Origin of the sequence: Nocardiopsis quinghaiensis (assembly GCF_008638365.1) — a bacterium.
Taxonomy (GTDB): Bacteria; Actinomycetota; Actinomycetes; order Streptosporangiales; family Streptosporangiaceae; genus Nocardiopsis; species Nocardiopsis quinghaiensis.
Genome location: NZ_VWVU01000022.1, coordinates 57,672 through 112,950, shown reverse-complemented (window position 1 = coordinate 112,950; position 55,279 = coordinate 57,672). Strand labels below are relative to the sequence as shown.

Here is a 55,279-nt window from a genome sequence, read left to right as displayed (position 1 = left end):
GCCAAACCGGCGGTTTGTGGTGTTCCTGATCGGGGTAAAGCCCGTCCGCTTCCGCATTTCTGTGGAAGCGCCTCCCGAAGCCTACCGGCTCAGAGCACTGCTCGAACCAACACGGTTTCGGAGAGGATTCCCGAAATCCCAGGGCTTCCTCATCGAAGAAGTTCCTCGGAGTTTCACGGGAGATCCGGCACGCCCACGGAGACCGTGTTCGTTTCGCTCGGAAGAGGTGTCGCAGCCCCTCGCGGCCTTGGGCCGGTCGGTGGCGACTCGGAGAACATTACCCCGCACCCACCGGTCTGGCAACTCGAAACCGAGTGACCTGGGTCACATCGCCGACGCGGTCAGTTCAGCAGCCTTCCCGTGCCGGTCCCCGGTGCGGCGTACAGCCACTCCACCTCCAGCTCGACGGCCGCGACCGTGGCCGGCGCGTAGGCCGCCAGGGCCTCTCCCCCCACGAAGGAGGCCGCCAGCTGCGCCACCGTCGGGTTGTGCGCCACGACCAGGACGGTCTCCGCGTCGGCGTCGACCTGGTTCACCAGTTCCAGGAGCGTGTCCGCACCCGCCGAGTAGGCGGCCTCGGAGTAGTCCACCTCCGGCCGCGACGCCAGGTCCATCGCACCCAGGACCCCGTCCAGGGTCTGCCTGGTGCGCCTGGCCGCCGAGCAGATCACGTGGTCCGGCGCGTACCCCCGCCCGGCGAGCAGGCGCCCGACCGCCTCCGCCTGGCTCCGGCCCCGGTCGGCGAGGGGCCGGTCGAAGTCCTGGAGTCCGTTCCCGTTCTCGGCCTCGGCGTGCCGCATGAGCAGCAGTGTGCGCGTGCCGTCCCTGTCGTTCGCGCCGCTCATGAGGCCAGGCTCGTCGCGACGACGGCGAGCGCGCCGATGAATCCCACCATGATCGCCACGATGGCGAACAGTCCCTTCATCCCGGACACCGGGCACCACTTCCTTCGGTAGCCGACACGAACAGCGCGTGTGCTGGTCGTCCCCGTGGCTCCAGGTTAGGTGCGGTCCCCGGCACGGGTGCGGCCGCCCGGAGTCCCCGGACGGCCGCGCCCCGACCTCCTGTCCCGTGCTACTTGCCCTCTCCCGCGCGGGCCTCCTCCCGACGGTCGTCCGCGTCGGTGCCGGTGCTCTTCTCCGCACCGGTGTCCTCGGGCTGGGAGACCTCCCCCTGCGGGGTGGCACCGCCGCCCCCGGCCTCGGGGGCGCCCTTGGGAGCGGACTGGCCACCGGTCTCGGCGAGGTCGGTCTCCGTGCCCGAACCGCGGCGCTTGGACCACAGGACCGCGCCGACGAGCACGCCCACGGACACCGCGGTCACCGCCACCCGGAGAACGACGTTGTCCGCGTAGATCACCACGCTGGGCGCCACGATCAGCGCGACGAGGTTCATGACCTTGAGCAGTGGGTTGATGGCGGGCCCGGCGGTGTCCTTGAAGGGGTCGCCGACCGTGTCGCCGATGATCGTGGCCTCGTGGGCCTCCGAGCCCTTGCCGCCGTGGTGGCCGTCCTCGACGAGCTTCTTGGCGTTGTCCCAGGCACCGCCGGAGTTGGCGAGGAAGACCGCCATGAGCACACCGGCGGCGATGGCGCCGCCGAGGAACGCGCCCAGCGGCGCGTAGCCCAGGGCGAAGCCGACCGCGATCGGCGCGAGGACCGCCAGCAGGCCCGGGGTGACCAGTTCCCGCAGGGAGTCCTTCGTGCAGATGTCGACCACCCGCGCGTAGTCGGGCTTCTCCGTGCCGTCCATGATCCCCGGGCGGGTGCGGAACTGGTCGCGCACCTCCAGCACCACACGGCCGGCCGCGCGGCCGACCGCCGTGATGGCCAGTCCGGCGAAGAAGAACACCACGCTGGCGCCGATGATGACGCCGACGAGCACGTCGGGCCGGTCCAGCGAGAGCGAGAACGCGTCGGTGTCGCCGAGCTGCGCCTGCACCGAGGTGCGGAAGGCGCCGAACAGCGCGGTCGCGGCCAGGACCGCGGTGGCGATGGCGATGCCCTTGGTGATCGCCTTGGTGGTGTTGCCGACGGCGTCGAGCCCGGTGAGGATGTCCGCGCCCCCGCCCTCCACGTCGCCGGACATCTCCGCGATGCCCTGGGCGTTGTCGGCGACCGGGCCGAAGGTGTCCATCGCCACGATGATGCCGACGGTGGTGAGCAGGCCGGTCCCGGCGAGGGCCACGGCGAACAGGCTCAGGGTGATGGAACCGCCCCCGAGGAGGAACGCGGCGTAGACCGCCCCCGCGATGAGCAGGGCGGAGTAGACGGCCGACTCCAGACCGACGGAGATACCGGAGAGGATGACGGTCGCCGCGCCGGTCTCCGAGCTCGCGCCGATGTCGCGGACGGGGCGCCGGTCGGTCTCGGTGAAGTAGCCGGTGAGCAGCTGGATGGCGGCGGCGAGCACCAGGCCGATGAGGACCGCGGCGACGGCGATGAACCTCGGGTCCGGATCGGTCCCGGCCGCCTCGATCTCGGCCAGGACCTCCGGGCTGACGCCGGACAGCCCGTCGAAGCTGGCGGGCAGGTACCAGAAGGAGGTACCGACGACGAGCAGGGCGGAGATCCCCGCGGAGATGAAGAAGCCGCGGTTGATCGCCGACATCGCCGTCTTGTCCCGGGCGCGGGGAGCGACCAGGAAGATGCCGATCATGGCGGTGAGCACGCCGATCATGGGGACCAGGAGCGGGAACACCAGGCCCTCGGTGCCGAAGGCGACCCGGCCCAGGATCAGCGAGGCCACGAGCACGACCGCGTAGGACTCGAAGAGGTCCGCGGCCATACCGGCGCAGTCGCCCACGTTGTCGCCCACGTTGTCGGCGATGGTGGCGGCGTTGCGGGGGTCGTCCTCGGGGATGCCCTGCTCGACCTTGCCGACGAGGTCGGCGCCGACGTCGGCGGCCTTGGTGAAGATGCCGCCGCCCACACGCATGAACATGGCGAGGAGGGCCGCGCCGAAGCCGAAGCCCTCCAGGACGATGGGCGCGTCGCCCCGGTAGAGGAGGACGACGGCGGCCGCGCCGAACAGGCCGAGGCCGACGGTGATCATGCCCGCCACCCCGCCGGTGCGGAAGGCGATGCGCATGGAGGTGCGGTTGGCGGCGGCGTCACCTCCCCGGGCGGCCGCCGCGACCCGGACGTTGCCGCGTACGGCGAGCCACATGCCGATGAAGCCGGTCGCCGACGACAGCAGTGCGCCGAGGGCGAAGAAGACCGACCGGCCGATGGCGATGGCCCAGGAATCGGCGGGGAGCATGAGCAGCAGGAACGGGATGAGGACGACGAAGACCGCGAGGGTGCGGAACTGCCGTGTGAGGTAGGCCGCCGCTCCTTCCTGCACCGCGACCGCGATGTTGCGCATTCGCTCTGTGCCCTGCTCTGCGGCGAGGACCTCACGTACCAGCACTCCCGCGACGGCGAGTGCCAGCAGGGCCACCACCATGACGATGATGACGAGGGTGAAGTCGGTGCCTGCCAGTGATAGGGCCATGCCGCTTTCAGCGGCGAGGTTGAGCCCAGACAATCCGTCCTCCTTGAGACGGGCACGACCTTTTCGGCCCCGTCCACCGGGAAGCGCGTGGAACGGTTCGCCGCGTGGGCGCCGGTTCCGTGCGCGGCCGTGGACGTACCGCCGTCCGGAAGGAGCCTGAGCTGGCCCGACGGCACGCTTGGCGGGGTCGAAGCGGTGCCACCTTTGGTTGTGGTGCATACCGCCCGTGCCATGTGCTCACGGGCGGTGATCCGGGGATTCTACGCACGACAACGGAGAAAGGTGAGAGCCGGTTCGGGGTTTCTTCAAGACAACCCTAAGATGTGATCTTCCGGTGATCTCAGGAAGAGGATAAATGCCTTTACTAGCAACATTTGACTTACATAACATCGCATAATGCAGTAACACGATGTTAACGCTAAAGCTCACATAAGGGCTTAAAACAGGGACAGGCACCATCGGCCACACGAGCTCCACTGGTCACAGGGAGCGCCGCGGTCCCGACAGGCTGAAGAGGCCGCCGGCGGGGAACCGGCGGCCGGGCTCGGCGCGCCCGTCGGCTACCGCCCGAGCAGGCGCATCCCCGAGGGGTCGACGCCCTCGCCCGGCTGGGCGCGTCCGGCGTCCAGGTCGTCGGCCAGGGACCGGGCGAACGCCGCCACACCGGCCACGTCCACCCCGTGGGGGGCGTCCGGTCCGAACGGCTCCACGCGGTCCGCGCCCCGCCTCAGCAGGCGTGCGGCGCCGACCCTGTTGCCGCGCTGCGCGTGGGTGACGCCCACGGCCGTCTGGGCGAGACCGCGCCACAGCTCCCGCTCCGGGTCGGGCGAGGACTTCCACACGGCTTCGAGGACTTCGTGGGCGGTGAAGGCGTACCCTCCGTCGAGCAGGCGCTGGGCCTCCTCCAGGCCCTCGGCGGCGGAGAACACGGCGTCGTCGGGGACCCGCTCGACCTCGCCCTCGCTCCCGTGCGGCAGCGGCCGCCCGTAGCGGTCCCGGGGGCGCTGGTTCTGCGCCTGCCCGGTGACGTTGCGGTCCCGTCCGCCGGCCCGGTCCCGGTCACCGGGAAGCTGATCGGTGTGCTCGTTCACGGGTTCCGTCGCCATCAGTACCCCTCCGCCGTTCTCCCTCTCCGCCGAGGGCTCCGTCCGCGTCTCCGGGGAGATCTCCGCCAACCACTCCACGAGCGCGCGGGAGACCTCCTCGGGGCGCTCCTCGTGCGGAAAGTGTCCCGCACCCGGAATCCGCCTCCAACGGTAGGCCCCCGTGACCGCGCGCCGCGAGGCGCGTGCCGTCTCGGGCGGGCAGACCGGGTCGAGGGCCCCGTGGACCTGGAGGACGGGCACGCGTACGGGCACGCGCATCCTGGCGTTGTAGCGGAGGCCGTCCGAGCGCCACCGCGACCGGAAGATCCAGCGGTGGGACTCCAGTGAGCAGTGGGAGACCTTCGGGATGGCGAAGGCGCGGCGGTAGCGCTCCTCGGCCTCGGGATCCGGCCAGCCGGGACCGGACCACTCACGCAGCAGGTCGCCCAGGCGCACGCACCCGTCGGTCAGGAGCCGGTGCTCGGGAAGGACGGGCACCTGGGCCTTGAGCATGTGGCGCACACCCGGCCCCCCGGAGGCCAGGACCCGCGCGGCGCCGCGCGGATGCGGCGACGACACCGCGGCCAGGGCGCGCACGACGCCCGGGTGGTAGGCGGTCATGGTCCATCCGACGAGGCCGCCCACACCGTGCCCCACCACGGCCGCGTCCCGCGAGCCGAGTGCCCGGACCAGCCCGGCGGCGTCCTGGGCGAGGGTGACGAGGTCGTAGCCGCGGGGGGTCTTGTCGCTGGCGCCGTAGCCGCGCAGGTCGACGGCGACCGCGCGGTACCCGGCGGAGGCGAGCGCGGTCAGCTGGGACCGCCAGGCCCACCAGAACTGGGGGAAGCCGTGCAGGAGGAGCACGAGCGGCCCCTCGCCGGTCTCGGCGACGTGGAAGCGCGCGCCCGCGGCGCTGACGGTCCTGTGGGTCCAGGGGCCGTCGACGTAGGCGTCCGAGTCGTCCAACACCGCGCTGGGCCTACCGCATCACGGGAGCGGACATCTCGGCGGAGCCGTCGGCGGCGGCGTCCTTGGGCGGGCGGATGTCGCCGCGCAGGATGCCCTTGAGGCGGGAGGCGGTCAGCGTGGTGCGCCGCAGGCCCTCCCGCTTGCGGAAGTTGACGAGGGCGAACAGCCCGAAGACCACGATGAGCAGCAGGTAGGCGAGCGTGACGATGCCGAGGCAGGCCCACGCGGGCAGTCCGAACACCTCGTGCAGGGCGAAGGCGACGGTCACCGAGAGAAGGATGACGAAGATGTGGGCGAGCACCCCGACGACCGCGAAGCCGGCGATGCCCTTGCCGATCCGGACCGCGTCGGCCTTGGCCTCCATCTTGGCCAGCCTGATCTCCAGGTTCACGATCCGGGAGATGTTGCCCGTGGCGTCTGAGACCAGTTCGCTGATGGAGCGGTCGGTGTCCCTGGTGGCGCCAGGTTCACCGGTACCCGGCTTGTACGCCATCGTGGGGGTTCCCTTCTCTCGGTCCGAACGCGCGCATGATCTTCCGCATCCTCGCACATACCCGATCTCGCCTGCCTCTCACGGCACGCGCAACGACGCCGCCGGGTTTCGCCGCACGGGTGGGCGGGACAAGGGAACGGCGCCCCGGCTCGTGGCCGGGGCGCCGTCACTGGCAGGCGTGTCCCGCGTGGTGGGTGGTCCGCCGGACCGCCCGCTCAGTCCCCGTGCTTGGCGGACGGCAGCTGCTTGGCGATGACCTCCATGATCGAGGAGTCGGTCAGCGTGGAGGTGTCGCCGATCGCCCGGTTCTCGGCGATGTCGCGCAGCAGGCGCCGCATGATCTTGCCGGAGCGGGTCTTGGGCAGCTCGGGAACCGCCAGGAGCCGGGCGGGCTTGGCGATCGGTCCGAGCGAGGCGCCGACGTGGTCGCGCAGTTCCTGGACCAGGTCCTCGGGGACCTCGTCCCCGCCGCCGCGCAGGATCACGAAGCCGACGATGGCCTGCCCCGTGACCTTGTCGGCCGCGCCGACCACCGCGGCCTCGGCCACGCGCGGGTTCGAGACCAGTGCGGACTCGACCTCGGTGGTGGAGAGGTTGTGGCCGGAGATGAGCATGACGTCGTCCACGCGGCCCAGCAGCCACATGTCGCCGTCCTCGTCCTTCTTCGCACCGTCGCCGGGGAAGTACAGGCCCTCGAAGCGCGACCAGTAGGTGTCCTTGTAGCGCTCGGGGTCGCCCCAGATGCCGCGGAGCATGGACGGCCACGGCTCGCGGATGACGATGAAGCCGCCCCCGCCGTCGGGGACGGAGTTGCCCTCCTCGTCCACGACGTCGGCGCCGATGCCGGGAATGGCCCTCATGGCGGCGCCCGGCTTGCCGGAGGTCACGCCCGGCAGGGGGCTGACCATGATGGCGCCGGTCTCGGTCTGCCACCAGGTGTCCACGACCGGTGTGCGGTCACCGCCGATGTGCTTGCGGTACCACATGTAGGCCTCGGGGTTGATGGGCTCGCCCACCGACCCGATGACACGCAGGCTGGACAGGTCGAACTCGGCGGGGATGTCGTCGCCCCACTTCATGAAGGTGCGGATCGCCGTGGGCGCCATGTAGGCGATCGTGACCTTGTACTTCTCCACGAGCTCCCAGAAGCGGCCCTTGTGCGGGGTGTCCGGGGTGCCCTCGTACAGGACCGTGGTGGCCGCGTTGGAGAGCGGACCGTACACGATGTAGGAGTGGCCGGTCACCCAGCCGATGTCGGCGGCGCACCAGTAGACGTCGGTCTCGGGCTTGAGGTCGAAGACCGCCCAGTGGGTGTAGGACGTCTGGGTGAGGTAGCCGCCCGTGGTGTGCAGGATGCCCTTCGGCTTGGCCGTGGTGCCGCTGGTGTACATGATGTACAGCGGGTCCTCGGCGTCGTGCGCCTCCGGCGTGTGCTCGGTGCTCTGGGAGTCCACGACGTCGTGCCACCACACGTCGCGGTCGGTCCACTCGACGTCCTGGCCGGTGCGTCGGACGACGAGGACCTTCTCGACCGCGGGACGCTCGGCGACCGCGCCGTCCACGGCGGGCTTGAGCGCGCTCGGCTTGCCGCGGCGGTAGCCGCCGTCGGCGGTGACGACGAGCTTGGCCTGGCTGTCGTCCAGGCGCTGGCCGAGGGCGTCCACGGAGAAACCGCCGAACACGACCATGTGGACGGCGCCGATACGTGCGCAGGCGAGCATGGCCACGACGGTCTCGGGGATCATCGGCATGTAGATGGCGACGCGGTCGCCCTTGCCGACACCGAGCTCGGTCATGGCGTTGGCGGCCTGGGACACCATGTCCTTGAGCTCGGCGTAGGTGATGGTGCGCGTGTCGCCGGGCTCGCCCTCCCAGTGGTAGGCGACCCGCTCACCCAGGCCGTTGGCCACGTGCCGGTCCACGCAGTTGACGGAGGCGTTGAGCTTGCCGCCGACGAACCACTCGGCGTAGGGCGGGTTCCACTCCAGGACCTTGTCCCAGGGCTGTTCCCACTGCAGCCTGCGGGCCTGCTCCTCCCAGAAGGCGAGACGGTCCTCGTCGGCCTTGGCGTAGGCGTCGGCCTTGACGTTGGCGTTGGCTGCGAGCTCCTCCGGCGGGGGAAAGGTGCGCGTCTCGTGGAGAAGGTTGGACAGTGTCTCCTGGCTCGGGGGAGTGCTGTCGGCCACTGTGATTCTCCTTACGTAGGCTGTTCACACCCAATTAATCATGGGGTGCGATACCGCGTGAACAACCGGGCCGCCGTACAGCGGCGGGGACCTCCGGACGCGCGACGAACGGGCGGCGAGCGGTCGCCCGCCCGCGACGAGCGGTCGCGCGGCGCCGGTGGGGGCCACCGGTGTTACCGGCACGTAGTGTTGTTTCCCGTGAACCAATCGACTCCTGCCTCCGCGTCCGACCCACTGGCCCGGATCGCCGAACTGCCCGGTGTGGCGGATGCGGTCGCCGACACACGAACCCTGGTCGACCGCCTGCTGGGGCACCGCATACTGCGCCGCCGCAGCAGCGACGTGTCCATGGAGTCCGCGCTGCGCGGCGCGTGCGCGTCGGCCGCGCTGGAGGGCGCCGAGGTCTCGATCGACGAGATCCGCGAGGGGCACGTGTACGACACGCGCATCAAGGGCGCGCTACGGGTGTCCGGAGAGCTGGGGAGCCTGGTGGGCACCTGGCCGAGGGCACCGCGCCAGGCGATGGCCCGGCTGCACACCCTCGCCGCGGCGGACGCGGTGTCCGAGGACGCGCTGGGCCGCCCGCGGACGGCCGGGGAGCGGGTCGAGGACCCGCTGGAGCTCGGACCGGCCCCGGCTCCGGAGACGGCACTGGCCCGGTTGGAGGGCCTGTACTCGCTGCTGGGCGCCCGGACGTCGGTCCCCGCGCTGGTGATGTCGGCCCTGGTGCACGGCGAACTGATGGCCGTCCGGCCGTTCGGGTGGGGCGACGGCCTGGTGGCGCGCGCCGCGGAGCGGCTGACCCTGGTGGAGCGGGGCCTGGACCCGAAGTCGCTGGTGCCGTCGGAGCTGGGGCACCGGACGCTGCACGACGAGTACGGACCGGCGCTGCGCGGGTACATGGGCGGCACCGCGGAGGGCGTGGCCGGGTGGGTCGTGTACTGCTGCCGCGCGGTCCGCGCCGGTGCGCAGGACTCACTGGCCACCTGCGAGGCCCTCAAGCGCGGCTGAGCCCACGGGTGCGCGCGAGGCATGGAACGAGTACCGCCTTTGCCGGGGGACGACCGCGTGCCTCCGGAGGGGCGGAAAGCCATTCCCCTCCCGGGCAACGGGCAACGGGCAACGGACCGCGGCAACAGAGGGTATCGTTTCGATTACGCTTTATGGCGCGCGAATGGCTCGGGATTGCGACGGGCACGCACACGGGCGGGACGACGCCCCGCTCCATCTCACGGGGCGCCGCCTCCGACGCGTTCCACCGGGTTAGCAGGCGTCCGTACTCGTAGTCCGACCGGGCGGCACAGCAGGTGGTCCGGCCTGGACGGGCCTCACGGGGCCAGGTGGCGCGTGGGTTCCCGGCTGGCGCGTCGGGGTGGTTCCGAAGCCACCGACTGCTTTCTTTCTACACTGGGGCCCCGGTTCCGAAAAGGCGGTTGACCCGAGTTTTCCCCCCGGATTTCCGAACCCGTACACAACATCACGTGGTACCGTCTGTGCCGTCGTTCCCCGGAAGGGTCGGCCGACGCCGCTCCGCGGCCCGCCGCACGCGCCCCATTTCGCGTTCCGGCGGAGGCGTCCACTTCGGAGAACGACCGCGAGTCCGGTCCTTCCGCGGTCGCGGAGAGCTCCTCTCCGCGGACCCTCACCAGAGAGCGGATCCGGTCCGACCCCCCGGGGCCGGAAACCGCGTGATCGCCTTCGTGCCCCCGCGTAGGCGAGGTCCCGCGTCCGCTCTCCTCTCGCCTGCCGGGCGGGGACGCGTATCCGCCCCCGTGTACGCGTCCCTCCCGTCAGGTGAACCCGCGCGCGAGCCACCGGTTCCATGGTCCTTCGGGCCCGCGGGTCCGAGCCCCGCCGGAGTTGTCCACAGCTTCGGGACGGGGCTTTCCCCGTGTCCCCGGTTCGGCGAAGGTCGAGGAAGGCCCCCGATCCGGAAGGTCCCATGGACGTCCAGCACCGGCCCCTGCTCGCGACCGCCGACCCCCTCCTCCTCGACGACCTCCTCAGGCTGGCCACGGCGGCCTCCACCGAGGTCACCGTCGCCCACACACCCGACCGGGCGCTGAGCCTGTGGCCGCGCGCCCCGCTCGTCGTGGTGGGCGACGACCTGCGCGCGGCCCTGGGCGACGCGGACCCCCCGGCGGGCCGCCACGTGGTCGTGTCCCGCGATCCGGGGGCCGCGGCCGTCAGGGGACCACGCCTCCTCCTGCTGCCCCGGGACGAGTCCGTGCTGGTGGACCTGATCGCGAGGGCGTCGGTCCCCGCCAGGGCACCTGCGCCCACGGTGTCCGTGGTCGGGGGCCGGGGAGGCGCCGGAGCCAGCATGGTGGCGGTCGCCCTCGCCCTGGCCGGCGAGCGGACGGGGCGCTCCACCGCCCTGCTGGACGCCGACCCGTTCGGGTGCGGTCCCGACCTCTACCTCGGCTGCGACCACGCCCCCTCCCCCGGCCCGCGACGGCGGACCGGCTGGGAGGACCTGTTGAGCCGGAGCGGCCGGGTTCGCTGGCGCGACCTGAGCGCCGGGCTCCCGGGTACTCCCCGGGTGTCGGTGCTCACCTGGACACGCGGGCGGGAGCCGACGGGGCCGCTGCCGGTCGGCGCGGTGCGCGCGGTCCTGTCCTCGGCGAGGGAGGGCGCCGACCTGGTGGTGGCCGACCTGCCGCGCTCCTTCGACCCGGCCACCACCGTGTTCCTGAACCGCTCCGACCTGGTGCTGCTGGTGGTCCCGGCGGACGTGCCGTCGGTGGTGGCGGCGACCAGGGTGCTCTCCCGGCTGCGGGACGAGGCACGGGCCGTGCGGCTGGTGGTGCGGGGCGCCCGGGGTGAGCTGAGCGCGGACGTGGTGGCGAACACGCTGAGGGTGGACCTGGGCGCCGACCTGCCGCCCGAGCCGGGGCTGGCACGCCTGCTGGCCGCGGGGAACGTGCCCGCCCGCCGCTCCCGCTCGCCCCTGGCCCGGTTCGCCGACCGGGTCGTGTCGGGCCTGCCCTCACCGGAGAAGGTCCGGTGAGCGCGCTGGTGGAGGCCGTGCGCAACCGCCTGGTGGCCTCCGGGGCGCCGGTGAGCCCGTCGAGCGTCGCGGCGGCGCTGCGCGCGGAGGGAGGCCTGCTGGGCGACACCGAGGTGCTGTCCATGACCCGCCGTCTGGCCGCCGACCTGTCCGGGACGGGGCCGCTGGAGGAACTCATGGCCTCCGGGGTCACCGACATCCTCGTCAACGGCCCCGACGAGGTGTGGGTCGACGACGGCGGCGGCCTGCGCCGGACGGGGGTGCGGTTCGAGTCGGCCGACGAGGTGCGCCGGCTGGCCCAGCGGTTGGCGGCGCAGGCGGGGCGGCGACTGGACGCGGCCGTGCCGTACGTGGACGCCCGGCTACCGAGCGGTGCCCGGCTGCACGCGGTGCTGCCGCCCGTGGCTCCCGCCGGGACCTGCGTGTCCCTGCGGCTGCCGCCCCGGCGGGTGTTCACCCTGGAGGACCTGTCCGGGCGGGGGACGGTGACCCCGTGCGGGGCGGCACTGCTCCGGGCCCTGGTGGCGGCCCGGGTGCCGTTCCTGGTGAGCGGGGGGACGGGCACGGGCAAGACGACCCTGCTCTCCAGCCTGCTGTCCCTGGTGGACCCGGGTGAGCGGATCGTGCTGGCCGAGGACTCCCCCGAGCTGCGGCCCGACCACCCGCACGTGGTCCGGCTCCAGACCCGTCCGGCCAACATCGAGGGCAGCGGCGAGGTGTCCCTGGAGGCCCTGGTCCGGCAGGCGCTGCGCATGCGCCCGGACCGGCTGGTGGTGGGCGAGGCGCGCGGACCGGAGATCGTGTCCCTTCTGGGGGCGCTGAACACGGGCCACGAGGGCGGCGCCGGCACCGTGCACGCCAACGGCGCCGGTGACGTGCCCGCGCGGGTGGAGGCGCTGGGGTGCGGGGCCGGCCTGGACCGGGCGGCGGTGCACAGCCAGCTGGCCGCCACACGGGCCGTGGTCGTGCACCTGGTGCGGGACGCCGGAGGCCGGCGCCTGGCCGAGCTGCGGGTGCTGCGCCACGGTCCGGCCGGGCTGGTGCGCGCGGTGCCCGCGGTGTCCTTCGGACCTGACGGCGTCCGCCGAGAGCACCCGGGGGCCGAGGAGGTGGTGGCCCGGCTGGGTGACGGGTGGCGCCGGTGGTGACCGCGCTGGTGGTCTGCGCCGGACCCTGCGGGCCCGGGGGACGGCCCGGGTGGAGCGGCTGGGCGTACTGGTGGTGGCGCCGCTGGGGCTGTGCTTCCTGCCCGCGTTCGTGCTGATCGGGATCGTCCCGATGGCCGCCGAGCTCCTGTCCCGGGCCCTGGGCGGCTGAACCGTTCCCATCGTGGTCGGCCGCCCCGGCCACCGGAACGGCGCCGTCCCCCGTACTGGGCGGGGCCGCACGGCAGGAGGGCGCACATCAGCGTGGAGACGGGCGCGTGACCCGTTCCGCCTCCTCGCGGGAGGCGGCGGCCGGCCCCGCGCGGGCGCGCGCCGTGACGGGCCGGTCGACGAGGGAGGAGGGGACCGAGACCACCACCTCGGCGGTGGAGCCGGTGAGGACGCAGGACCGGAGGGAGGCCCGGTTGGCCTCGGCGGTGTCCCGGGCCCGCGCGCAGGCCTGTTCCGTCCCGTGGACGGCCCGGGCGGCGGCAGCGAGGGCGGAGAGATCGGCGGCGGCGGTGGCGCGGTCCCTGTCGAGTCGCGCCGTGGCCGTCGCGAGGACGGCGAGGGTGATGAACCAGAGCAGTGCGCCCAGGGCGATCCACCAGACGGTTGCGGAGCCGGAGTCGGGACCGGAGGCGGAGTTGGAACCGGGGGCGGAGCCGGGGGCGGGACCGGGGGCAGGGGCGGGGCGCACGGAATCAGCTCCCGGGTTCGAGGGGGACGGCGGCGCTGCCGTCCACCTCCACCGGCAGGGCGGCCAGGGGGCCGAGGCGGGGCTCGGCCCGTACGGTGACGCGGGCCATGCCCCCGTCCTCGGACAGGTGGACGTCCGCGCCCTCGGGCGCCGCGGACAGGGCCAGGGCGCGGACCCGGTCGTGGTGCTCGCCCCGGGCCAGGGCCCGCGCGCCCACACGCGCGGCGTCGGCGCAGGAGAGCTCGGCCGACGCGGCCCCGACGGCGCCGAGGGCCACGCCCAGGACCAGCAGCAGGGAGGGCAGCGTCATCGCCGCCTCCGCGGTGACCGAGCCGCGGTCAGAAGCCCGAGCTGAGCGCATCGACGACGAGGTTGGTGAGGGCCTCGCTGACCGCTCCGCTGGTGAGGACGGCGTAGAGGACACCGGCGAACGCGACGGCGGTGATGGTGCAGAAGGCGTACTCGGACGTGGTCATCCCGGCGTCGTCCCCGGTGGTGCGTGGGAACGGGCGCGTGAGAGCGAACATGATGGTCTCCTGGCCGGGGGCCGACGGGGTGTCGGCCCTCCTCTTCCAGGTTCGGGTGGCCGGAGCCGATGCGAAAGCCCCCTCCCCAGCCTGTGGAAAACCCCGTGGGCCGCCCTGGGACCGCCCGGTCGGGGCGGGGCGTGTCCACAGCCTGTGGACGGGATCAGTCCGCGCCGCCCCCGCCGGTGAGCACCTCGTCCAGCAGCCGCAGCGCCCCGGCCTTGCTCAGCGGCTCGTTGCCCGTACCGCACTTGGGCGACTGGATGCAGGACGGGCAGCCCTGCTCGCACTCGCAGTCGGCGATGGCCGCGCGGGTCGCGGACAGCCACTTCCGAGCCGCCGAGTACCCCCGCTCGGCGAAGCCCGCGCCGCCCTCGTACCCGTCGTAGACGAACACCGTCAGCCTGCCCGTGTCACCGTGCACGGAGGTGGACACTCCGCCGATGTCCCAGCGGTCGCAGGTCGCCAGCAGCGGCAGCAGGCCGATCGCGGCGTGCTCCGCCGCGTGGGCGGCGCCCAGCAGCCCCACGTCCTCCCCGCGCAGCCGCGCCTCGCCCTCGGCGGGCAGCGTCCACCACACCGCGCGGGTGTCGAGGGTGCGCTCGGGCAGGTCCAGCGGCTGCTCCCCCAGTACCGAGCCGGTACGCACGTCCCGCTTGAGGAAGCCCACCACCTGGCGGGCCACCCGCACCTCGCCGAAGTACACGGTGGCCCCGCTCGGCCACCGTTCCTCGCGCAGTACCGACCGGACGGTGATGTCGGTGGTGTCGCGCGCCCAGGTGCCGTAGGGCGGCTCGGCGGCGTGGACCAGGGCGACCCCCTCGTCGAGGTCGAGCGAGTCGACCAGGTACGTGGACCCCTGGTGCAGGTACACCGCGCCGGGGTGCACGGTGCCGTGGGCGGCGGGCTCGTCGATCTCTCCGAGCAGCTGTCCGCTCTCTGTGTCGACGATCTGTACCGGCGGACCACCCGATCCCCGGATATCGGCCAGGTCACTAGCTCGTTCGTTACTGGTCCAGAACCAGCCCCGTGGACGCTTGCGCAGCAGTCGGCGCTCGACGAGTCCGTCGAGCCGCTCCTCGGTCGTCCCGCCGAAGAGTACGAAGTCGTCCTTGGTGATCGGCAGCTCCTGGGCGGCCGCGCACAGGTGCGGACCCAGGATGTGCGGGTTTTCCGGGTCAAGGACGGTGGACTCTACGGACCGGCCGAAAATGGCCTCCGGGTGGTGTGCCAGGTAGGTGTCCAGCGGGTCGTCCCGGGCGATGAACACCGCCAGCGAGTCCTCACCGCGCCGCCCGGCGCGGCCCGCCTGCTGCCACAGCGACGCCAGCGTCCCCGGCCATCCGGCGATGAGCACCGCGTCCAGGCCGCTGATGTCCACCCCCAGTTCCAGGGCGTTGGTGCTGGCCAGGCCCAGGAGCTCCCCCGAGCGCAGCGCCTCCTCCAGCTCCCGGCGCTCCGAGGGCAGGTATCCGCCCCGATAGGCGGCCACCCGCCCGGCCAGGGTGTGGTCGCCGCGCTCCGACAGCAGCCGCTGGGCGGTCAGCGCGACCACCTCCGCGCCCTGGCGGGAGCGCACGAACACCAGCGTGCGCACTCCGTCCCGTACCAGGTCGGCGAGCATCTCGGCGGCCTGGGAGGGGGCCGTCCGGCGGATCGGGGCGCCGTGCTCACCGGTCAGGTCGGTCAGCTCCGGCTCCACCAGCGCCACGGACATCCCCGGGCGCGGTGAACCGTCCTCGCTGACCGCCGTCACGGGCACCCCGGTCAGCCGTGTGGCGCTCTCGGCCGGACTGCCCGAGGTGGCCGAGGCCAGCACGAACACCGGCTCCGAGCGGTAGCGGGCGCAGATCCGGCGCAGCCGCCGCAGGATCTGCGCGACGTGCGAGCCGAAGACCCCCCGGTACCGGTGGGCCTCGTCGATCACCACGTAGCGCAGCCGCCGCAGGAAGCGCGACCACGCCCCGTGGCGGGGCAGGATGCCGTGGTGCAGCATGTCCGGATTGGTCAGCACGTAGTTGCCGTGCCCGCGCACCCAGGATCGCTCCTCGAAGGAGGTGTCCCCGTCGTAGACGGCCGCCCGCATGCCCGGCAGGGCCAGGTCCGATATCCACCGCAGCTGGTCCTGGGCGAGCGCCTTGGTGGGGGAGAGGTAGAGCACGGTTCCGCCCGTGTCGACCGCGTCCACCGCGGGTACGAGAAAGCCAAGTGACTTTCCCGAGGCCGTACCCGTGGCTATGATCACATGACGGCCCGAGCGTGCGAGGTCGGCGGCTTCGGCCTGGTGGGACCACGGCCTGACGATCCCCCGGTCGGCGAGTCTTCCGACCAGGTGGGGCGCGGTCCATCCCGGCCACTCCCCGCTCACTCCGCCGCTGCGGGCCACGTGTTCGATGTGGGTCACCTGCGGGTACCGGGTATCGTCACGCCACACACCGGGGAGCACGGGCTCCGGTCGCCTCATCCGAGACCCCTCCTCACTGGACGCGTTCGAGGTCCACAGGCGCTCTCGGACGAACAGTGAGGCACCGGGACATCGGTTTCAGTGTGACATCCGGGGGAACAGTGGCGCGGTGTCACGGTTTTTCTGTGCAACACAGGAAGACGCACTCGACACGCGTGGTTGAATGCGTGCTGGTGGGGTAACGCCCGGCAGAGATCATTCGCGATTTTTCGCGGTTCGGCGCTGGAGGACTAGTGGACTTGAAGCTTGATCATTACACCGAGGGCGACACCGAGATCGTCGTCGTTGAGGGTGAGATCGATGTCTATACCGCGCCCCGGCTCCGCGAGCTGCTGATCGACCTGGTCAACAAGGGCAACTTCCATCTCGTGGTCAACATGGAGAAGGTGGAGTTCCTGGACTCGACGGGCCTCGGCGTGCTTGTGGGCGGGCTCAAGCGCGTCCGGGCCCACGACGGGACACTCGACCTCGTCTGCACCCAGGAGCGCATCCTGAAGATCTTCCGGATCACCGGTCTGACCAAGGTCTTCGGTATCCACAGTTCGGTGCAGGAAGCCATCGACAAGCGTTCGGCGAAGTAGCCCAGAGCGAGCGATGGCAACCATCACGCTCACGATCAGCGCGCTCCCGGCCCACGTGCGCACGGCGCGGCTCATGGCCGCGACCGTGGCGCGTCGGGCGGGTATCGCCGCCTCCGCGATCGACGAGATCAGGCTGGCCGTCGGCGAGGCGTGTTCCCGGGCGGTGGCGGCGCACAAGCTGCACTGCCCGACACAGCCGATCCTGCTCCAGCTGACCGACGGCAACGGGACCGACGAGGCGTCGGAGCCCCGCGCCGACGCCACGAGCCGTGTCCTGCGCGTCAACGGGAGCGCGGCACAACGCTTCGAGGTCGTCGTCTCCGACCGTGCCCCCGCCAAGGACACGGAGGAGAGCGCCGGCGCGTCCATGCTCGACGGGCTCTTCCTGGACGGTGACGACACACCCCCCGGCGGGATCTCGGGGTTCTCCCCGGGCCTGGGCCTGGCGGTCATCACGGGTCTGGCCGACGAGGTGAAGATCGACCCCAGTGACCAGGGCACCGTCGTGCGGATGAGCTGGCCCCTGGCGGCGGAGCACCCCTCCGACCCGCGTCCGAACTAGCTCCGGCGGCAACCGAGGCAACCGAAGCACGAGAGGGCGCCCTCCCCCGGGAGGACGCCCTCTTCCCGTGTCCCGGCGGCCCCGTGCCTCCGGCGGCCGGATCAGTCGCAGGTCCGGGAGGACACCTCTCCGGTGGCCTCCCGCCCCTCGCTGGTGTTCTCCGCGATCTCGTCCGCCGTGAGCACGTATCCCGTCTCCGGCTCGTTCGTGGCGGCGGCGAACACCACCCCGTACACGGTGCCGTCCGGCGCCAGCAGCGGGCCGCCGGAGTTGCCCGGGCGCACCACCGCGCGCACCTGGTAGATCTCCCGGCTCACCTGCTGTGAGTGGTAGAAGTCCGGCCCCTGCGCCGTCTGACGGGCCCGCACACGCGCTGGGACGGCCGTGAAGCCGCTGTTGCGCGGGAAGCCCGCCACCACCGCGTCGCCGCCCCTGGGCGCCTCGTGGGTGAACTCCAGCGGCTCCAGGTCCACGTCGGGCACGTGCAGCACCGCCAGGTCCTGCTGGGCGTCGAACAGCACCAGGGTGGCGTCCAGCTGGTACCCCTCCCGGGTGACCACCCGCAGGTCGTCGGTGACCCCGGCGACCACGTGCGCGTTGGTCACGATCCGGTCCTCGGCGTAGACGAAACCGGTTCCCTCCACACGGCGCTGGCAGGCCGGAGCGGTGCCCAGCACCTTGACCACGCTGCGGCTCGACTCGATCAGCTCCGGCGTGGTGAGCACGTCCGGGTCCGGCGGCTCCACCTCGGCCAGCTCACCGGTGCCCAGGCCGCTGAACACCTGTGGGAAGGAGCTCTGGTCCACGACCTGGCGGAACGTGGAGAACCCGGTGTGCGCGGCCTCGGGCATCAGCGTGTCCACCGCGTGCAGGATGCGCGACTCCTTCACCTGCCCGGCCACGAACGGCAGCGCCGAGTTCGCGACCGTGCTGCCGATGAACCAGGACACCAGCAGCACCGACAGCCCGCTGACCACGGCGCCGCCGATGGCGTCCAGGACCCGGGCCGAGTCCCACGTGACCTTGTTGCGCACGAGGGTGCCCACGTAGGAGCACAGGAACTGGCCGAGCGCGGCGGACAGGAACACCACGGCGATGGCCAGCAGCGCCTGCCTGCCGGGGTCCACCACCCACTCCTGGATGAGGCCCGGGGCGCTCAGTGCGGCGAGGACGCCGCCACCGATGAAGCCCGCGAAGCTGAAGACCCCGACGATGAAACCCTGCCGGTAACCGGTCACCGCGAACAGCAGCAACAGGACGACCAGGATCACGTCGAGCACATTGCCCTCCAAGAGTGAGCTCTACCCGACGGGACGCAGGCCGTGCGGGGTGGCTTCGAACACGTCGGTGAGATCCTCGTCGTGCCACGGAAGTTCCCAGCCGCCCAGAGCGAGCAGGCCGTCGATGACCGCGCCGGTGAAGCCCCACACGAGCATGCCCTCCACCCGGAAGCCGGGACCCCAGCCGGGGCCGCCGCCGTAGCGCACCATAACCCGGTTGGCCGGCGCGGCGAGGTCGGCGACCGGAACGCGGGCGACGGCGGCGACCTCGCCCAGATCGGTGGGGCGCACCTCGCTGGGCTCGCGCCACCAGCCCAGGACGGGCGCCACCCGGAAGTCGCTGAAGCTCAGGTACAGCTCCGGCAGGCGGCCGACGACGTCGACCCCGGCGGGGACGAGCCCGGTCTCCTCCTCGGCCTCACGGAGCGCGGCGGCCTCGGGGGAGGCGTCGGACGGCTCGATCCGGCCGCCGGGGAACGCGGGCTGCCCGGAGTGCCTTCGCAGACCGTCGCCGCGCTGGATCAGGAGCAGGTCCGGCCCCCGGGCCCCCTCGCCGAAGAGGACGAGGACGGCGGACTCGCGCCCGCCGTCCTTCGGCGGCCGCATGGGCGGCGGCACGGTCATCGTCGTGGCGGCGTCCGCGAGCGCGGCCAGCCACTGAGGGGGCGGGTTCATACGTGGGACCTGTTCCGGAGGTTGTCGCGCCGTCGGATGGGTGGTCGGGGCCGCGCGCGCGGAACGCCCCGCGCGGACGCGGGGTCCGCGCCGATCATGTGGGCGCCGCCATGCGAGGGAGCACGCCCGGAGGAGGTCGTCATATGGTCGGACCTCCCCCGGCGCCGACGGGCGGGGAGTACCGCCGTCGTGCCGGGGGCCACGGGCCCCGGGGCCCGTGGCGGGGTCGATGTGCGCACGCTCACCTGATCAGAGTACAAAGTACCGGCGTGTGCTCGCCGGGGGCCGCGGGACGCCGCGGGCGCTCCGCGTGTCCGCGCCCGGGCCCGACCGGCCCCGGCGGGGGCCGGTTCCCGTTCCCGGGAGGGGCGGCTCGTCCCGGGAGGGGCGGCTCGTCGACGGTTCAGGAGAAGGAGCGCATCCGCAGCAGCTTGGTGGCGGTCACGGTGTCCGTGGGGCCCTCGCCGAAGGAGGGGCACAGGCGGGCCAGGCCGCAGGCGCCGCACGCGGGCTTGCGGGAGTGGCAGACCCGGCGGCCGTGCCAGATCACGCGGTGGGAGAGCATCGTCCAGTCCCTGGGCGGGAAGAGCTCGCCGACGGCGTGCTCGACCCTCACCGGATCCTCCTCGTCGGTCCACCCGAATCGGCGGACGAGCCGCCCGAAGTGGGTGTCGACAGTGATACCAGGCACATCGAAGGCGTTACCGAGCAGTACGTTTGCGGTCTTTCGTCCTACACCGGGTAGTTTGACCAGGTCGGAGAGGTTCCCCGGAACCTCACCACCGTGCCGGTCGCACAGCGCCTGACCGAGTCCGATGAGACTGTTGGTCTTGGCCCTGAAGAACCCGGTCGAGCGGATCACCTCCTCCAGTTCCTCCCGCCGGGCCGAGGCATAGGCCTCGGCGTCGGGACAGCGGGCAAAGAGGGCGGGAGTGACCTGGTTGACCCTCTTGTCCGTGCACTGCGCGGACAGGATCGTCGCGACCAGCAGCTCCAGCGGGGTCGTGAAGTTCAGTTCGCAGTGGGCGTCCGGATACAGCTCGACGAGCTGCCGGTACATCTTGCGGGCGCGGCGGACCAGCGCGAGTCGGCTCTCGCCTGTGGGAGTGGCCGTCTCCGCCGTCGCGTCTGGTGTGTCACGGGGCATCGTCACAGGGTAGGCGCCCCGGTGACGGCACGGGCGCGGTCACCGGTCCGGCGCTCGGACGTCCCGGTACCCCGTCGGCGTCCGGGCTGGTGACGGGCCGAGGGGCGGAATTATGTAACCAATGTCCGGTGGCGCGGCGCGGTCAGCCCTGGTACAGAACTGAAGACGACTAGGATCTCAGGGGCTGGCGTCGGCTGTTGTGGGCACGTTGTCTCTCGGCGGACAAGCCGAGACAACACCCTGGTTTCACGCCGGGGTGCGATATACGTCACACTGTTGGCGGTCAGGTTTTAGGAGGACGTGTGGTGGACGAGATCAACGAGGTGCTGCGGAAGGCCCCTCTGTTCGAGGCTCTGGACGAGGAGGACACGGCCGCACTCCGCTCCTCGGTGAACGAGGTGCGTCTCGGCCGCGGCCAGACCCTGTTCAGCGAGGGCGACGAGGGCGACCGCCTGTACGTCATCCTCAGTGGGAAGGTGAAACTGACCCGCACGGCCGTGGACGGCCGCGAGAACCTGCTCGGGGTGCTCGGCCCCAGCGAGATGTTCGGGGAGCTGTCCCTGTTCGACCCGCGCCCGCGCACCGCGAGCACCGTGGCGGTCACCGACTCCGTTCTCGCCGGGCTGGGCCACGACGACCTGCGTCCGTTCCTGGCCAGCCGCCCGCAGGTGTCGCTGCAGCTGCTCAAGGCGCTGGCCGCACGCCTGCGCCGGACCAACGACGTGATGGCCGACCTGGTCTTCACCGACGTTCCGGGCCGTGTCGCCAAGGCCCTGCTGGAACTGGCCGACAAGTTCGGCAAGGAGGGCGAGGACGGCCTGCACGTCCACCACGACCTCACCCAGGAGGAGCTCGCCCAGCTGGTCGGCGCCTCCCGCGAGACGGTCAACAAGGCCCTCGCCGAGTTCGCGCTGCGCGGCTGGCTGAGGATCGAGGCCAAGGCCGTCGTCCTGCTCGACGTCGAGCGGATGCGGCGCCGCGCCCGCTAGGGGGCACCCGTCAGGGCACCCACCGGGACGCCCTCGGCCTGAACGCTGTGTGGCCGCTCCTCCCTTCGGGGACGGGCGGCCACAGCGCTGTCCGGGCCCCTCCCGGCCCCGCCCGTGGGAACCCCCGGAAGGCGGTGTCAAGGATCCTTGACATGGTGTCCGGTCTTCTTTACGTTCCGTGGTGTCAAAGATCTTTGACACCACACCGGGAGCGGACATGGCCTTCGAAGAGAGACGCCTCTGGATCCACCTCGCGGTCACGGTGATCGTCCCCGCCGCCTACCTGGTGTTCATCCTCCGCGAGGCCCAGGACACGGCCGTCGCGGAGGTGGCCTACCAGCGCCCGCTGCTGACGGCCGCCGTGGCGTCGGTCATCGCGAGGATCGTCCTGTACCTCACCGCCGCGGCCCTGTGGCCCGGGTACGCCCGCCTCCGGGACCAGCGCGACCGGGAGATCGAGCGGCGCGGCGACCACACCGGTTTCGTCACCATGTCCGGGTTCACGGTGATACCGCTGAGCCTCACGCTGCTGGAGACCTCCTACTTCTGGATCGGCAACACGATCTATCTGGCCTTCGTGCTCTCCGCGACCGTGTCCTCGGCCGTGAAGCTCGTCGCCTACCGGAAGGGCTTCTGACCGTGGGGAGGACGACCAGGGTCACCAACAGCATCCGCGCCCTGCGCTTGGCCCGGGGCGAGATGACACAGGCCGAGCTCGCCGACCGGATCGGTGTGACCCGGCAGACCGTCATCGCCATCGAGAAGGGGCGCTACCCGCCCTCGCTGGAGACGGCCTTCCAGATCTCCCGGGTACTGGGAGCGCCTCTGGAGGAGGTCTTCCAGTACCCGGACCCCGGCACCCGGCGGTGACGCGGGAGCCCGCGGACGGCCGTCCGCCCGGCGCGCCGGGCGGACGGCGTGGTCCTCACCGTGGGGACGGTGCGCCCGTCAGACATCGACGCCCTCGGGCAGCTCGCCGCGCGAGGCCAGATAGCGCAGCTGGGCGCGCACCGACGAGACCGCCGCGAACCGGATCTGCTCGGTGACGTCGGGGTAGACCCGGTCGGCGATCTCCTCGACCCCGGTCGCGCCCGCGCGCACCGCGTCCAGGACCTGGCGCAGGCGCGACTCGCGGTGGTCGATGTAGGAGTCCAGCACCGTCGCCGGGGACGTGAGGATCGGTCCGTGCCCGGGCAGCAGGGTCCGCACGTCGTACTCGCGCACGAGGTCGCGCAGCCGGTACAGCGAGTCCATGTAGGGGCCGAGGCCGTCGTCGCCGTCGATCACCGTCGTGCCGTGCCCCAGGACCGTGTCACCGGTCAGGAGGGTGTTGTCCGCCTCCACCATCAGGCACACGGAGTCCTCGGTGTGCCCGGGGGTGACGACCACCCGCGCCTCCAGGCCGTCGGCCTCCAGGACCTCGCCGTCGGACAGGCCGCGCCCGCCGACCCGTACCGCGGGGTCGACCGCGTGCACCGGTGCGCCGGTCAGCTCCGAGAAGTACTGGGCGCCCTCGCCGTGGTCGGGGTGGCGGTGGGTCACCACGGCCATCAGGACCTGGGCTCCCTGCTCCTGCACGGTGCGCGCCACCCGTTCCAGGTGGCGCTCGTCGTGGGGACCGGGATCGACGACCACGACCCCGCGTGCGCCCGGTTCCCGCAGGATCCAGGTGTTGGTGCCCTCCAGCGTCATCGGGCCGGGATTGGGGCACAGCACGCAACTGGCGCGCAGTGTCCCGGAACCGTCGATCCTCATCGCACCTCGCTTCGCTCGCCGGACCGGACCGGGGCGGACTGCCGGGGCCGTGGGGATCCGCCCGAGCGGTCCGCGCCGTGGCACGGGGTCACCTCAGGGGGCCGCGCCGGGTTTCGGCAGAGGGTAGTCGACCCCGTTCGGCGCGACGACGCGGACCTGGCCGTCGACCTTCCGGATGACCGGTTCAATGGGGACGATATCCCGTCGCGCCTCCCGGACGCCCCGCAGGGTCCGGCGGTCCGCGAGTTCGGCGCAGGACACCGCCGTGGGCAACAGCATCGGCATCCGGCCCGCCTCCCACTCGGAGGCGACCCCGGCAGGATCGGTCCAGCAGGTCAGGTCCGCCTCGCCGCCCACGTCCCGGGAGGCCTGTCCCGGCGGGAGCTCGGCGGCGAAGAACCAGGTGTCGTAGCGGCGCGGCTCGCTCTTCGGGGTGACCCACCGCGACCACGCCCGCAGCCACTCCGAGCGCAGGACGAGGCCGCGCCGGGACAGGACCTCGGTGAAGGAGCGGGACCGGTCGATCAGGCCCAGCCTGTCCCGCTCCCACTCCTCGGTGTCCGTGTCGAGGGTGATGACCTCCGCGTCCGCGCGCTCGGGCTCGCTGGCCAGGAGGACGCCGGTCTCCTCGAAGGTCTCCCGGACCGCCGCGCACACCAGGGCTCGCGCCATCGGCACGTCGGTGCCGAGCGTGCGCGCCCACTCCTCGGGGGCGGGCCCGGTCCAGGGGACGCCGCCGTCGGTGTCGCGTTCGTCCACCCCGCCTCCGGGGAAGACGAAGGCGCCCGGCGCGAAGCCCATGGAGCGGACCCGGCGCATGAGCAGGACCTCCATCGGCCCGTCGGCACCCGTACCGCTCCGGTCGGCGCCGTCCGCCGGGAACCGCCCGGTCCCCGCGGGCCGCAGGAGCATGACCGTGGCGGCCGGGCGGGGCCGTGCGGCACCGCCGTCCGCGGCGCCGTCCCGTTCGCCGCGTTCCGGACCGTCCCGTTCGCCGGCGCCGGGCGCTGAGCCGTTGTGCATCGACGTACCCTCCTGGGGCTCGGGATCGGGAAGCCGCGCCGCGGCCCGGGGCGACTCACCCCCGGGGCGGCTCACCCCCGAGGGGGCGAACCGCTCAGCGGACCTCGACGATCATCTCAACCTCGACCGGTGCGTCCAACGGCAGGGCCGCCACCCCCACGGCGGCGCGGGCGTGCACGCCCGCGTCGCCGAAGACCTTCGCGAGCAGGTCGCTGGCGCCGTTGACCACACCGGGGTGGCCCGTGAAGTCGGGGGCGCTGGCCACGAAGCCGCCCACCTTCACCACCCGGACCACGTTGGACAGCTCGCCGACCTCGGCGCGCACCGCCGCGATCGCGTTCAGCGCGCACAGCGCCGCAAGCTCCCGCGCGGTCTCCGGGCTGACCTCGGCCCCCACCTTGCCCGTGGCGGGCAGCGCGCCCTCCACGAACGGCAGCTGGCCGGACACGTACACGTGGTCGCCGCTGCGCACCGTCGGCGTGTAGGACGCCACCGGCGCCGCCACCTCGGGCAGGGTCAGCCCCAGCTCGGCGACGCGCTCCTCGGGAGTGGCCATCACAGTTCCCGCTTCATGTACGCCACGTACTGCTGGTTGCGGGGGTCGGTGCCCTCCGGCAGCGGGGCGGGCACGACCGAGACGAGCTCCCAGCCGTCGGAACCCCAGTTGTCCAGGATCTGCTTCGTGGCGTGCGACAGCAGCGCCACGGTCTGGTACTCCCACTTGCTCATGCGTCCTACCCCTGTTCGGTCACCGGTGCCCCGCCCCCAACGGGCCGGGCACCGCACGTCAACGCCGCCACCCTACTCACCCCCGGTCCTCCCCCGCGCACCCCGACGCGGTTCCCGGTCCCCCTCCCGGGCGCCCGCATAGACTGCCTGGAGTGAGCGAGGGCGAGGACGGACCGCAGCCTCCGGGTGGAGCGCGCGCGAAAGCACGACTGCACATCGTCACCGGAAAGGGCGGGACCGGCAAGACCACGGTGGCCGCGGCGCTGGCGCAGGCGCTGGCGTCCGGCGGCGGAAGGGTGCTGCTGGTCGAGGTGGAGGGCCGCCAGGGCGTCGCCACCCTCCTCGGCGGCCCACCGCTGCCCTACGAGGAGCGGGAGATGGTCTCCGTGCCCGGCGGCGGCACGGTGTGCGTGCTCGCGGCCGACGCCGAGGCGGCGCTGCTGGAGTACCTGGAGATGTTCTACGGGATGCGCCGGGCCGGTCAGGCGCTCAACAGGCTGGGCGCCGTGGACTTCGCCACCACCATCGCGCCCGGACTGCGCGACGTCCTGCTCACCGGCAAGGCCACCGAGGCGGTGCGGCGGCGCCGGGGCTCGCGCCGCAGAGCCTCCGACGCCTCGCCCAAGGCTCCCTTCCACTACGACGCGGTGGTGATGGACGCGCCGCCCACCGGCCGTATCGCCCGGTTCCTCAACGTGAACTCCGAGGTGGCGGGGCTGGCCCGGGTGGGACCGGTCCGCAACCACGCGGACCGGGTCATGGAGGTCATCCGCTCCGAGCAGACCCGCGTGCACTTCGTGTCCCTGCTGGAGGAGATGCCCGCCCAGGAGACCCGGGACGGCATCGCCGAGATCCTCGGGCTGGGGCTCAGGGTGGGAATGGTGCTGGTGAACATGGTGCGGCCGCCGCTGTTGGACGAGGCCGACCTGGCCGCCGCCGCGGAGGGGGACACCGACCCGGACGCGCTCTCCGCCGGACTGGAGGAGGCGCGGTTGGAGGCTCCCGGGGAACTCGCGGCGGCGCTGGCCGGGGAGGTGCGGGCGCACGCGCTGCGGGTCCGGCTGGAACGCCGGGTGCGCTCCGGTCTGGAGGAGCTGGGCCGGCCGCTGCTGGAACTGCCCCTGCTGGAGGGCGGCGTGGACCGCGCCGCCCTGGACGTCCTGGCACGGCGGCTGGCCGAGCAGGGGGTGCGCCGGTGACCCCCGCGGCACAAGAGCGGCTGGACGCGGACGCGCTCGTGGACGACCCCGGGACGCGGATCATCGTGTGCTGCGGCGCGGGCGGGGTCGGCAAGACCACCACCGCCGCCGCGCTGGGGCTGCGCGCCGCCGAGCGCGGGCGCCGGACCGTGGTGATCACCGTGGACCCGGCCCGGAGACTGGCCCAGTCGCTGGGGCTGGAGTCGCTGGACAACACCCCGCGCCCGGTGCCGCTGTCCGAGGGGGCCGCGGGCAGTATGCACGCGATGATGCTCGACATGAAGCGGACCTTCGACGAGGTCGTGGAACAGCACGCGGATCCCGACCGGGCCCGGCAGATCCTGGCCAACCCCTTCTACCAGACCCTCTCCACGAGCTTCTCGGGCACGCAGGAGTACATGGCCATGGAGAAGCTGGGCCAGCTGCGCCAGTCGGGGGACTGGGACCTGATCGTGGTGGACACCCCGCCCAGCCGGTCCGCACTGGACTTCCTGGACGCGCCCAAGAGGCTGGGCCGGTTCCTGGACGGGCGCCTGATCCGCTTCCTGAGCGCACCGGCCAGCACGGGCGCGTTCCGTCTGCTCGGCGCCGGGTTCAACCTGGTGACCTCGGCGATCGGCAGGATCGTGGGCGCCCAGCTCCTCGACGACCTGCGTTCCTTCGTGTCGGCCTTCGACACGGTGTTCGGCGGGTTCCAGGAGCGCGCCGAACGCACCTACCGGCTGCTGCGGACGCCGGGAACGGCGTTCGTGGTGGTGGCCGTCCCGGACACGGACGCGATGCGCGAGGCGTCCTACTTCGTGGATCGGCTGGCCACCGACGCCATGCCGCTGGCCGGGCTGGTGGTCAACCGGACCCACCCGCTGCCCGAGGGGCCGGCGGCCGCCCTGGGCGCTCGGGAGGCGGTGGCGGCCGCGGAGTCGCTGGGGCGCTCGGACTCGCACCCGCTGGCGTCGGCGGCGCTGCGGCTGCACGCGGAGAGGGTCCGCACACGTGAGCGCGAGTGCCGGCTGCGGGACGCGCTGCTGTCCTCGCACGGCGGCGTGCGCGTGGCCGAGGTGGCCGCCCTGCCCGAGGACGTGCACGACCTGGCGGGGCTGCGCGGGATCGGTGAGGCGCTGGCGTCCGCGTCCGGGGACCGCTAGGGCGGCACGCGGGCACGCCCCGGGCCGCCGTGCCCCGGGGCGCTCACGGGCCCGCCCCGGCCGCCCCGCCGCCGCGACTGCTGTGGCCGCCGTGGGTCAGGCCGCGGACGTGCGGTCGGCGTACGCGGCCGCGCGGCCCGCGATGTCGCCCCCGTACTCGCGGTCGGCCTCCTCCAAAAGCGGTTCCCAACTGGTGACGCCGGGGTGCTTGCGCAGCAGCGCGCGCCGCTCACGCTCGGTCATGCCGCCCCAGATGCCGAACTCGATCCGGTTGTCGAGGGCGTCGGTCAGGCACTCGGTACGTACCGGGCACCTCTGGCAGATGAGCTTGGCGCGGTGCTGCGCCGCGCCCTGCACGAACAGCGCGTCCGGATCCTCACGTCGGCACAGCGCCCTGGTCGTCCACTGGTCGGTCCACATGCCCTACTCCCCTGTGTGCGCAACCGCCCGCGTGTGTCAGCGGGGTTCCCGGGGCACGGGGCTCCCTGTGCGTCCCGAGGGGACGGGGAGGACAGGTAGGCTCCCGCTGCCGCGCGGGGTGCGTCGAGTCCACCCCCGTTGCCTAGAAGTTACGGATCTGTGCGCCGCACCGACAGAACCCACTCGACCCACTTTTCGTCCAACCGAATATGGCCCGCTCGGGCCATTGCGTGGGGCCCCGTAGCCCTCCGCACCGGACGCACGAAGCCTCGCGGCACCGAACCGTGTAGCGATTGGTCTGCGATAAGCATGAAAAGATGGCATGGGGGTACCGCCCGCGGGACAACGCGGGCGTTTCTACGCGTTCGCGCACTGTCCGTGCCACATCGCACCACTTCGCGCGTTCGTGGTCACTTAGTCTGATGGGGTGGGTCAGGGGACATTGCTTCAAAGAATCAGCCAACTGGTCGTCATCGGCGCCATCGCGGGCCTCCTCGTCGCCGCGCTCGCCCTTCCCGCGGTCGGGGGTCTGGGGATCACGGCCCGCAACGTCGCCAGCAACTTCCTGAACATGCCCGGCAACCTGGAGACTCCGTCTCCTCCGCAGAGGTCGACGATCTACGACAGCGAGGGCGGCGTCATCGCCGAGATCTTCGACCAGAACCGGGAACTGGTCAAGATCGAGGACGTCTCGCCGGTCATGGTCGACGCGATCCTCGCCATCGAGGACTCGCACTTCTACGAGCACGGCGGCATCGACGTGGCGGGCACGTTCCGCGCCGCCATCCGCACCCTGAACGGCAACACCCAGGGCGCCTCCTCCATCACGCAGCAGTACGTCAAGAACGTGCAGATCGAGGCGGCCACCTCCCAGGAGGAACTGGACGAGGCCCGGGAGGAGACCGTCGCCCGCAAGATCCGTGAACTGCGCTACGCCGTGGCCCTGGAACAGCGGATGAGCAAGGACGAGATCCTCGAGGGCTACCTCAACATCGCCTACTTCAGCGACGGGGCCTACGGCGTCGAGTCCGCCGCACAGCACTTCTTCCAGGTGCCCGCCAGTGACCTGGAGCTGCACCAGGCCGCCACCATCGCGGGGCTGGTCCGCTACCCCTACCTGTACAACCCCCGGTTCAACCCGGAGCAGACCATCGACCGGCGCAACGTGGTGCTCGACCGCATGGTGGCCACCGGCGCCGTCACCGAGGCCGAGGCGGCGGAGGCCAAGGAGGAGCCGATGGAGCTGGAGCTGTCCACGCCGCCCAACGGCTGCGTGCCCAGCGACCAGCCGTTCTTCTGTGACTACGTGGTCCAGGAGATCGAGAAGGACGAGCGCTTCGGCCCCAACGAGACCGAACGCGCGCGCTGGCTGCGTACCGCGGGCCTGCAGATCCACACCACGCTCGACCCGCAGACCCAGAGTTCCGCCCAGGCGGCCGTGGACAAGTGGGTGCCCCGCCAGAACGAGTCCCGCAAGGTGGGCGCGGAACTCATCATCGAGCCGGGCAGCGGCCACATCCTCGGCATGGCGCAGAGCCGCAGCTACGGGCCCGACGAGAGCAAGCTCGGCGAGACCTCCATCAACTTCACCACCGACTCCGACCGCGGCGGCAGCAGCGGATTCCAGGCCGGATCGACGTTCAAGGCGTTCACCCTGGCAGCCGCGCTGGACGAGGGGCTGCCGTACAGCACCTCGTTCAACTCCCCGTCCAGCGTGTCCGTCTCCGGACAGCGCAGCTGCAACGGCGGCACGCTGCGCACCTGGTCGCCCAGCAACGCCGGTGACACCAACTCCAACACCACGCACAACATGGTGTCCGGGACCAAGGCGTCGTCCAACACCTTCTTCGCGCAGCTCCAGAAGCGTGTGGGCATCTGCGACGTGATGGAGATGGCCGAGAACCTGGGCCTCAAGCGCGCGGACGGCACGCTGTTCACCGAGAACCCGAACTCGCTGGCCAACAGCAGCTTCACCCTGGGCAGTGAGGAGGTCTCCCCGCTACGGGTGGCCAACGCGTACGCGACCTTCGCCTCGGGCGGGATCTACTGCGAGCCGCAGGCCATCACCAGGATCGAGGACCAGCAGTCGGGCGCCACGATCGAGATCGAGCCGGAGTGCTCCCGGGTGCTCGACGAGGAGGTCGCCGAGGGGGTCAGCTACCTGCTGACCCAGCCCTTCAACGGCGGCACCGCGGCCAACATCCACATCGGGCGTCCGGCGGCGGGCAAGACCGGCACCACCGACGGTTCGGCGGCGGCCTGGTTCGCCGGGTTCACCCCGCAGATGGCGAGCGCGGTCTTCGTCGGCGACCCGCGCGGCCCGCAGCAGCACCCGCTGCGCAACGTCACCATCGGGGACCGCTACTACGGCGTGGTCTACGGGGCGACGATCCCCGGCCCGATCTGGGAGGAGACCATGCAGGGCGCCCACGAGGGGCTGGACGTCGAGCAGCTGCCGTCGCCGCCGTCGCAGTTCGGCTCGACGTCGGCCCCTCCGGCCCCGGAGCCGGAGGAGGAGGCCGACCCGGCCAGTGACGACGGGGGCGTGCCGAACGTGGTCGGGCTGTCGCAGGGGGCCGCGGTGAGCGCCCTGGAGACCGCCGGCTACACGGCCAACGTGTCCGGGACCCGGGTCCGCTCCGACGAGCCGGAGGGCGCGGTGGCCGCGGTCAACCCCGACCCGGGCACGCGGCTGCCGGAGGGGGCCACGGTGAACGTGTTCCTGAGCCGTGGCGGCGGAGCGTCCAACGGCCAGGGGAACGACGGGGACTGGTTCCCGGTCGAACCCGCCTCCACTCCCACGGTCAGGGAAGAGGAGTAGGCGAGACGGCCAGCGCGGGGGGCGGCGGTGCGGGGGCGCACCGCCGCCCCCCGTGTACCAGGTGGACGCGGCGGGCGCGGGGCCCGCACCACGGGGGCCGTCCCGGCCGTCCGGATCAGGACGGCCGGGCGGCGGGGGGCGGAGCGCCGGGGAGCCGGATCACCCGGCGAGCTGGCGCTTGACCTCGGCGGCCACGCGGTCGCCCGCGGCCCGGTCGGCGACCCGGGGCTTGACGACCTTCATGACCTGGCCCATCGCCTTGGGGCCCTCCGCGCCGGTCTCCGCGACGGCCTCGGCCACCAGCCCGGAGAGCTCCTCGTCCGTGAGCTGCTTGGGCAGGTAGTCGGAGATGACCTCGCTCTCGGCCCGCTCGGCCTCGGCCTGCTCGGGCCGACCGCCCTTCTCGAACGCCTCGGCCGCCTCGCGGCGCTTCTTGGCCTCGCGGGTCAGCACCCGGGTGACCTCCCCGTCGTCGAGGGAGCGCTGGGCGGAACCGGACGCCTCCTCGGTGGAGATGGCTGCCAGGACCATACGCAGGGTCCCGGTGCGCACCTTGTCACGCGCCTTGATGGCGGTGGTCAGGTCGTTCTTGAGGCGTTCCTTGAGTTCGGACATGAACCGATCCTACGGCGGCGGACGGTCGGCTCACCAACGGTTTGCGCGCGGGTGCACCACGGCATCTGCGACGATCTCCACAACAACGAAGGAGGAAGATGGGCGCCGACAACAGACGACTCCTGCGCCGGGTGGGACGCGCGGCCGCGGTCACGGGCGCCGTCGGGGCGGCGGGGCTGGCCTACGCCTCGGTCATCGAGCGCAACTGGTTCCGGCTGCGCCGCTACGAACTGCCCCTCCTGCCGTCCGGAAGCCCGCGGATCCGGATCCTGCACCTGTCCGACGCGCACCTGACGCCGGGCCGGAGGATGCTCATCGACTGGATCCGGGGGCTGGACGCTTACGAGCCGGACCTGGTGGTCAACACGGGCGACTCGCTGGCGCACCCGGACGCGGTGGGTCCCTTCACCGAGGCCCTGGGACCGCTGCTGGAGCGGCCGGGCGCGTTCGTGTACGGGTCCAACGACCTGTTCTCACCGCAGCTGAAGAATCCGGCCCGCTACCTGTGGCGGACGAGCAAGGACGACTACGGCAAGCGCCGGGTGCCGGACCTGCCCTGGCGCGATCTGGGCGCGGCCATGTCCGCGTCCGGGTGGCTGGACCTGAACAACCGCAAGGGGGAGCTGAGGGCGGGCGGACTGGACGTCGCCCTGGCCGGTGTGCACGACTCGCACATCAAGCTGGACCGGTACGAGGAGGTCGCCGGACCGGCGGACCCGTCGGCGGCCCTGCGCCTGGGAGTGCTGCACTCCCCGGAGCCGTCCAACCTGGACCGCTTCACGGCCGACGGCTACCAGCTGCTCCTGGCCGGGCACACGCACGGGGGCCAGCTGTGCCTGCCGTTCTACGGGACGCTGGTCACCAACTGCGGGATCGACCGCAGGCGCGCCTGGGGGCTGCACGGGTACGGGGACGCGTGGCTGCACGTGTCCGGCGGCCTGGGCACCTCGCCGTACGCGCCGGTGCGGTTCTGCTGCCGTCCGGAGGCCTCTCTGCTGGACCTCGTGGCGGCCTCCTGAGGGCCGACCCGATCGGCCGGAAAAGCGTTCGCGAGCACTCCTGACGTCCGCTAGACTTGTGGACGTTGCTTCGGGGTGTAGCGCAGCTTGGCAGCGCGCTTCGTTCGGGACGAAGAGGTCGTGGGTTCAAATCCCGCCACCCCGACTGTGAAGTACCAGGTGAGAGGCCTGATCGTGGACATCCACGATCAGGCCTCTTCTTGTTTGACCGTGGTTCGACCGTGTGATTGAACGTCACGAGATGACCGCGACCGGCCATCAGCGGCACCGCGCAACCCTCAGCGCCCGTCGTCCGCCGCCCCGATCACCCGCAGCAGATCCGCCGTCGAGACACGGTAGAGCCCGCCGATCCGCACCACCCGGCACGGGAAGTCATCGGCCCGCGCGAGTTCGTACGCCTTGGTGCGACCGATGCCGAGAATCCGAGCGGCGGTCATCAGGTCGATGGTGGGTGGAAGCTGCTTGAGTTCGTCCAGAGTCAGAGCCAAGGGGGTCTCCAGGAGAGTCGATCCGTCGACGTGAGGAGCGCCCGACGACACCGCATCGCACCCACACTTTGAGGATGGTCGCTCACGACACCTGTCGGGTGGACCATTGGCGCCCCATGCACATGTCCTGACCTGGACAGACCTCTACGCAGGGGGTAGCCACTCATACGGGTGGGGTCAACGGCCGGGTCAGTGACTGACCGATTGGCGTACGGGATCGGGCACAGCGGTACCAAAGAGCCGTGCCGTTCGATGCCCTTAGCTTCCATACCGTCACACCCGTTCCGTCCAAGCGCTTCTACTACTGGTTGCGATCGAGAACGCCGTTTGGGGTCACTCGAACACGAGAATGACTCGGCCGTGTAGCCAACTGAGCCTCCTGTGGCCAGTGAGTCCAAGCTTCGACTACTGGTCTCGGGCCTTTTGCATCCACCCCAGTAGGCCACGCGCCAGGGCTTCCTCCGGGAGTCGCTTCGCGGACACAGCCTTGAACGAGACCAAGAAGGTATGGATCCATGCACTCGAACATAATGCTAAGTCCATGCCGACAGGCGTAAGATCTGTTGCAAGCCCTATTGGCCCTTGGCCCCAGACGTCAGCCAAGGGTGGATCCGGCCACCAGAGCAACAAAATCAGACATATTAGACAACGAGAGCGAGTGCGACACCATGAGACTCCTGCAGGATGAAATCATCGAACGTTCACAGGAGATCCACACTGATCGTTATAGCATGGCCATCAACGAGGCATTCTCAATGTATCAGGATGGCGACCTAGAAATTCACCCGGAATTTCAAAGAATATTTCAGTGGAATCTCAAACAGCAGTCACGCCTAATTGAAAGCGTTTTTCTCGGCATTCCCATCCCACCCATATTTGTCGCTGCACGCCAAGACGGAGTATGGGATGTTGTTGATGGAGTACAACGACTCTCAACCCTTTTTAGGTTCATGGGAGCCCTAAAAGACACAGATGGAAATAAGGATACGCCTGACCCCTTGATGTCCGGCGACTACCTTAAGAGTCTAAAAGGTACTGTATGGGATTCAGGAAACCATACTGACAACAGCCATGAGGAGTACACCGAGCTGACAGAAGCTCAGAAGAGGTTCTTCAAGCGAGCACGACTGGACTTCCAGATCGTCCAGCACACGAGTGACGAGCAAGCAAAGTTCGATCTCTTCCAGCGCCTAAATAGCGGAACACATCTGTCTGAACAGGAGGCCAGAAATTGCCTTGCCGTGATGCTAGATCCGGAATTTTTTCGCTGGCTACAATCACTTGCCAAATTTCCCGCGTTCCTGGAGACTGTTTCCTTGAGTGAACGCCGAGAAGAGCAATCATACGGAACTGAAGTGGCTCTTCGATTTCTCTGCTTGGTCTCTGCGGAAAAAAGTGATCTAAGTGGCATGAAGGACGTAAGCGAGTTCCTAACCAGCAGAATGCGGAAATTCATCGAAGAGGGCATCGATCGAGATTTTGAAAAGCAGCGATTTGAACACATCTTTGATTGGCTCAGTGAAGCCCTCGGTGACTCCGCCTTCCGGCGCTACTCACCAGAATCAAAGAAGTTCACCATGGCATTTACTGTTTCTGCCTACGAGGCAATTACAACAGGAATTGGTCTCAATTATGAATACTGGAACTCCCTGGGCTCCGAGAACCGAGCAACGCTCCTCACCGGGAGGATAAAGGAAGTTTGGAAAGACCCAACTTTCCGATCACGAATGGGGGCAGGAAAATCTGCTGATCTTCGAATCCCTCACATGTACGAGGTCGGAAAGAGGATCTTTTCTGGAGACTGGGTTGCGGACAGTAAGTGAACTTCAGGATGCCCTTGACGAGGATCTTTCCTGGCGAAGAGCGGAGCTTCACAGCTTCTTAGGAAGCATCCGTCGATCAAAAAGCGATAGCACTGCTCAAGTAGCGCTTTGCAGGGCAGGGGTCCCACTTCTTTACGCACACTGGGAAGGATATGCAAAAGCAGCCCTAACTAATTATTTGAGATTTGTTGGACGCCGGAAACTCACATACTCAGAGCTGCACTTCGGATTTATTTCCATGGCTGTTGAACACGCCCTTGAGAAAGAAAAGGGGGCTTCAAGCACGCAGAGGAACCTACAACGTGTCACAACTTTACTCACAGCAGATAGTGAGCGCGCGTCATTGCCTTGGAGAAAAGGAGTTGACACGCAATCGAATCTCAACAGTGATCGCTGCTTCGATCTGTTTACAATGTTCGGGCTAGACCCTGAACCAATTCGCCTCAAATCAAAAATGATCGACTACGAACTCCTTCGGGTTAGAAACGAGGTCGCCCATGGAAAGTACCTCAGCGTAACACCAGAAGCATACAAAGAACTTCATGATAAGACATTGGAGATGATTGAATTTATCAAAAACAGCATATCAACAGCAGCCGAAAATGGGGACTATCGGCGCATTCGATAGAGAGTCGAATCAGAAGATGTAGGTCAAGAATCATATTTGATCGTTTCACCTTTTCGGTTTCTTATCGCGGGCCTCGTGCATCCACTCCAGCGGCCCACGTGCGAGGGCTTCCTCCGCGAGTCGCTTCGCAGAAGCGGTCTTGAGCGAGGCCAGCGAAGTGTCGATCCAAGGTTGAGTGTGCGTGTTGCCCTGTTCCCGGTACTCGACCGCCTGCAAGAGGCATTCGAGCTTGTCGGCGTCCTTGGCACATCGGGCCTCGGCCGACTCCTTCGCCTCGTACTCGTCGACCGCCGTGCCGATCACCTCGGACAGCGTTTCGGGGAGGCCCTCCGTCTGGTCTGCGGTCACCTCGGTGTTGGGCGCGGCCTTGAGGTAACGCTTGCCGACGTAGGGGATGTCCATCACCCGGGTCTCCTGGGTGTCGTGGAACAGCGCCAGGAACGCCGCGCGTTCGGGGTTCGCACCTTCGAGTGAGGCGATCACCGCTGCCGTGATGGCCGTGCGGTGCGAGTGGTCCGCGATGGACTCGGGGGCGGCCACTCCGGCGATCTGCCATCCGGTCCGCTTGTAGCGCTTCAGCAGTCCGACCTCGTACAGGAAGTCGACGGTGCGGGTGTCCTGCTCGTCTGCCATGGGGCTCCTCTACCTCCGCTGTGCCATCCGAAGAGCGTAGAGGACGGCCTCCAGTTCGCACCGGGATCGTGGGGAAACCGACCCTTCGTCCAGGAGGCGGAGCACGGTCGGGGTCATGCTCGCCGCGTTCCTGCCGTCCAAGAGGCCGAGCTTGCGGATGACGAGTGCCCACAGGCTGTGGACGACGATGTCGACATAGGGATTTGTCGGATCGAGCTTGCCGACGAGGTGGGTGAGCAGGTGGTCACCCCGCCACGTGTCCACGCTCAGCTCCACCATGAACGTGTCGGCCAACTGGGGATCGGCCACCTCGCCCAGCCAGTACGCCCAGTAGTTCAGGTTGGCGGTCTCGCACTCCTCACTGGACACGTGCGCATCGATGAACTCGGGAAGCGCCTCGCTGTCACCCTTCCGAGCGATCGAATGTGCCCCGGACCGCACCACCGCCCACGACGGCGACCATTCCGCGGTGGAACGGAGACGTCTCTTCTCTTCCTCCTGCATGGCAGCGAGCCATTCGGCTGTCTCAGCCGAGGTGTCGAACCCCGTCACGTAGTGAGCCTGCCGACGAAGCAGAGCGCCCTTCACCGTGTCGCGTGGGGCTTGTTCCGCTGCCGACCTCAGGTGCGCACTGATGTGCTGGCGTCCGCGCCCAACTCCGGACCGCTGGCGCTGGGGCCTCGCCTAACTGGTGGGGTCGCTTCCGCGATGACCGTCGGCGCGACGCCTATGAACGGCCACGCCACCAGGTCAGTGAAAGGGCGCGTGATGACCCACGTGGCGAGCGGGTGCCCGTCGAGATCGATCCGGTGATCAGCACCGAGTACGTACCCGATGAAGCGGTCGGCCTCCAGCGCAGTGTCGAGTTGCGTGAGCAGGTGCGGACCGGCACCCAGCCGGTGCAGGAGGTGCCGCAGCCGTAAGTACTGTCCGGTGCTCACGGCCATGAGCGGCCGACGCCCTGACTCCCACCCTTGCAACGTGGTCACGTCCACGCCGACCCGCTCAGCCATAGTCTCCTGCGTGTGCCCAACAGACCTGCGGACGGCCTTCAGGACATGACCGGAGACCCGTCCTTCACGTTCGAACTCGGGTGTGACGGAGGAACTGTGACCCGTGGTCAGTGTTGGTCGGCGGTTCTTCGGCATGGGGGCCTCGAAGGGGGTTCGGACTCGTACTGGCAGTCACTTCGACCAGGCATGACCGCTCCGTAACGTCACCACCACGATAGAACAGCCGACCGAGACACAGGGTGAGGTTGATGACCCAGCACCCCCGACGGACAGCTTTGGCACCCACCTCTTCCGTGCGGCTCAGGGGTACCAGGGAGAACGTGGCCGAGGCTCGGCGCTTCACGGTCAAGGTCTTGCGGAAGTCCGCGACCACCACTGTGCCTGACGACGTGGTCGAACGCACGGAACTCCTGGTATCCGAACTGACGACAAACGCGCTCTAGCACACGATGAGCGGCGAAGGAGACGGATCCTTCGTTCTGGTGCTGTCAGGCGAGAGTTCCCATATACGGGCCACCGTTCGCACAGAGGAACCACGCGAAACGTCGAGCGTGCCGCACGTGCGCCGACCTTCCGCCCGCTCTGAGTCGGGGTGAGGCCTCGCGCTGGTCGACATGCTGTCGGACGAGTGGAGTACTCTCCTCTGGCTGGAACGTGGGGTCTACTTCCTCATCACACGGCACGGGGACGACCCGCGATGACCTATGAACTCAATCCGACCGCCGCCCTCGACTGGGCACGCCGCCAGTTCACCCACTACGAGCTGATGAAGGTGCACGACTCGTCGGGATTGCCCGAGTACATTGCCGTGCTCAAGCCGAACGCCATGCACACCGGCCACGCCGTTCTGGTGTGCGCCGGAGACGTGATCGAGCTGTGCACGATCCTGCGCGCACAGGGCCCGCCCCGCCTTCCCCGCCGTTCGGAACGACAGTAGGCCGACCCCAGACACTCACATCTCACCGTGCCCTTCCCTGTAACCGGCGGCAGTTCCGAGCCCTCTGAGCCTGGCCATGACGTTTTCCGGAGAATCTACAATCTTGTATTTACCCTTATTCTCCTCAAGGGCTGCCACCATGGGACCACAGAGAAAATTCAGCACTTCACGAACATCTTCCAAGGAGGGACGTGGAGCCATCTCCTTCCTTAGAACATAAGAAATATTCTCTTCACTAATAGATCCGCCAGAAAGTGGGTCCTCATCATTGGCCTCCTGGAAAGCCAAAACCATAACTCGTGAAATTAGTGCCAATCGCTTCCCGAGAGCCTGATAGCGCTCGCCCAGTTCCTCAACATGCAAGTCTCCTCTCGCCAATACATCCCTGAAATCCATTAGACCCAAAGGGGTGGAATAATGCGCCCTGAGTACATCGATAAGCTCATCGATCTCAAGGAGTGCAACACTGTGATCAAGCGCCCATTGCTTGACACGGGATGCGAACTTAGGGCCAACGACAATGACGAAGTCAGCCTTGTGCTTCTTCTTGTGGTCCTTGAGGGCATCAAACTTTACGTTAGACTCAGAAATTACACCAGACCCTGAACTTTTTGCGTCAATAATGACCTTATACTTGTCTGCAGGAGCCAATTCTGCCGTGGCAAGGACGTCCGTATTCCCCGACCCTCCAATATGTTCCACTCGAAAGCCAAGGAAACGAAACGCCTCAGCCACCTGCTCCTCAAAGGAGAGACTGTCCGTTCCAGTACTGCCAAATTTTCGCAGACCGCTCTCAATCTCAAGGCGAACCGATTCAGATTCTTTTCGGGGCTCTCGTTCAGCCTCTGTCGCCTCTACCTCTTCCATCTCCTTTTGGAGAGTGACTTTCTGAACAAACTCCGTACCTAGATTGCTCCTCGAAAATCGCTGCCAATCTAATCTGAAGGCAAGTCCGGCATTCTCCAGAATTCCTAGCCGCAAGCGCACTTCTCCATTAGTAAGTTGGCTGATTCCATAGCAGTCCCGAGCTACACCCACGAGCGCGCTCGTTGACAGAGGATTTTCGAGGTGCTTCAGCAGCTCTCCGAAAAATGCATATTTCGAGTGCAAATAGCTGACAAATTCCACCTCATTTCCAGCTTCCAGCAATTCAGAGATGCGGCCATTAACTGAATACTCATTGAAGGCGACCTGTTCAATCAATCCCATATGGCGCGCAGAATGCAGCATGGAGTTAAAAGATCCCTGGCTGATTCCGAGGGATTCTTTGCTCGCCTGCTGAAAGTCATCCTTTCTTGGATTTTCTCGAACGAGACGAGCAAGCTCACGGATTGCCGGAATCGGCGCCAGAGCTGACTCTCCCGCAGCTTCTTCTGCCACCTTCTTCCCTCGTGGTATATAACCGATTAGGAGTTTTCGCTTCTTTAGCTCCTCCTGTGTCAAATCGGGAAACTCCAGGTTTTCAATCTTCACGGATTCTTCCCCCTCAACGTGACTCAAAGTTTCCCCCCTGGCTACCTCCGGAGGACAAAGGATCAAATCTTGCAGAAGTTCCGACCCCTTTTCGGTTCGGACAATTCGTTGACCCCACAGCTCTACAAACCCAAGGCTCCTAAGCCATCCGATTCTTCGCCGAACCTGATCAGAACTGTTCCACGGAAGGCCATAGACCTCTTGCGCAACACGCAATATATCTGCGTGACTAGTATTAGAATCGATTGCTTCTAGAGCCTCACCGAAAAACTTCACATTCGCATGAATATGACGCGCAAGATATTTATTGTCCCCGAACTCTTTCCACCGAAGTGCCTCGTCAGTGGGCACCCATACGCCGCCTTTATCTCTCCTTACAAACTTTGCAGTAGACAACTGATGAACTGCAAGTTTTTCACACTCAACCGAAATTTCTTTGCCATTCGGGTCATTAAGTCGAAGAATGCTATCTCCAGAAGATGGCAACTGCTCCAGAACCTGCTTCAGGAGAAAAGCTTGAACTGCCATGCCACCCGAAATGTAACCAATCGTGTTAGACCGATCACTCCACGGATGAACAGGGATTTCGCTCTCCCACGGAACCTCTGACACAAGACCACCCCTCGATGCATGTGTTTTCAGGCAACTCTACGGCCCACTAGGGACATCCAACCTGCCGCAGGCATACCAGGGGGCGAACTAGATCAGGTTGTGATAAAAATAGGATGCATTGATCTCAGTCCCCACACACTACACAAACGGACCCTATCTTCCCATATGTGACATAATACTAACTGCCCGAACAACTACTTATTCGGAGTATGATTCATCCGCTCTTCTGCGGATGCGGGAGAGGGCGTCGAGGGCCGTCTCGTCGGCATCGGGGAGGGTGTGCAGGTAGCGGGCCGTCGTGGCGATGTCAGCGTGACCGAGGCGTTCCTTCACGATCTGGAGGTCCGCGCCGCCCGCCAGTAGCCAGGAGGCGTGCGCGTGGCGAAGGTCGTGCATACGCAGGTTCACCCCGATGTCTGCGGCCTTGAGCGCGGGCTTCCAGACTTGGCGGCGGAACCAGTCGGACGAGATGTGTCCGTCCGTGTCCGGGGTTCGGGAGGGCCGGGGGTCGTCCTTGCCCTCCGCGCGGCGTCGGGCTCGGTACAAGGCGTATGCGTCCTTGCAGTAGCGGCACCGGCACTTTCCCGCTGCGTACGCACTGAGGGTGCCGTGCTTGTACGTCCGTCCCTTGTCATTGGGTTCGGTGCGACCCAGGGTGTCAGAATCAGGAACGGCTCGAAAATTGGGCGTCTTGGGTTCGGCGAGCATCGGGAACAAGAGGTCGTCCCCACGGAGCCTCCTCTCCGACACATGCTCCTGGAGCTTGCGGGCGATCTGCGTACTCAGCTTGAACCGCCGGTACTCGCGACCCTTCGGGTACTCCTTCACGAGGAACCGACCACCCGTGGGGTGGAACTCCGGGTTGACCTCCACGACCGCGCGGCTCACGGTCAGGATTCGGGTGCGCGTGTCCAGATCCCTGACTCGTAGCTCAGACAACTCTCCCCGGCGCAGCCCGCTCTCTATGGCGGTCTCGACCAGTAGCCGCGCCCACGCGGCGGGCAGCGCCCGGTACACAGAATCGAACTGCTCCGGAGTGACGATCGTGCGCGGCTTCACCGCGACATGCGGGGTGCGTACGCCCTTGCAGGGGTGGAGGTAAACCACCTGGTCGTTGAGCGCAGTGGTGAAGATGGCGCTCAAGAGCACCTTGTTGTACTTGATCGTCACCGGTGAGACCCCGGCGTCCTTGAGCTTGGCCACCCAAGCCCGGACATGCTCCGGCAGGATCTCCACCATCCGCATCGGCCCAAACTCGGGCATGATGTGCTTGCGCATCGAGTAGGTGTAGCTCTGCCGGGTGGTCGCCTCCACCTCGTGGTTGGGGAGCCAGGTCTCCTCCACATAGCGCTGAAAGGACTTCCGGCCTCGGGCCGGATCGCCCATCCGCCCCTCCGCCAACCGTGCCTCGGCGCGCTGCCACGCCCTGTCGGCGTCCCGCTTGTTGGCGAAGGTGCCCGCCGACCGCTCCTTGCCCTTGATGTCCTTAAAGTAGGCGGTGTAGCGCGGCTTCCCGGCACGCCCCAGCCGCTTCCGTGAGAACCTCACGGTTGAACCCTTCTCCCTGACCGTCGTTTGACCGTGGACCGTGCGTCATCGTCGGTCAGGGTTCGACCCTGCGCGGCACTCCGAAATGCCGCTCTACCAGGGACTCTAGGCCGGTTCGAGGGATCGGTCCAGGGTGGGATTCCGGGCCGATTCCGTTTCGGGACGAAGAGGTCGTGGGTTCAAATCCCGCCACCCCGACCAAAGCGAGAGGCCGGTCCTTCGGGACCGGCCTCTCGTCGTTGCGGGGCGGACAGGGGTCGGCACGGCCGCTAGGGCATGCCCGTGATCTCCTGGAACAGCGAGAGCGGGGGCCTGCGCGTCCCCCACCTCGTCGGCCTTCACAGCCTGCGGGCCCTCCCCTTTCCGGCCCTTCTGGACCTGGGACTGGCCGCCCCCTCCCGGCGCGTGCCCGCTCTCCGGAGGTAGGGGACCAGGACGGCGCTGCTCCTCCTCGTGTCCGGGACCGGTTACGGCGGGCTGATCGCCCTGCCGGCGCACCAGGCGTTCCGCGGACAGGCACTGGCTCCACCCGGACACACTGGCCCTGCGGCTGGCCGGAGTGCCGGGGCACCGTCCCCGCAGCGGGACCGGTGCCCCCGAAGACACCGGAGTCCCCGGCCCGGTCGCGGGACCGGGCCGGGGACCCGTGGGCTTCCGACGGATGTCGTCCGTGGCGCTCCTAGCGGATGTTGACGTCCACGCAGGAGTAGAAGGCGTTGCCGGTGTCGGCGACGTTCCACCGGGCCAGGATCGTGTGCCTGCCGTTGTAGCCGGACAGGTCCACGTTGTGCCGGACGGTCGACGGCGGGCGGGCGCCGTTGTCGTTGAAGTTGGCGACGCGCTGGCCGCCGATGAAGTACTCCCAGTTGGCGGTGGAGTGCATGGCGGTGAGGGTCCAGGTGAAGGTCAGGGAGGTACCGACATCGGTGACGTGCCAGCCGTGGTTGTCGTCGTCGAGCTCGGAGAACCGGCCGTTGCCGCCGGAACAGCTCATCAGGCCCTTGGGACCCTCGACGCTCTGCGGCTCCCACTGGATGCCGCCGCACTGGACCATGATCGCGGCGCACTGCGCCTGGCGGCTCATGGGCGCGGAGACGTAGCCGTGGGCACTGGCGACGCCCGCAGGCATCAGGGTGAAGGTCAACGCGGTGGCGGCGGCGACGGCCGCGAGGGAGCGGATTCTACTGCGGATCTTCATGAATGGGGGCCCTTCTTTCGGGTCACGATCCCGGGTCGGGGGTCGTAGCGGGGTGACCCGGACCGTTTCCGGTCCAGGCGGGCGGAAGCCGTCCAGCGGGGTCCGGATATCCCCCGTGCGGACGGTCGGACGGTGCTGTCCCGGAAACTCCGGGCGTCCCCGGCATTTCCTTCCACCTGTTGCGAAGACCGTAAAGAGGTCGTCACTACACGTCAAGACTCCCGTTACGGAGGGGAACCGAGTGCCACCCGTACCGGGTGAGGAGTCCACTCGCCCACCCTCCGGAACTGGTACTACTCACACGTCCGACGTCCTCCGGGCCGCCAACTGGAAAGACACCTTACAGTTATGGACCGTGGTCTATCCGGGAGACCCGGTAGACCAATGCCGCCGATCGGGGGTCAGCGGACCGTACCTGCCCCCGGAGATATATTTTTCTTCCCCGGCCTCCGGCGGGCCCCGCGAGGGAAAACAGTGGCCCCCGCCGGGCCGCGACCCTAGGCTCGCGGGCATGTCCCCTGGCTTCCTCCCGGGGCTGGATCTGTCCCGGGCCCTGTACACGGACGCGGTCGCACCGCTGCTCACCACCGGGCGCCGCCCGGTTCCGCACGCCGCCGCGCTGCTCGGCCCGGGCTCCGAGGTCCTCGGACTCGACACCGAGCGCTCCACCGACCACGGGTGGGGGCCGCGCCTGCAACTCTTCGTGGCCGACCCCGACGAGCGCGTGCGTGTGCTGGACACGCTCGCCGACGGCCTGCCCGACCGGGTGCACGGCTGGCCGACCCGGTTCGCCCCCGGAGACGGCCCTCCCGGGACGTGGCCGCCCGACGCCGACGCGCCCGACGGCCGCCACCGGGTGGAGGTCCTCGATCCCGGCGACTGGTTCCGCGGACGGCTGGGCTTCGACCCGCGCACCGGCGTGACCACCGCGGACTGGCTCGCCGCGCCCGCCCAGCGGCTCGCCGAGGTGGTCGGCGGCGCCGTCTTCCACGATGACGCCGGCGAGCTCACCGGGGCTCGGAAGCGCCTGGCCTGGTACCCCGACGACGTGTGGCGGTACGTGCTGGCCTGCCAGTGGCAGCGCGTGTCCCAGGAGGAGTCCTTCCCCGGCCGCTGCGCGGAGGCCGGCGACCACCTGGGCGCCCGGGTCGTCGCCGCCCGGCTGGTGCGCGACCTCATGCGCCTGGCCCTGCTGCTGTCCCGCCGCTACCCGCCCTACTCCAAATGGCTGGGCAGCGCGTTCTCCCGGCTCCCCGAGGCCGAAGCGCTCACCCCGCCGCTGTCCCGCGGCCTGGACGCGGACACCGGGGCCCTCGCCGAGGCGTGCTCCCTGCTCGCCGCGTGGCAGAACCGGACCGGTCTCGCCGAGTCCCTGGACACCGGCCTCCGGCCGTTCCACGACCGCCCCTGGCCGGTGCTGGACTCGGCCCGGTTCACCCGTGCCCTGCTGGAGCGGATCGGGGACCCCGAGCTGGTGGGGCGGCCTCCTGTCGGCGCGGTCGACCAGTTCGTCGACAACACCGACGCCCTGACCCGGCCGGAGGTCTTCCGTTCCCTGAGACCATGAGGGAGCTCCTCAGGACCTCCTCGGGGCATGCGTCGGACCCGCGGCGGCCCCGGAGGGCCGGAGGCCTCAGCGCGCTCAGGGAGTGCCCCGGCCCCGGTCACCCGACCAGGGCTTCCGGCCCCGGTTCCCGGCGGGCGCGCCTTCTCCGCCCCGGTATGCGAGGTGTCGTACGCTCCCAGGCATGGGCCGATCGTCCGATGAGTCACCCCTGCGCCGGATCAGCGGGGAGGCCTGCGCCCTCGGCGGCGCCGGGTACTCCGTCCTGCTCCAGATCGCCCACCCCAGCGTCGCCCGGGGGGTGCACGACCACAGCGACTTCTCCACCCGGCCGTTCAACCGCCTGCTCGGCACCCTCTACTTCGTGTACGGGACGGTCTACGGCACCGAGGAGGAACGGGAGCGCCTGCACGCCATCGTGCGTGCGATGCACCGCAAGGTGAACGGTCCGGGGTACCGCGCGCTCGACGACGACCTGCTGCTGTGGGTGGCCGCCACCCTGTACGAGTCCACCTCGCGCCTGCACGCGATGGTGTTCGGGGAGCTCGGCGAGGAGGAACGCGCCCGGCACCTGCGCGAGGCGTCGGTGCTCGGCACCGCCCTGGGCCTGCCCGAGGAGAAGTGGCCCGCGACCCCGGAGGAGTTCGACGCCTACTGGGGCAAGGCCGTGGCCGGGCTGCGCGTGGGAGAGGAGGCGCGCGGTATCACCGAGCAGCTGCTCCACCCGGCGTCCCTGCCCCTGCGCCCCCTCATGAAGGCGCAGTCGCTCCTCACCGGCGGCCTCCTCCCGCCTCACCTGCGCGAGCAGTTCGGCATCCCCTGGTCGGACGCCCGCCAGCGCCGCTTCGACCGGGTCGTGCGGGTGACCCGGGCGGTGTACCCGCGCGTGCCCCGGCCCGTGCGCTTCCTGCCCACCACCCTGTGCCTGTGGACCATGCGGCGCGGGCTGCTGGGACCGCGCTGGCTGGGGCCGCCCCGGCCGGGGGCCCGCGAGGCGAGGGGAGCCGTCGGCTAGGGCCGTCAGCAGAGGGGCGCGGGCGGGTCCTCCAGGGCCTTCCTGGCCTGTTCCGCCTCGGGCAGCCCCAGCTCGGCGAAGACCTCCTCCGCCTCCTTCAGGAGTTCCCGGGCCCGGTCCGCCGTCACGGTGGGCGCGGGCAGTCGCCCGAGGGCGAGCGCGGCGCGGGCGACCGTGTAGCGCTCACTGCGCTCGGTCGCGATGGCGTGGGCCTTCTCCAGCTCGGTCGCGGCCTCCTCGTACCGGCCCGCGGCGGCGTAGGTGATCCCCAGGTCTGTGCGGATCTCGGCGTCACCGCTGTGCTGGCCCGACCTCTCCGCCAGCGCCAGGGCCTCGGTGTGGGACCCGACCGCTTCCTCCCAGCACCGTGCGGCCCGATAGGCGATGCCCAGGGTGTTGTGCACGTAGACCTGGTTGCCCACCAGACGAAGGCGCAGGGACAGCTCCAGCGCCTCGTTCAGGTCCTGGAAGGCGAGGTCCAGTTCGCCCAGCCCCGCACGGGCCTCGCCCATGACGCGTTTGGCCTGGGCCCTGGCCTCGTCCTGGTCTCCTCCCGTGGCCTTCGCCATGGCCTGCCCGGCGCAGTACAGTGCCTCGGTGTGCTCCCCGAGCGCCTGTTTCACCACGGCGAGTCCGCCCCACTGCAGCGCTTCGAGGCGGACGTCCCCCAACTGGGCCGCGTAGTCGAGCACGTCCTGGATGGCGTCCGCGGCGTCCGCGAGACGGCCGACACGTTCGTAGACCATGCCCAGGTTGGCCAGCACCCGCACCAGCCCCCTGCTGTCACCGATCGAGGCCAGCAGGTCCCGGGCTTCCAGGAGCAGGTCCAAGGACTCCTCGAACCGTCCCGAGAGGCAGTGGGCGATACCCAGGCCGATGAGGGTCACCGCGCGTCCGCGCCGGTTCCCCTGCTTGTCGCTGATCTGCAGCGCCCGCTGGTGGGAGCTGATCAGCAGGCCCATCTGGCCGTGGAGGGCGTAGAAGCGCCACACCGCGTCGGCCATGCGCCACGCGTACTCGCCGTTGTCGTGCGAGGCGAAGTACTCGATCGTCTCCGCCAGGTTCTCCTGGTGCAGGCTGAACCAGTTCTCCGCGTCCTCTCGGCCAGCCAGTTCGGTGCGGTAGCCGGGACGCACGTCGACGTCCTCGTGTCCTCTCGGGCCCAGAAGGTCAGCGGCGTGTTGGGCCGTGGCCATGTACTGCTCGGCGAGGCACAACCTGGCCGCGTCGATCTCCTCGGCTGCGAGGACCGCGGCGGCCCGGTCCCGGGAGAAGGCGCCGATCAGGTCGTGCAGGCGGTACACGTCTCCCTGGGGTTCCTCCAGCAGGCAGACCCCGACCAGCTCCTGCAGGATGTCGTCGGCGTCCTCCACCGTCATGTCCAGAAGAGCGGCCGCTCCGCCGAGGTCGATGGTGTTGCCGATCATCAGACCCAGGAGGAGGAAGGCACGGCTCTGGTCCCGGTTGAGGCTCTGGAAGGACAGGTCGATGGCGGACTCGACGCTCTGCCCCTCGACCTGGAGTTCGCGGAACCTGCGGTTCTGTTCGCCGAGGCGCCGGGCGACGTGCGCGAACGACCATTTGGGACGGCTGAGCATGCGTCCCGCGACCACGCGCAGGGCCAGGGGGAGGCCGCCGCAGATCCGGACGATCTCCCGCGCCTGCTCGGGCTCGCTCCGTACACGCTCATCCCCCAGGACGCGCCCGAACAGTTCCAGGGAGGACCGCTCGTCGAACACCCCGAGGGAGAGGAAGCGCGCACCGCTGAGCCCGGAGAGCTCGTTGCGCGTGGTGATCAGGGTCATCGACCCGGGGGAGGACGACAGGAGCGGGCTGACCTGGGCATAACTGGACGCGTTGTCCAGTACGAGCAGCACCCGGCGCCCCATGAGGGTGGCCCGCCACAGGGCCGACCGCTCGTCGAGGGACTCGGGTACGGCCTCGGGCTCCGCCCCGACCGCGCGCAGCAGGGCTCCGAGCGCGGACGCGGCGTCGAGCGGCTCCCTGTCCGTGGTGTAGCCGTACAGGTCGATGAACAGCTGGCCGTCGGGGTAGCGCTTGGCCGCCTCGTAGCCGAACCGGACCGCGGTGGTCGTCTTGCCCTCGCCACCGCTGCCCGTGATGACACAGACCTGGGCGCGGTCCTCTCCGGCACGGGCCGCCTCGTCCAACCGCCGCAGTGACTCCTGGCGCCCGGTGAAGTCGGGGAGGTCCCTGGGAAGATCGTTGCGCACCACGAAGTGTGTGCCCGGCTCCCCGGCGGACGGGTCCTCCGCCCCCTCCTCGGGAGGGTCCTCCTGGAGGATCCGGGTGTGCAGGGCGACCAGCTCCGGTCCCGGGTCGACGCCCAGCTCCTCCGCGAGTCTGGTCCGCAGCTCCTCGTAGACGGAGAGCGCCCTGGCACGTTCGTTGTCGCGCCACAGGGCCGTGATGAGCAGATGGTGCAGGCGCTCCCGGAACAGCTCCTCGCTGACCATGGGCGTCAGGCGGGAGACGACGTCGGAGTACTTCCCCAGCTCCAGGCCACAGGTGGCCCAGGCGATGACCGAGGACCAGTACTCCTCCTTCAGAGGGGCGACGACGGAGTAGTCCAGGTACTCCGACCCGACACCGGAGAAGGGGACTCCGCGCCAGCACTCCAGTGCCCGCTCCAGCAGTTCGCCCGCCGCCTTGGGATCGGCCGCGGCGGCCCTGTCCCTGAGCTTCCGGAAGCGGTGCAGGTCGACGGACTCTGGATCGACGTCGAGGACGTAGCCGCCGGAGGTCGTGGCGATGGTGCCGGGAAGGGTACGGCGCAGATGGGAGATCTGGACCTGGATGACGGACCGCGCGGTGCGGGGCGGGTCGTCGTTCCACAGGTAGCCGATCAGCTGGTCGATGGTGACCTCGCGGCCCAGGTGCACCAGCAGCGCTCCCAGCACACAGCACTGGCGCGGACCACCGACCGGAACGGGTCGGCCGTCGGACCAGACGGTGATGGGGCCAAGCACGCCGAATTCCACAAACAGCAACCCTAGCAAGGGTCATTGGCGGGAAAAGGAAACACGGACAAGGCAACGGCTCCGAGTACCCCCTCCACTCAGGTACTCGGAGTGACCGTTGGACTACCCCGAAAAGGAGTTACTTCTCCTCGGCGGGCTTCTCCTCCGCCGGTGCGCTCTCCGCGGGCTGCTCGTCGGCGGGCTGCTCCTCGGCGGGAGCGGTCTTCGTCGGGTCGGGCTCCTGGAAGGGGCTGATCTTCGCCGCAGGGGCCACGTCCGTGACGATCGCCTCGAACTCCTCGTCCACGGTCAGCATCTTCGGCACTCGAACTCCTCGTCTCACAGCACTCGCGTAGAGCCGTAACGTCGCCCTACGTCTTCTACGAAGCATCACAGCATCCGCCCTCCGGCGGAGTAGCCACCCGTGGCGGGTTCCGCCTCGAAGCACACCACGGGTGGCATGTGTCCAACGAACGTCGCACTGGTCGGCACCGCGAGCCGTCCTCTCGCAGAACCGACCGCGTCGAACGTGTTCCACACTAGAGAGATGCTCTTCCACTCCGCTTTCAGTCTTCTTTCAGTACCGAAACCGGCGCAGCCGCAGCGGTTGTGGGAGCCGCGCCATCATTGACCCCCGGGAGCCGCGATGGCCAGTGCTTGGCCGGTTGCGGACAGTCAGAGCCGGTTCGCACCTGCCGTGACGCCACCTGGACGGGCGGTAAGAACCCTCCTCCGCGAAGGCCCCACCGGGGAGAAACGTCCCGGCCGCCACGAAAGCGCGCACACACTTCTCATTGATTCCGTGAAACGTGCTTTGCAAAACGCGTCCATTCTCCTGGTCACGTGAGGGAATTCCGGGAAGCGCGTTCCCCAGGTGGCGTTCTCGGCCTGTTCGGGAGGCCTTCCCGGACGGGGCGCCGTGGAAGTGCGCGCGCGGACCGCACGGCGGCCAGGTCGCCGGAGACGTGCCGGAGGCGCCTGTGGACGCGCGGCGGAGGGACCGGTGGCGCCGTGTGGGGTCGAGCACGTACACCGGTACGAGGACTGTGGAAGATCCGGGTACGGGCCGTAGGTTCTAGGGAGTGGCCGGGTGCACGGACACCGGCGGTTCTGGAGGGCGCGGAGTTGGAGGACGTGATGCTGGACGGCGACGGAAACGGCTGGGTGAGCCTGCCGGACGGATCCCGCAGATGGGGGATCTACGGGGCTGCCGGTCTGCTGCTGTACGCCACCGACATGACGGGGAACGGCCACGTACTGCTCCAGCACCGGGCCGGATGGACCCACATGGGCGGCACCTGGGGCATCCCCGGGGGCGCCCGGAACCGGGACGAGACCCCCCTGGAGGCCGCCGTGCGCGAGTTCCGGGAGGAGGTCGCCGGCGACCTGGCCGAGTACACCCTGCTGGGCGTGCACGAGCAGGACCTGAGCGTGTGGCGCTACGACACGTTCCTGGCACGGCTGCCGGAACTGACGCCGTTCCGCCCCGGCAACTCCGAGAGCCGGGAGGTGCGCTGGGTACCGCTGGCCTCGGCCGAGTCGCTTCCCCTGCTGCCCGCGTTCCGCACGGCCTGGCCGCACCTGTGCGCCGACCTGGCCGCCGCTACCGCGGGGAGGACGGGCGACCCGGGCGCCTCCTCCGCCGACTGACCCCGGGGCTCCCCAGGCCCCCTCAGGGGCCCGCACGCACGCGTCGGGCACATGCACGGCGGGCACGCACGCGCGCAGTGGCCGCGTACGGGTCGAGCAGTGCGTATCGGACATGTGAACACAGGACATATACACGGCCCGAAACCCGAACCAGGTTCCCGAGGGGAACCAGGGGGCCCGTCTCGAACGTTGTCGGGGTACTGCGCGCAAGTAGGGGGAATGTCAGGGACGTGCCCTGATGTGCTCGAAGCCCCGACCTTGCATGCTGGAGAGGACCGCCCGGCGAAGAGCGGTCGTCACGCTATTCGACTGGAGCAGTGGACATGACGCTGGAGCGCGGTAACGCCTTCACTCCCGTCGCCTCGGCGACGATGATCTGGCCCTGGGCCACCTCCGTGCTGGGCGGCGCGGCCGGCGGGGCCCTCTTCTTCCTCCTCAACCTGGGCGCCGGCCTCGGTGCCATCGCCTCCGGGCTGACCGCCGCGGTGATCTTCTTCTCCCTGATCGGCGGAGTGGGCGGCGTGATGGGCAGGAAGTCCGACCGGCGGGGCAAGCGCTACGCGGCCACCTACCCGTTCCGGTACGCGGCCGTACCCGCCGGAGTCGGCGGTGCGGGCTACGCCCTCGTCAGCATCTTCACGGGTTCGATCATCGGCGGCATCTTCGGCGGACTGTTCGTCGCGGCGGCGATCTGGATCACCGTGGGGCTCATCGCGATGGTGGTCGGGGACAAGAACGCCTAGGCTCGGTGTTTTCCGCCCAAGGCGGGAGCCAGACACTCACCTACGGGAGCAACCGGGCGCCGATGACTGAATCTGCTCGTCAGAAGATGGTCGAGCGGGTCCGCGGGCTCCTCCGCATGGCGGAGGACCCCGCGGTTACTGATGCCGAGAGCCAGGCGTTCACCGCCAAGGCCGCCGAGCTGATGACCCGCCACGCGATCGCTGAGGCCGAGGCCCGCGCTGAGAGGGGCGAGGAACCGGACGCGATCAGCCGCATGGACTACACCGTGTCGGGGATGGGAGGCCACGGTAAGGCGCGGGTCCGAGCGCTGGCCGACATCGCCGCCGCCTACGGCTGCCAGTCAGCGGTACGGGGCAACACCTCGGAGAACACCGAGCGCGTCATCATCCTGGTGGGCACGGTGAACGCGCTGGAAGCGCTGCGGATGCTGCTGCCGTCGATCTCCATGCAGATGGAGGCGTCGGCGAAGTTCATGAGTTCCTCACACGTGACCGACATCCGGGAGCTGCGCAACTACACGCGCTCGGAGCTGGAGACCGAGCGCAAGCGCTACTACCGGTCGTTCGTGCGTGCCTACGGGCGGGCGGTGGCCGAGCGCATCCGCGACTTCCGGGCGCGGCTGCAGGAGATGGCCACGGCCGACGAGGCCGGAGGCCCGGTGGAGGGCGTGGATTCCGCGCGCGGCGCGGACCTGGTGCTGCAGAACGACGTGCACCGGGTGAACGAGGAGTTCCAGAAGCAGTTCCCGCAGCTGCGCAAGCACCGTCCCGAGCGCACGCACAGCCCGGCGGGATATCGGGCGGGCTACCGGCGGGGGCGTCAGGCCGAACTTGGCTTGGAGACTCCCGTGAGCAGCGGTGGTTCCTCCACACTGACCGAAGGCGAGTAGCCCTTTCGCTGCTCGGCGGGAAAGTTTTCCACAGGCTGTGCACAGAATCGCCCCCGTGGCTGTTTTCGCATGTCAGGGCCAGAATGCGAGGGTTCAGCGGGGGCGATTTGGTTGTTTCGCGAGGGTGTTACCCCGGGTTATCCACAGGAAGATCGGCTTCCTGTGGATAACTCTGTGGATAAGGTACCGGTCCGGCAGAGAAAGGGACCAAAACCCCAGTTCAGGACACCCGCAACGGCTGGACCAGGTAGCGGAAGGACGGCTCCTCGCCCTCCTTGGCCGGCACGTCGGTGAATACGGCGGGTTTGGTCGGCTCGGTGAAGTTGAGATGGGCGGTGTCGCTCTCCATCGCCGACAGCCCGTCCATGAGGTAGTCGGGGCGGAAGGCCAGCCGCATCGGGTCGCCCTCGTAGCCGACCCCGATCGCCTCCATCGCCTGGGCGTCCTCGCCCGAGCCCGCCTCCAGCACGACCTCGTTCCCGGAGAAGGCCAGCCGCAGCGGAGTGTTGCGGTCGGCGACCAGCGCCACGCGCTTGACCGCCTCCATCAGCGGCGCCACGGCCACCTCGGCGCGAGCGGAGAACTCCTTGGGGAACCAGGCGGCGTACTTGACGAACTCGCTGTCGATCAGCCGGGTGGTGGTGCGGCGCTCTCCGTTCTCGAAGCCGATCATGCCCTCGCCCGGGGACAGGCTGCCGCCCTCGCCCACGCTGCTCGTGGACAGGGCGACGTCCACGTTGGAGCGGCTGAGCAGACCGCGCACGGTGTCGCTGAGCGTTCGCGCGGGCACCAGGGCGGACACGTCCAGGTTCTGGTCCTCGGGGCTCCACCACAGCTCGCGCACGGCGATGCGGTAGCGGTCGGTGGCGACCACCTTCAGGGTGTCGCCGGTGAAGTCGAGGCAGGCTCCGGTGAGCATGGGCAGGGTGTCGTCGCGGCTGGCGGCCGGAGCCACCTGGCGCACGGCGGCGGCGAAGGCGTCAGCGGACACCGAGCCGATGCGGCCGGGCATGCCGGGCAGGGTGGGGTAGTCCTCCAGCGGCATGGTGATGAGGGTGAAGCGCGCAGCGCCCCCGGAGACCAGCAGCCTGGAGCCGTCGGTGTCGATGTGCACCGATCCGGACGGCAGGTTGCGCACGATCTCGGCCAGGAGGCGGCCGGGCACGAGGGCGGAGCCGGAATCCTCGGAGAGGACCTCCACCGATGCGCGGGTGGAGACCTCGTAGTCGAACCCGGACAGGTGCAGGGAGGAGCCGTCGGCGGAGAGCTCCAGGCGGATCCCCGCGAGTACCGGGACGGCGGGCCGGTTGGGCAGGGCCCGGGCCGTCCAGGCGACCGCCTCGGCGAACGCGTCGCGGTCCACTCGAAGTTTCACGGTGAGGCCTCCTCGTAGCTGTTGTTCTCGACAACGTACCCAGCGGTACCGACAAACGCCCCCGGCAGGACCAGCGAAGACGCGCCCCGGGTGCGCCACCCGGGAAGCCTGGGAAGCCGCCCGGCAACGGCCTCGCGGGCGGGCACCGCGTGTGCGGGACTGTGGGCTACCATGACTGGCGGAGAGTTCCTCTCCACCTGGAGGGTTCGCATAGCGGCCGAGTGCAGTGCTCTTGAAAAGCACCAAGTCCTTGACGGGACTTCGTGGGTTCAAATCCCACACCCTCCGCAGAGTCAGGAAGTCTCCCCAGGTGGGGGGCTTCCACGGAACACGGCGAAGGCCGGTGGTCCGGGCCCGTAGCACATTCATCGCACACGGCCCGGGGAGCCACCGGCCTTCTCCGTTCCCCGGGTCAGGCGGCGAGGACCTGCCGACGGGCGACGTCCATCGCGTCGGCCACCTCGTCCAGGCGGTCCGGGAACAGGTGCCCGTACCGGTCCAAGGTCATGGTCGCGGTCTTGTGGCCGAGCATCGCCTGTACGACCTTGACGTCCGCGCCGGCCGCGATGGCGAGGGACGCGGCGGTGTGGCGAAGCTTGTGGGGGGTCAGCCCCATGCCGTCGAGCCCGGCCGCCTTCACCGCCAGGGCGAACTCACGGTTGCGCCAGTTCCGGATACGCAGCGGGGCGCCCCGCCTGGTGGTGAAGACCAGCGCGTCATCCGGCCGCCCCTCCACGAAGGACCGCAGTTCGGGGACGAGGGACCGGGGAACGGGCACGGTCCGGAACTTGCCGTTCTTCGGAGGCTGTTCGACGAGCTTGCCGTCCACCTCAGCGAAGGTGACGACGACCCGGACACGCCTCCTGTCCAGGTCCACCCTTCCTACGCGTAGAGCGGCGGCCTCACTCCACCGCATGCCGGTGTAGGCCAGTAGCAGGATGAGCGCCCGGCTCACCTTGGCCGAGGCGAGTTCCTGCCCGTACTTGGTGCGCAGTGTCAGGGAGGCGTTGGCCAGCGCTTCCACTTGGGCGTGGTCGAGGTAGACGTGTTCGGCCTCGCTGGGCTTGGGCAGCGGTACGCCCTTGGCCGGGTTGAAGGGGATGCGCCGGGGGACGCACCAGCCCAGGACCATGGACAGCACGACGTGCGCGTGCCTGGTCTGGGATGCTCCGAGATTGCTACCGCCCTCGTCCCGGGGCTTCTGGAGTTCGGCCACCCACACGGCGACGTCCTCGGTGTGGATTGCCGAGAGGCGGAGGTCTCCCCAGCGCGGCAGCACGTGGTTGTCCAGGACCGCCCGGTACTGCCACCACGTGGACCGTTTGATGTCGGTGCGGGTGATGAGCCACTTCTCCGCCATCTCACCGAAGGTCACCTTGGCGTCGTGGGGGTTGCGGTAGGAACCCTCGTGAAGGCTGTTCTCGATCTCGGTCTGCTTCTTCTCCGCGTCCGGCTTCTTTTTGAAGGTTCCGCCACTCTTGATCTTCCCGGAGGGGTCGTAGTAGCGGACCCACCACCGACCGGGCGGAGTGCGCTTGGACGCCTTGGCCTTCTTCACCGCCTCCACGTACGCCTTGTCCTTGGTGCGGTCATAGACCCACGCACGGGCCATGAGAGTTTCCTTTCAGGGGGTGGAGTCAGCGGGAGGTGACCCAGGCACGGACTTCAGCGGGCACGTAGCGCACGTACCGGCCGATCCGGTGGGAGGGAGGACCGTCGCCCTTGTAGCGCCACTCGTAGAGCGTCTTGGCGGGCACACGGAGGTAGGCAGCGGCGTCCTTGACCGACCACAGGGCAGAGTCGGCACGGGGCCGGGGAACGGTTGGTGTGGTGGTTGTGGGGGTCATGCGGCCCTCGTTTCCGGAGTTGCCGAAAGATCGTTCTGCCGTGCGGCGTCGAGTTGGGCACGGCGTTTGAGCGCTTCACCCACCGCCCGGAGGAGGCGTTGCTCCCGGGGAGCCACGTCCGGATCAGTGGGGCGTGCCAGTTCCCATTCGAAGGAGCCCGAGGCGACCGAGGCCAGCACCGGGGAACGCGGGTTGTCCTCGTCTCCCTGGTCCTCGTCTGTGGGATCGACGCCGAGGGTTTCCAGGACCCAGGCGAGCCGGTCCGCCTTGTGGTCGGCGAGGGTCTTGCCCGACCACTTGCGCGAGACCAGGACGCGGCGACCCGCGTAGCCCAGGTGTTCGCGGCGGTGGGCTTTGGACCGACAGAATCCGGGGCGCAGACCGGCCTTGAGGGCTTGGGGTTGGATGCCGTAGCGCAGCCAGTTGGAGCACCGGGGCGAGCACGGCTCGAAACGGAGAGCATCCAGGAGTCGGTCCACGTGCTGTTCCTGGGAAATGGACTCGACGGTGTGGCAGTCGGCGATGTCCTTGGTCAGGTACTTGGCCAGATAGCGCACACACCGCGAAGCGTCCTCCGAGCCCGCGACCACACCTTTAGCGTCCACCTGACGGCCGAACCGCACCACGTGGAAGGGTTCCGCATCGGGGTCTTCGTCGATCTCGTCCAGCGCCTCGTCCCAGGTGGAGAGCACTTCCCCTGTGGTGGGGTCGAGGTAGGTGTTGTTGTCCTCGTCCCAGACCGGCAGGTGGTCACCTTCGAAGCGGACCGTGTCGGCGGCGGGCCACCACACCTGGTGGTAGGTCGCGGCGGCGATCTGGCGCAGCTC

General features: G+C 69.3%; 51 protein-coding genes, 2 tRNA genes and 3 pseudogenes (1 of these 56 running past the window's edge). 24 read left to right on the top strand and 32 right to left on the bottom strand.

Annotation, left to right across the window (positions count from 1 at the left end):
- Positions 1-341: 341 nt before the first annotated feature.
- The 6 genes and pseudogenes from FYX01_RS20920 to acs all read right to left on the bottom strand — a co-directional run bounded on the left by FYX01_RS20920 (position 342) and on the right by acs (position 8,228).
- The gene (locus FYX01_RS20920; RefSeq protein WP_223830572.1) at positions 342-845 is read right to left on the bottom strand and encodes a SixA phosphatase family protein; all 504 of its coding nucleotides are present in this window, start codon (positions 843-845) and stop codon (positions 342-344) included.
- 229 nt (positions 846-1,074) lie between these two features.
- Positions 1,075-3,495, bottom strand: a complete 2,421-nt coding sequence (locus FYX01_RS20915; RefSeq protein WP_150244000.1) for a sodium-translocating pyrophosphatase — start codon at positions 3,493-3,495, stop codon at positions 1,075-1,077.
- 560 nt (positions 3,496-4,055) lie between these two features.
- The gene (locus tag FYX01_RS26830) at positions 4,056-4,601 is read right to left on the bottom strand and encodes a DUF309 domain-containing protein (protein WP_223830574.1); all 546 of its coding nucleotides are present in this window, start codon (positions 4,599-4,601) and stop codon (positions 4,056-4,058) included.
- A 144-nt stretch (positions 4,602-4,745) separates the two neighbouring features.
- Positions 4,746-5,444, bottom strand: a pseudogene (locus FYX01_RS26825) (alpha/beta fold hydrolase); the annotation flags it as partial.
- A 115-nt stretch (positions 5,445-5,559) separates the two neighbouring features.
- Positions 5,560-6,042, bottom strand: coding sequence for a phage holin family protein (locus FYX01_RS20905; protein ID WP_150243973.1), 483 nt, complete (start codon positions 6,040-6,042; stop codon positions 5,560-5,562).
- A gap of 215 nt (positions 6,043-6,257) precedes the next feature.
- Entirely contained in the window at positions 6,258-8,228 is a 1,971-nt protein-coding gene (gene acs, locus FYX01_RS20900; RefSeq protein WP_150243972.1) for an acetate--CoA ligase, read from the bottom strand.
- 198 nt (positions 8,229-8,426) lie between these two features.
- Here acs and FYX01_RS20895 point away from each other — a divergent pair, with 198 nt between their 5' ends.
- From FYX01_RS20895 to FYX01_RS20880, 4 genes and pseudogenes are all read left to right on the top strand, one after another.
- Positions 8,427-9,239: a Fic family protein gene (locus tag FYX01_RS20895; RefSeq protein WP_150243970.1), complete on the top strand. Its 813-nt coding sequence runs from the start codon at positions 8,427-8,429 to the stop codon at positions 9,237-9,239.
- A 931-nt stretch (positions 9,240-10,170) separates the two neighbouring features.
- Entirely contained in the window at positions 10,171-11,238 is a 1,068-nt protein-coding gene (gene ssd, locus FYX01_RS20890) for a septum site-determining protein Ssd (RefSeq protein ID WP_150243968.1), read from the top strand.
- The gene (locus FYX01_RS20885; RefSeq protein ID WP_150243966.1) at positions 11,235-12,386 is read left to right on the top strand and encodes a TadA family conjugal transfer-associated ATPase; all 1,152 of its coding nucleotides are present in this window, start codon (positions 11,235-11,237) and stop codon (positions 12,384-12,386) included. Before ssd ends, FYX01_RS20885 begins: the two co-directional genes overlap by 4 nt.
- A 13-nt stretch (positions 12,387-12,399) precedes the next feature.
- Positions 12,400-12,555, top strand: a pseudogene (locus FYX01_RS20880) (type II secretion system F family protein); the annotation flags it as partial.
- A gap of 87 nt (positions 12,556-12,642) precedes the next feature.
- Here FYX01_RS20880 and FYX01_RS20875 read toward each other — a convergent pair.
- The 4 genes from FYX01_RS20875 to FYX01_RS20860 form a co-directional block, all read right to left on the bottom strand.
- Entirely contained in the window at positions 12,643-13,083 is a 441-nt protein-coding gene (locus FYX01_RS20875; protein ID WP_150243964.1) for an Rv3654c family TadE-like protein, read from the bottom strand.
- 4 nt (positions 13,084-13,087) lie between these two features.
- Complete coding sequence (locus tag FYX01_RS20870; protein WP_150243962.1) at positions 13,088-13,393, bottom strand: TadE family type IV pilus minor pilin; 306 nt, start codon at positions 13,391-13,393, stop codon at positions 13,088-13,090.
- A 28-nt stretch (positions 13,394-13,421) separates the two neighbouring features.
- On the bottom strand, positions 13,422-13,610 hold the full coding sequence (locus tag FYX01_RS20865; protein ID WP_150243960.1) for a DUF4244 domain-containing protein: 189 nt from the start codon (positions 13,608-13,610) through the stop codon (positions 13,422-13,424).
- Between the two features lie 163 nt (positions 13,611-13,773).
- Positions 13,774-16,074, bottom strand: a complete 2,301-nt coding sequence (locus FYX01_RS20860; RefSeq protein WP_190394415.1) for a DEAD/DEAH box helicase — start codon at positions 16,072-16,074, stop codon at positions 13,774-13,776.
- A 233-nt stretch (positions 16,075-16,307) separates the two neighbouring features.
- Between FYX01_RS20860 and FYX01_RS20855 the strand changes: the two genes are divergently transcribed.
- A complete protein-coding gene (locus FYX01_RS20855) occupies positions 16,308-16,655 on the top strand; it encodes an STAS domain-containing protein (RefSeq protein ID WP_073701915.1) in 348 nt (115 codons plus the stop codon).
- 13 nt (positions 16,656-16,668) lie between these two features.
- Positions 16,669-17,217: an ATP-binding protein gene (locus FYX01_RS20850; protein WP_150243957.1), complete on the top strand. Its 549-nt coding sequence runs from the start codon at positions 16,669-16,671 to the stop codon at positions 17,215-17,217.
- A 101-nt stretch (positions 17,218-17,318) separates the two neighbouring features.
- Here the strand turns inward: FYX01_RS20850 and FYX01_RS20845 are convergent, their stop codons facing one another.
- The 3 genes from FYX01_RS20845 to nth form a co-directional block, all read right to left on the bottom strand.
- Positions 17,319-18,497, bottom strand: coding sequence for a MarP family serine protease (locus FYX01_RS20845; protein WP_150243955.1), 1,179 nt, complete (start codon positions 18,495-18,497; stop codon positions 17,319-17,321).
- A gap of 21 nt (positions 18,498-18,518) precedes the next feature.
- Entirely contained in the window at positions 18,519-19,172 is a 654-nt protein-coding gene (locus FYX01_RS20840) for an NUDIX hydrolase (protein WP_150243953.1), read from the bottom strand.
- 403 nt (positions 19,173-19,575) lie between these two features.
- The gene (gene nth, locus FYX01_RS20835) at positions 19,576-20,319 is read right to left on the bottom strand and encodes an endonuclease III (RefSeq protein ID WP_190394414.1); all 744 of its coding nucleotides are present in this window, start codon (positions 20,317-20,319) and stop codon (positions 19,576-19,578) included.
- Positions 20,320-20,621: 302 nt separating this feature from the next.
- On the opposite strand from nth, the gene FYX01_RS20830 reads away from it, so the two are divergent.
- The 3 genes from FYX01_RS20830 to FYX01_RS20820 all read left to right on the top strand — a co-directional run bounded on the left by FYX01_RS20830 (position 20,622) and on the right by FYX01_RS20820 (position 22,178).
- Positions 20,622-21,308 carry a Crp/Fnr family transcriptional regulator gene (locus FYX01_RS20830; RefSeq protein WP_150243951.1) on the top strand — a complete coding sequence of 229 codons (687 nt, stop codon included), beginning with the start codon at positions 20,622-20,624 and terminating at the stop codon, positions 21,306-21,308.
- A 217-nt stretch (positions 21,309-21,525) separates the two neighbouring features.
- Positions 21,526-21,945 carry a hypothetical protein gene (locus tag FYX01_RS20825; RefSeq protein WP_150243949.1) on the top strand — a complete coding sequence of 140 codons (420 nt, stop codon included), beginning with the start codon at positions 21,526-21,528 and terminating at the stop codon, positions 21,943-21,945.
- 2 nt (positions 21,946-21,947) lie between these two features.
- Positions 21,948-22,178 (top strand): helix-turn-helix transcriptional regulator, encoded by a 231-nt coding sequence (locus FYX01_RS20820; RefSeq protein ID WP_150243947.1) that lies wholly within the window; start codon positions 21,948-21,950, stop codon positions 22,176-22,178.
- A 78-nt stretch (positions 22,179-22,256) separates the two neighbouring features.
- Here the strand turns inward: FYX01_RS20820 and FYX01_RS20815 are convergent, their stop codons facing one another.
- The 4 genes from FYX01_RS20815 to FYX01_RS20800 all read right to left on the bottom strand — a co-directional run bounded on the left by FYX01_RS20815 (position 22,257) and on the right by FYX01_RS20800 (position 24,815).
- Complete coding sequence (locus FYX01_RS20815) at positions 22,257-23,063, bottom strand: MBL fold metallo-hydrolase (RefSeq protein WP_150243945.1); 807 nt, start codon at positions 23,061-23,063, stop codon at positions 22,257-22,259.
- A gap of 93 nt (positions 23,064-23,156) precedes the next feature.
- Complete coding sequence (locus FYX01_RS20810; RefSeq protein ID WP_394350494.1) at positions 23,157-24,086, bottom strand: NUDIX hydrolase; 930 nt, start codon at positions 24,084-24,086, stop codon at positions 23,157-23,159.
- A 94-nt stretch (positions 24,087-24,180) separates the two neighbouring features.
- Positions 24,181-24,642, bottom strand: a complete 462-nt coding sequence (locus FYX01_RS20805; RefSeq protein ID WP_150243943.1) for a RidA family protein — start codon at positions 24,640-24,642, stop codon at positions 24,181-24,183.
- Positions 24,642-24,815, bottom strand: coding sequence for a DUF4177 domain-containing protein (locus FYX01_RS20800; RefSeq protein WP_073381827.1), 174 nt, complete (start codon positions 24,813-24,815; stop codon positions 24,642-24,644). Before FYX01_RS20800 ends, FYX01_RS20805 begins: the two co-directional genes overlap by 1 nt.
- 152 nt (positions 24,816-24,967) lie before the next feature.
- Here FYX01_RS20800 and FYX01_RS20795 point away from each other — a divergent pair, with 152 nt between their 5' ends.
- A complete protein-coding gene (locus tag FYX01_RS20795) occupies positions 24,968-26,014 on the top strand; it encodes an ATPase BagA (protein ID WP_150243941.1) in 1,047 nt (348 codons plus the stop codon).
- Positions 26,011-27,159 (top strand): ArsA family ATPase, encoded by a 1,149-nt coding sequence (locus FYX01_RS20790; protein WP_150243939.1) that lies wholly within the window; start codon positions 26,011-26,013, stop codon positions 27,157-27,159. Before FYX01_RS20795 ends, FYX01_RS20790 begins: the two co-directional genes overlap by 4 nt.
- Positions 27,160-27,255: 96 nt before the next feature.
- On the opposite strand, the gene FYX01_RS20785 is transcribed toward FYX01_RS20790, so the two are convergent.
- Positions 27,256-27,579, bottom strand: a complete 324-nt coding sequence (locus FYX01_RS20785) for a WhiB family transcriptional regulator (protein WP_150243938.1) — start codon at positions 27,577-27,579, stop codon at positions 27,256-27,258.
- Between the two features lie 442 nt (positions 27,580-28,021).
- Here FYX01_RS20785 and FYX01_RS20780 point away from each other — a divergent pair, with 442 nt between their 5' ends.
- Positions 28,022-30,400 carry a penicillin-binding protein gene (locus FYX01_RS20780; RefSeq protein ID WP_150243990.1) on the top strand — a complete coding sequence of 793 codons (2,379 nt, stop codon included), beginning with the start codon at positions 28,022-28,024 and terminating at the stop codon, positions 30,398-30,400.
- Between the two features lie 159 nt (positions 30,401-30,559).
- Here the strand turns inward: FYX01_RS20780 and FYX01_RS20775 are convergent, their stop codons facing one another.
- Positions 30,560-31,015 (bottom strand): GatB/YqeY domain-containing protein, encoded by a 456-nt coding sequence (locus tag FYX01_RS20775; protein WP_150243935.1) that lies wholly within the window; start codon positions 31,013-31,015, stop codon positions 30,560-30,562.
- 98 nt (positions 31,016-31,113) lie between these two features.
- On the opposite strand from FYX01_RS20775, the gene FYX01_RS20770 reads away from it, so the two are divergent.
- Together FYX01_RS20770 and FYX01_RS20765 are read left to right on the top strand one after the other, a co-directional pair.
- Complete coding sequence (locus FYX01_RS20770) at positions 31,114-32,034, top strand: metallophosphoesterase (RefSeq protein WP_150243933.1); 921 nt, start codon at positions 31,114-31,116, stop codon at positions 32,032-32,034.
- A 71-nt stretch (positions 32,035-32,105) separates the two neighbouring features.
- A tRNA-Pro gene (locus FYX01_RS20765) sits at positions 32,106-32,179 on the top strand.
- A 133-nt stretch (positions 32,180-32,312) separates the two neighbouring features.
- On the opposite strand, the gene FYX01_RS20760 is transcribed toward FYX01_RS20765, so the two are convergent.
- Complete coding sequence (locus tag FYX01_RS20760) at positions 32,313-32,522, bottom strand: helix-turn-helix domain-containing protein (protein ID WP_150243930.1); 210 nt, start codon at positions 32,520-32,522, stop codon at positions 32,313-32,315.
- Positions 32,523-33,253: 731 nt separating this feature from the next.
- Here FYX01_RS20760 and FYX01_RS20755 point away from each other — a divergent pair.
- Both FYX01_RS20755 and FYX01_RS26285 read left to right on the top strand, forming a co-directional pair.
- Positions 33,254-34,345, top strand: coding sequence for a DUF262 domain-containing protein (locus tag FYX01_RS20755; protein WP_190394413.1), 1,092 nt, complete (start codon positions 33,254-33,256; stop codon positions 34,343-34,345).
- A complete protein-coding gene (locus FYX01_RS26285) occupies positions 34,329-34,973 on the top strand; it encodes an MAE_28990/MAE_18760 family HEPN-like nuclease (RefSeq protein WP_190394412.1) in 645 nt (214 codons plus the stop codon). The genes FYX01_RS20755 and FYX01_RS26285 overlap by 17 nt, the downstream gene beginning before the upstream one ends.
- 45 nt (positions 34,974-35,018) lie before the next feature.
- On the opposite strand, the gene FYX01_RS20745 is transcribed toward FYX01_RS26285, so the two are convergent.
- Together FYX01_RS20745 and FYX01_RS26820 are read right to left on the bottom strand one after the other, a co-directional pair.
- Positions 35,019-35,606, bottom strand: a complete 588-nt coding sequence (locus FYX01_RS20745; protein ID WP_150243923.1) for an HD domain-containing protein — start codon at positions 35,604-35,606, stop codon at positions 35,019-35,021.
- A 9-nt stretch (positions 35,607-35,615) separates the two neighbouring features.
- A complete protein-coding gene (locus tag FYX01_RS26820; protein WP_223830571.1) occupies positions 35,616-35,975 on the bottom strand; it encodes a hypothetical protein in 360 nt (119 codons plus the stop codon).
- A gap of 419 nt (positions 35,976-36,394) precedes the next feature.
- Here FYX01_RS26820 and FYX01_RS27095 point away from each other — a divergent pair, with 419 nt between their 5' ends.
- On the top strand, positions 36,395-36,529 hold the full coding sequence (locus tag FYX01_RS27095) for a hypothetical protein (protein WP_263363773.1): 135 nt from the start codon (positions 36,395-36,397) through the stop codon (positions 36,527-36,529).
- 12 nt (positions 36,530-36,541) lie between these two features.
- Here the strand turns inward: FYX01_RS27095 and FYX01_RS27090 are convergent.
- A pseudogene (locus FYX01_RS27090) lies at positions 36,542-36,619 on the bottom strand (hypothetical protein); the annotation flags it as partial.
- A 697-nt stretch (positions 36,620-37,316) separates the two neighbouring features.
- Between FYX01_RS27090 and FYX01_RS20735 the strand changes: the two are divergent.
- Positions 37,317-37,556: a hypothetical protein gene (locus tag FYX01_RS20735; RefSeq protein WP_150243921.1), complete on the top strand. Its 240-nt coding sequence runs from the start codon at positions 37,317-37,319 to the stop codon at positions 37,554-37,556.
- Positions 37,557-37,571: 15 nt separating this feature from the next.
- On the opposite strand, the gene FYX01_RS20730 is transcribed toward FYX01_RS20735, so the two are convergent.
- The 3 genes from FYX01_RS20730 to FYX01_RS20720 form a co-directional block, all read right to left on the bottom strand.
- A complete protein-coding gene (locus tag FYX01_RS20730; RefSeq protein WP_150243919.1) occupies positions 37,572-39,557 on the bottom strand; it encodes a restriction endonuclease in 1,986 nt (661 codons plus the stop codon).
- A 282-nt stretch (positions 39,558-39,839) separates the two neighbouring features.
- Positions 39,840-41,189, bottom strand: coding sequence for a tyrosine-type recombinase/integrase (locus tag FYX01_RS20725; RefSeq protein ID WP_150243917.1), 1,350 nt, complete (start codon positions 41,187-41,189; stop codon positions 39,840-39,842).
- Positions 41,190-41,868: 679 nt separating this feature from the next.
- Positions 41,869-42,387, bottom strand: a complete 519-nt coding sequence (locus FYX01_RS20720) for a lytic polysaccharide monooxygenase auxiliary activity family 9 protein (RefSeq protein ID WP_150243915.1) — start codon at positions 42,385-42,387, stop codon at positions 41,869-41,871.
- Positions 42,388-42,898: 511 nt separating this feature from the next.
- Between FYX01_RS20720 and FYX01_RS20715 the strand changes: the two genes are divergently transcribed.
- Together FYX01_RS20715 and FYX01_RS20710 are read left to right on the top strand one after the other, a co-directional pair.
- Positions 42,899-43,954: a DUF4037 domain-containing protein gene (locus FYX01_RS20715; protein ID WP_150243913.1), complete on the top strand. Its 1,056-nt coding sequence runs from the start codon at positions 42,899-42,901 to the stop codon at positions 43,952-43,954.
- 181 nt (positions 43,955-44,135) lie between these two features.
- Positions 44,136-44,966 (top strand): oxygenase MpaB family protein, encoded by an 831-nt coding sequence (locus FYX01_RS20710; RefSeq protein WP_150243911.1) that lies wholly within the window; start codon positions 44,136-44,138, stop codon positions 44,964-44,966.
- A 5-nt stretch (positions 44,967-44,971) separates the two neighbouring features.
- Here the strand turns inward: FYX01_RS20710 and FYX01_RS20705 are convergent, their stop codons facing one another.
- Positions 44,972-47,956: an AfsR/SARP family transcriptional regulator gene (locus FYX01_RS20705; protein WP_150243909.1), complete on the bottom strand. Its 2,985-nt coding sequence runs from the start codon at positions 47,954-47,956 to the stop codon at positions 44,972-44,974.
- Between the two features lie 130 nt (positions 47,957-48,086).
- Positions 48,087-48,272, bottom strand: coding sequence for a hypothetical protein (locus FYX01_RS20700; RefSeq protein ID WP_150243908.1), 186 nt, complete (start codon positions 48,270-48,272; stop codon positions 48,087-48,089).
- An 812-nt stretch (positions 48,273-49,084) separates the two neighbouring features.
- Here FYX01_RS20700 and FYX01_RS20695 point away from each other — a divergent pair.
- The 3 genes from FYX01_RS20695 to FYX01_RS20685 all read left to right on the top strand — a co-directional run bounded on the left by FYX01_RS20695 (position 49,085) and on the right by FYX01_RS20685 (position 51,230).
- Entirely contained in the window at positions 49,085-49,597 is a 513-nt protein-coding gene (locus FYX01_RS20695; protein ID WP_150243906.1) for an NUDIX hydrolase, read from the top strand.
- Positions 49,598-49,920: 323 nt separating this feature from the next.
- Positions 49,921-50,340 carry a hypothetical protein gene (locus FYX01_RS20690; RefSeq protein ID WP_150243904.1) on the top strand — a complete coding sequence of 140 codons (420 nt, stop codon included), beginning with the start codon at positions 49,921-49,923 and terminating at the stop codon, positions 50,338-50,340.
- Between the two features lie 86 nt (positions 50,341-50,426).
- Positions 50,427-51,230, top strand: coding sequence for a DUF2786 domain-containing protein (locus tag FYX01_RS20685; RefSeq protein ID WP_150243988.1), 804 nt, complete (start codon positions 50,427-50,429; stop codon positions 51,228-51,230).
- 220 nt (positions 51,231-51,450) lie between these two features.
- On the opposite strand, the gene dnaN is transcribed toward FYX01_RS20685, so the two are convergent.
- Positions 51,451-52,593: a DNA polymerase III subunit beta gene (dnaN, locus tag FYX01_RS20680; protein ID WP_150243986.1), complete on the bottom strand. Its 1,143-nt coding sequence runs from the start codon at positions 52,591-52,593 to the stop codon at positions 51,451-51,453.
- A gap of 211 nt (positions 52,594-52,804) precedes the next feature.
- Between dnaN and FYX01_RS20675 the strand changes: the two genes are divergently transcribed.
- Positions 52,805-52,893 (top strand) — tRNA-Ser (locus FYX01_RS20675).
- 124 nt (positions 52,894-53,017) lie between these two features.
- Here FYX01_RS20675 and FYX01_RS20670 read toward each other — a convergent pair.
- The 3 genes in view from FYX01_RS20670 to FYX01_RS20660 are tightly spaced (at most 25 nt apart) and all read right to left on the bottom strand, a layout consistent with a single transcriptional unit that may run on beyond the window.
- A complete protein-coding gene (locus FYX01_RS20670; protein WP_150243902.1) occupies positions 53,018-54,217 on the bottom strand; it encodes a tyrosine-type recombinase/integrase in 1,200 nt (399 codons plus the stop codon).
- Positions 54,218-54,242: 25 nt separating this feature from the next.
- Positions 54,243-54,452 carry a helix-turn-helix transcriptional regulator gene (locus FYX01_RS20665; RefSeq protein WP_150243900.1) on the bottom strand — a complete coding sequence of 70 codons (210 nt, stop codon included), beginning with the start codon at positions 54,450-54,452 and terminating at the stop codon, positions 54,243-54,245.
- A protein-coding gene (locus tag FYX01_RS20660) for a replication initiator (protein WP_150243898.1) crosses the window boundary here: on the bottom strand, positions 54,449-55,279 show its end. It continues 861 nt past the right edge of the window; the window shows 831 of its 1,692 coding nt (coding positions 862-1,692); the start codon falls outside the window, past its right edge — the gene reads right to left on this strand; its stop codon occupies positions 54,449-54,451. Before FYX01_RS20660 ends, FYX01_RS20665 begins: the two co-directional genes overlap by 4 nt.

Bases quoted from the DNA above. Each gene is read 5' to 3' on its own strand.
- FYX01_RS20920 (WP_223830572.1), bottom strand. From the start codon at position 845: ATGAGCGGCGCGAACGACAGGGACGGCACGCGCACACTGCTGCTCATG.
- FYX01_RS20915 (WP_150244000.1), bottom strand. From the start codon at position 3,495: ATGGCCCTATCACTGGCAGGCACCGACTTCACCCTCGTCATCATCGTC.
- FYX01_RS26830 (WP_223830574.1), bottom strand. From the start codon at position 4,601: ATGGCGACGGAACCCGTGAACGAGCACACCGATCAGCTTCCCGGTGAC.
- FYX01_RS20905 (WP_150243973.1), bottom strand. From the start codon at position 6,042: ATGGCGTACAAGCCGGGTACCGGTGAACCTGGCGCCACCAGGGACACC.
- ssd (WP_150243968.1), top strand. From the start codon at position 10,171: ATGGACGTCCAGCACCGGCCCCTGCTCGCGACCGCCGACCCCCTCCTC.
- FYX01_RS20870 (WP_150243962.1), bottom strand. From the start codon at position 13,393: ATGACGCTGCCCTCCCTGCTGCTGGTCCTGGGCGTGGCCCTCGGCGCC.
- FYX01_RS20865 (WP_150243960.1), bottom strand. From the start codon at position 13,610: ATGTTCGCTCTCACGCGCCCGTTCCCACGCACCACCGGGGACGACGCC.
- FYX01_RS20860 (WP_190394415.1), bottom strand. From the start codon at position 16,074: ATGAGGCGACCGGAGCCCGTGCTCCCCGGTGTGTGGCGTGACGATACC.
- FYX01_RS20850 (WP_150243957.1), top strand. From the start codon at position 16,669: ATGGCAACCATCACGCTCACGATCAGCGCGCTCCCGGCCCACGTGCGC.
- FYX01_RS20840 (WP_150243953.1), bottom strand. From the start codon at position 19,172: ATGAACCCGCCCCCTCAGTGGCTGGCCGCGCTCGCGGACGCCGCCACG.
- nth (WP_190394414.1), bottom strand. From the start codon at position 20,319: ATGCCCCGTGACACACCAGACGCGACGGCGGAGACGGCCACTCCCACA.
- FYX01_RS20825 (WP_150243949.1), top strand. From the start codon at position 21,526: ATGGCCTTCGAAGAGAGACGCCTCTGGATCCACCTCGCGGTCACGGTG.
- FYX01_RS20815 (WP_150243945.1), bottom strand. From the start codon at position 23,063: ATGAGGATCGACGGTTCCGGGACACTGCGCGCCAGTTGCGTGCTGTGC.
- FYX01_RS20810 (WP_394350494.1), bottom strand. From the start codon at position 24,086: ATGCACAACGGCTCAGCGCCCGGCGCCGGCGAACGGGACGGTCCGGAA.
- FYX01_RS20805 (WP_150243943.1), bottom strand. From the start codon at position 24,642: ATGGCCACTCCCGAGGAGCGCGTCGCCGAGCTGGGGCTGACCCTGCCC.
- FYX01_RS20800 (WP_073381827.1), bottom strand. From the start codon at position 24,815: ATGAGCAAGTGGGAGTACCAGACCGTGGCGCTGCTGTCGCACGCCACG.
- FYX01_RS20785 (WP_150243938.1), bottom strand. From the start codon at position 27,579: ATGTGGACCGACCAGTGGACGACCAGGGCGCTGTGCCGACGTGAGGAT.
- FYX01_RS20775 (WP_150243935.1), bottom strand. From the start codon at position 31,015: ATGTCCGAACTCAAGGAACGCCTCAAGAACGACCTGACCACCGCCATC.
- FYX01_RS20770 (WP_150243933.1), top strand. From the start codon at position 31,114: ATGGGCGCCGACAACAGACGACTCCTGCGCCGGGTGGGACGCGCGGCC.
- FYX01_RS20755 (WP_190394413.1), top strand. From the start codon at position 33,254: ATGGCCATCAACGAGGCATTCTCAATGTATCAGGATGGCGACCTAGAA.
- FYX01_RS20745 (WP_150243923.1), bottom strand. From the start codon at position 35,606: ATGGCAGACGAGCAGGACACCCGCACCGTCGACTTCCTGTACGAGGTC.
- FYX01_RS20735 (WP_150243921.1), top strand. From the start codon at position 37,317: ATGACCTATGAACTCAATCCGACCGCCGCCCTCGACTGGGCACGCCGC.
- FYX01_RS20730 (WP_150243919.1), bottom strand. From the start codon at position 39,557: ATGGCAGTTCAAGCTTTTCTCCTGAAGCAGGTTCTGGAGCAGTTGCCA.
- FYX01_RS20720 (WP_150243915.1), bottom strand. From the start codon at position 42,387: ATGAAGATCCGCAGTAGAATCCGCTCCCTCGCGGCCGTCGCCGCCGCC.
- FYX01_RS20715 (WP_150243913.1), top strand. From the start codon at position 42,899: ATGTCCCCTGGCTTCCTCCCGGGGCTGGATCTGTCCCGGGCCCTGTAC.
- FYX01_RS20710 (WP_150243911.1), top strand. From the start codon at position 44,136: ATGGGCCGATCGTCCGATGAGTCACCCCTGCGCCGGATCAGCGGGGAG.
- FYX01_RS20695 (WP_150243906.1), top strand. From the start codon at position 49,085: ATGCTGGACGGCGACGGAAACGGCTGGGTGAGCCTGCCGGACGGATCC.
- FYX01_RS20690 (WP_150243904.1), top strand. From the start codon at position 49,921: ATGACGCTGGAGCGCGGTAACGCCTTCACTCCCGTCGCCTCGGCGACG.
- FYX01_RS20685 (WP_150243988.1), top strand. From the start codon at position 50,427: ATGGTCGAGCGGGTCCGCGGGCTCCTCCGCATGGCGGAGGACCCCGCG.
- FYX01_RS20670 (WP_150243902.1), bottom strand. From the start codon at position 54,217: ATGGCCCGTGCGTGGGTCTATGACCGCACCAAGGACAAGGCGTACGTG.
- FYX01_RS20665 (WP_150243900.1), bottom strand. From the start codon at position 54,452: ATGACCCCCACAACCACCACACCAACCGTTCCCCGGCCCCGTGCCGAC.